General features: G+C 62.4%; 51 protein-coding genes (1 of these 51 running past the window's edge). 27 read left to right on the top strand and 24 right to left on the bottom strand.

The window, feature by feature from the left end; translation table 11 throughout:
• On the bottom strand, positions 1–4 hold the start of the coding sequence (locus AC2FLX_RS11945) for a hypothetical protein (protein WP_496809793.1). It extends 434 nt beyond the left edge of the window; only the first 4 of its 438 coding nucleotides appear in the window; it begins with the start codon at positions 2–4; its stop codon lies beyond the left edge, outside the window.
• A gap of 83 nt (positions 5–87) precedes the next feature.
• On the opposite strand from AC2FLX_RS11945, the gene AC2FLX_RS11940 reads away from it, so the two are divergent.
• Entirely contained in the window at positions 88–510 is a 423-nt protein-coding gene (locus tag AC2FLX_RS11940) for a winged helix-turn-helix transcriptional regulator (protein WP_496809792.1), read from the top strand.
• A 153-nt stretch (positions 511–663) separates the two neighbouring features.
• Here AC2FLX_RS11940 and AC2FLX_RS11935 read toward each other — a convergent pair whose 3' ends face one another.
• On the bottom strand, positions 664–1,440 hold the full coding sequence (locus tag AC2FLX_RS11935; RefSeq protein WP_496809791.1) for an SDR family NAD(P)-dependent oxidoreductase: 777 nt from the start codon (positions 1,438–1,440) through the stop codon (positions 664–666).
• 224 nt (positions 1,441–1,664) lie between these two features.
• On the opposite strand from AC2FLX_RS11935, the gene AC2FLX_RS11930 reads away from it, so the two are divergent.
• From AC2FLX_RS11930 to AC2FLX_RS11905, 6 genes are all read left to right on the top strand, one after another.
• Positions 1,665–2,024 (top strand): winged helix-turn-helix transcriptional regulator, encoded by a 360-nt coding sequence (locus AC2FLX_RS11930; protein ID WP_496809790.1) that lies wholly within the window; start codon positions 1,665–1,667, stop codon positions 2,022–2,024.
• Between the two features lie 345 nt (positions 2,025–2,369).
• Positions 2,370–3,134 (top strand): SDR family NAD(P)-dependent oxidoreductase, encoded by a 765-nt coding sequence (locus AC2FLX_RS11925; protein WP_496809789.1) that lies wholly within the window; start codon positions 2,370–2,372, stop codon positions 3,132–3,134.
• A gap of 99 nt (positions 3,135–3,233) precedes the next feature.
• Positions 3,234–3,602 (top strand): MerR family transcriptional regulator, encoded by a 369-nt coding sequence (locus tag AC2FLX_RS11920; RefSeq protein ID WP_480748836.1) that lies wholly within the window; start codon positions 3,234–3,236, stop codon positions 3,600–3,602.
• A 415-nt stretch (positions 3,603–4,017) separates the two neighbouring features.
• Complete coding sequence (locus tag AC2FLX_RS11915) at positions 4,018–5,409, top strand: MATE family efflux transporter (protein WP_496809788.1); 1,392 nt, start codon at positions 4,018–4,020, stop codon at positions 5,407–5,409.
• On the top strand, positions 5,406–5,834 hold the full coding sequence (locus AC2FLX_RS11910) for a glyoxalase superfamily protein (protein WP_496746116.1): 429 nt from the start codon (positions 5,406–5,408) through the stop codon (positions 5,832–5,834). Before AC2FLX_RS11915 ends, AC2FLX_RS11910 begins: the two co-directional genes overlap by 4 nt.
• A 116-nt stretch (positions 5,835–5,950) precedes the next feature.
• The gene (locus tag AC2FLX_RS11905; RefSeq protein WP_496746114.1) at positions 5,951–6,121 is read left to right on the top strand and encodes a hypothetical protein; all 171 of its coding nucleotides are present in this window, start codon (positions 5,951–5,953) and stop codon (positions 6,119–6,121) included.
• Between the two features lie 170 nt (positions 6,122–6,291).
• Here AC2FLX_RS11905 and AC2FLX_RS11900 read toward each other — a convergent pair whose 3' ends face one another.
• From AC2FLX_RS11900 to AC2FLX_RS11855, 10 genes are all read right to left on the bottom strand, one after another.
• Positions 6,292–7,539, bottom strand: a complete 1,248-nt coding sequence (locus AC2FLX_RS11900; RefSeq protein WP_496746112.1) for a flavin-dependent oxidoreductase — start codon at positions 7,537–7,539, stop codon at positions 6,292–6,294.
• 57 nt (positions 7,540–7,596) lie between these two features.
• Positions 7,597–8,139 (bottom strand): isopentenyl-diphosphate Delta-isomerase, encoded by a 543-nt coding sequence (gene idi / locus AC2FLX_RS11895; protein ID WP_496809787.1) that lies wholly within the window; start codon positions 8,137–8,139, stop codon positions 7,597–7,599.
• Positions 8,140–8,350: 211 nt separating this feature from the next.
• Positions 8,351–8,764, bottom strand: a complete 414-nt coding sequence (locus AC2FLX_RS11890; protein WP_480748830.1) for a c-type cytochrome — start codon at positions 8,762–8,764, stop codon at positions 8,351–8,353.
• Positions 8,765–8,878: 114 nt separating this feature from the next.
• Positions 8,879–9,886, bottom strand: coding sequence for a P1 family peptidase (locus AC2FLX_RS11885; RefSeq protein ID WP_496809786.1), 1,008 nt, complete (start codon positions 9,884–9,886; stop codon positions 8,879–8,881).
• A gap of 36 nt (positions 9,887–9,922) precedes the next feature.
• Complete coding sequence (locus tag AC2FLX_RS11880; protein ID WP_480748828.1) at positions 9,923–10,669, bottom strand: SDR family oxidoreductase; 747 nt, start codon at positions 10,667–10,669, stop codon at positions 9,923–9,925.
• 63 nt (positions 10,670–10,732) lie between these two features.
• Complete coding sequence (arfB, locus tag AC2FLX_RS11875; protein ID WP_496809785.1) at positions 10,733–11,152, bottom strand: alternative ribosome rescue aminoacyl-tRNA hydrolase ArfB; 420 nt, start codon at positions 11,150–11,152, stop codon at positions 10,733–10,735.
• 263 nt (positions 11,153–11,415) lie between these two features.
• Positions 11,416–12,060 (bottom strand): queuosine precursor transporter, encoded by a 645-nt coding sequence (locus AC2FLX_RS11870; protein WP_496809784.1) that lies wholly within the window; start codon positions 12,058–12,060, stop codon positions 11,416–11,418.
• Positions 12,061–12,153: 93 nt separating this feature from the next.
• Positions 12,154–13,038: an esterase-like activity of phytase family protein gene (locus tag AC2FLX_RS11865; RefSeq protein WP_496809783.1), complete on the bottom strand. Its 885-nt coding sequence runs from the start codon at positions 13,036–13,038 to the stop codon at positions 12,154–12,156.
• Positions 13,011–13,874 carry a penicillin-insensitive murein endopeptidase gene (mepA, locus tag AC2FLX_RS11860; RefSeq protein ID WP_496746103.1) on the bottom strand — a complete coding sequence of 288 codons (864 nt, stop codon included), beginning with the start codon at positions 13,872–13,874 and terminating at the stop codon, positions 13,011–13,013. The genes AC2FLX_RS11865 and mepA overlap by 28 nt, the downstream gene beginning before the upstream one ends.
• Positions 13,871–15,238, bottom strand: coding sequence for an MFS transporter (locus AC2FLX_RS11855; RefSeq protein WP_496746101.1), 1,368 nt, complete (start codon positions 15,236–15,238; stop codon positions 13,871–13,873). The genes mepA and AC2FLX_RS11855 overlap by 4 nt, the downstream gene beginning before the upstream one ends.
• Positions 15,239–15,603: 365 nt before the next feature.
• Between AC2FLX_RS11855 and AC2FLX_RS11850 the strand changes: the two genes are divergently transcribed.
• From AC2FLX_RS11850 to yaaA, 4 genes are all read left to right on the top strand, one after another.
• Positions 15,604–17,124, top strand: a complete 1,521-nt coding sequence (locus tag AC2FLX_RS11850) for a pilus assembly protein TadG-related protein (protein ID WP_480748822.1) — start codon at positions 15,604–15,606, stop codon at positions 17,122–17,124.
• A 70-nt stretch (positions 17,125–17,194) separates the two neighbouring features.
• Complete coding sequence (locus AC2FLX_RS11845) at positions 17,195–17,482, top strand: YggT family protein (RefSeq protein ID WP_480748821.1); 288 nt, start codon at positions 17,195–17,197, stop codon at positions 17,480–17,482.
• Between the two features lie 90 nt (positions 17,483–17,572).
• Entirely contained in the window at positions 17,573–19,612 is a 2,040-nt protein-coding gene (gene recQ, locus AC2FLX_RS11840) for a DNA helicase RecQ (RefSeq protein WP_496746099.1), read from the top strand.
• A gap of 35 nt (positions 19,613–19,647) precedes the next feature.
• Positions 19,648–20,418: a peroxide stress protein YaaA gene (gene yaaA, locus AC2FLX_RS11835; RefSeq protein ID WP_480748819.1), complete on the top strand. Its 771-nt coding sequence runs from the start codon at positions 19,648–19,650 to the stop codon at positions 20,416–20,418.
• Here yaaA and AC2FLX_RS11830 read toward each other — a convergent pair.
• The gene (locus tag AC2FLX_RS11830) at positions 20,409–20,861 is read right to left on the bottom strand and encodes a VOC family protein (RefSeq protein WP_496746095.1); all 453 of its coding nucleotides are present in this window, start codon (positions 20,859–20,861) and stop codon (positions 20,409–20,411) included. The two genes, yaaA and AC2FLX_RS11830, sit on opposite strands and share 10 nt — an antisense overlap.
• A gap of 19 nt (positions 20,862–20,880) precedes the next feature.
• Positions 20,881–23,115 carry a response regulator gene (locus AC2FLX_RS11825; RefSeq protein ID WP_496809782.1) on the bottom strand — a complete coding sequence of 745 codons (2,235 nt, stop codon included), beginning with the start codon at positions 23,113–23,115 and terminating at the stop codon, positions 20,881–20,883.
• Between the two features lie 136 nt (positions 23,116–23,251).
• Between AC2FLX_RS11825 and AC2FLX_RS11820 the strand changes: the two genes are divergently transcribed.
• Genes AC2FLX_RS11820 through AC2FLX_RS11805 form a run of 4 tightly spaced genes read left to right on the top strand, consistent with a single transcriptional unit; the run spans position 23,252 to position 32,120 of the window.
• Positions 23,252–28,675: an alpha-2-macroglobulin family protein gene (locus tag AC2FLX_RS11820; RefSeq protein WP_496809781.1), complete on the top strand. Its 5,424-nt coding sequence runs from the start codon at positions 23,252–23,254 to the stop codon at positions 28,673–28,675.
• Complete coding sequence (locus AC2FLX_RS11815) at positions 28,672–29,235, top strand: putative glycolipid-binding domain-containing protein (protein WP_480748814.1); 564 nt, start codon at positions 28,672–28,674, stop codon at positions 29,233–29,235. Before AC2FLX_RS11820 ends, AC2FLX_RS11815 begins: the two co-directional genes overlap by 4 nt.
• Positions 29,228–31,264 carry a penicillin-binding protein 1C gene (pbpC, locus tag AC2FLX_RS11810; RefSeq protein ID WP_496809780.1) on the top strand — a complete coding sequence of 679 codons (2,037 nt, stop codon included), beginning with the start codon at positions 29,228–29,230 and terminating at the stop codon, positions 31,262–31,264. The genes AC2FLX_RS11815 and pbpC overlap by 8 nt, the downstream gene beginning before the upstream one ends.
• A gap of 13 nt (positions 31,265–31,277) precedes the next feature.
• A complete protein-coding gene (locus AC2FLX_RS11805; RefSeq protein ID WP_496809779.1) occupies positions 31,278–32,120 on the top strand; it encodes a 2-keto-4-pentenoate hydratase in 843 nt (280 codons plus the stop codon).
• Between the two features lie 6 nt (positions 32,121–32,126).
• Here AC2FLX_RS11805 and AC2FLX_RS11800 read toward each other — a convergent pair whose 3' ends face one another.
• The 4 genes from AC2FLX_RS11800 to AC2FLX_RS11785 are packed head-to-tail and all read right to left on the bottom strand — an operon-like array spanning position 32,127 to position 38,804.
• On the bottom strand, positions 32,127–34,169 hold the full coding sequence (locus tag AC2FLX_RS11800) for a hypothetical protein (protein ID WP_480748811.1): 2,043 nt from the start codon (positions 34,167–34,169) through the stop codon (positions 32,127–32,129).
• A complete protein-coding gene (locus tag AC2FLX_RS11795) occupies positions 34,166–36,928 on the bottom strand; it encodes a DUF4159 domain-containing protein (protein ID WP_496809778.1) in 2,763 nt (920 codons plus the stop codon). The genes AC2FLX_RS11800 and AC2FLX_RS11795 overlap by 4 nt, the downstream gene beginning before the upstream one ends.
• Positions 36,925–37,800, bottom strand: coding sequence for a DUF58 domain-containing protein (locus AC2FLX_RS11790; protein WP_480748809.1), 876 nt, complete (start codon positions 37,798–37,800; stop codon positions 36,925–36,927). Before AC2FLX_RS11790 ends, AC2FLX_RS11795 begins: the two co-directional genes overlap by 4 nt.
• Complete coding sequence (locus tag AC2FLX_RS11785; protein ID WP_480748808.1) at positions 37,797–38,804, bottom strand: AAA family ATPase; 1,008 nt, start codon at positions 38,802–38,804, stop codon at positions 37,797–37,799. Before AC2FLX_RS11785 ends, AC2FLX_RS11790 begins: the two co-directional genes overlap by 4 nt.
• A 64-nt stretch (positions 38,805–38,868) precedes the next feature.
• Here AC2FLX_RS11785 and AC2FLX_RS11780 point away from each other — a divergent pair, with 64 nt between their 5' ends.
• Positions 38,869–39,450, top strand: coding sequence for a DUF1285 domain-containing protein (locus AC2FLX_RS11780; RefSeq protein ID WP_480748807.1), 582 nt, complete (start codon positions 38,869–38,871; stop codon positions 39,448–39,450).
• Between the two features lie 80 nt (positions 39,451–39,530).
• Here the strand turns inward: AC2FLX_RS11780 and AC2FLX_RS11775 are convergent, their stop codons facing one another.
• The gene (locus AC2FLX_RS11775) at positions 39,531–40,469 is read right to left on the bottom strand and encodes a DMT family transporter (protein ID WP_480748806.1); all 939 of its coding nucleotides are present in this window, start codon (positions 40,467–40,469) and stop codon (positions 39,531–39,533) included.
• A 167-nt stretch (positions 40,470–40,636) separates the two neighbouring features.
• On the opposite strand from AC2FLX_RS11775, the gene AC2FLX_RS11770 reads away from it, so the two are divergent.
• On the top strand, positions 40,637–41,392 hold the full coding sequence (locus AC2FLX_RS11770) for a hydroxypyruvate isomerase family protein (protein WP_496747960.1): 756 nt from the start codon (positions 40,637–40,639) through the stop codon (positions 41,390–41,392).
• A 69-nt stretch (positions 41,393–41,461) separates the two neighbouring features.
• On the top strand, positions 41,462–41,692 hold the full coding sequence (locus AC2FLX_RS11765) for a DUF2798 domain-containing protein (RefSeq protein WP_496747962.1): 231 nt from the start codon (positions 41,462–41,464) through the stop codon (positions 41,690–41,692).
• A gap of 49 nt (positions 41,693–41,741) precedes the next feature.
• Here AC2FLX_RS11765 and polA read toward each other — a convergent pair whose 3' ends face one another.
• Together polA and AC2FLX_RS11755 are read right to left on the bottom strand one after the other, a co-directional pair.
• Positions 41,742–44,549 (bottom strand): DNA polymerase I, encoded by a 2,808-nt coding sequence (polA, locus tag AC2FLX_RS11760; RefSeq protein ID WP_496809777.1) that lies wholly within the window; start codon positions 44,547–44,549, stop codon positions 41,742–41,744.
• 126 nt (positions 44,550–44,675) lie between these two features.
• A complete protein-coding gene (locus AC2FLX_RS11755; RefSeq protein WP_480748802.1) occupies positions 44,676–44,855 on the bottom strand; it encodes a zinc-finger domain-containing protein in 180 nt (59 codons plus the stop codon).
• Between the two features lie 89 nt (positions 44,856–44,944).
• Between AC2FLX_RS11755 and AC2FLX_RS11750 the strand changes: the two genes are divergently transcribed.
• Entirely contained in the window at positions 44,945–45,937 is a 993-nt protein-coding gene (locus tag AC2FLX_RS11750) for an ABC transporter ATP-binding protein (protein ID WP_480748801.1), read from the top strand.
• Between the two features lie 3 nt (positions 45,938–45,940).
• On the opposite strand, the gene AC2FLX_RS11745 is transcribed toward AC2FLX_RS11750, so the two are convergent.
• Positions 45,941–46,408 carry a DUF1203 domain-containing protein gene (locus AC2FLX_RS11745; RefSeq protein WP_496747968.1) on the bottom strand — a complete coding sequence of 156 codons (468 nt, stop codon included), beginning with the start codon at positions 46,406–46,408 and terminating at the stop codon, positions 45,941–45,943.
• A gap of 124 nt (positions 46,409–46,532) precedes the next feature.
• Between AC2FLX_RS11745 and AC2FLX_RS11740 the strand changes: the two genes are divergently transcribed.
• The 4 genes from AC2FLX_RS11740 (at position 46,533) to AC2FLX_RS11725 (ending at position 51,668) form a co-directional block, all read left to right on the top strand.
• Positions 46,533–49,427 carry an error-prone DNA polymerase gene (locus AC2FLX_RS11740; RefSeq protein ID WP_480748799.1) on the top strand — a complete coding sequence of 965 codons (2,895 nt, stop codon included), beginning with the start codon at positions 46,533–46,535 and terminating at the stop codon, positions 49,425–49,427.
• Between the two features lie 197 nt (positions 49,428–49,624).
• A complete protein-coding gene (locus AC2FLX_RS11735) occupies positions 49,625–50,242 on the top strand; it encodes a cysteine hydrolase family protein (protein ID WP_480748798.1) in 618 nt (205 codons plus the stop codon).
• Between the two features lie 122 nt (positions 50,243–50,364).
• Complete coding sequence (locus AC2FLX_RS11730) at positions 50,365–50,802, top strand: hypothetical protein (protein WP_496809776.1); 438 nt, start codon at positions 50,365–50,367, stop codon at positions 50,800–50,802.
• The gene (locus AC2FLX_RS11725) at positions 50,799–51,668 is read left to right on the top strand and encodes a formyltransferase family protein (protein WP_496809775.1); all 870 of its coding nucleotides are present in this window, start codon (positions 50,799–50,801) and stop codon (positions 51,666–51,668) included. Before AC2FLX_RS11730 ends, AC2FLX_RS11725 begins: the two co-directional genes overlap by 4 nt.
• A 130-nt stretch (positions 51,669–51,798) precedes the next feature.
• Here AC2FLX_RS11725 and AC2FLX_RS11720 read toward each other — a convergent pair whose 3' ends face one another.
• On the bottom strand, positions 51,799–52,806 hold the full coding sequence (locus AC2FLX_RS11720; protein ID WP_496875434.1) for a DUF1214 domain-containing protein: 1,008 nt from the start codon (positions 52,804–52,806) through the stop codon (positions 51,799–51,801).
• Positions 52,807–52,989: 183 nt separating this feature from the next.
• On the opposite strand from AC2FLX_RS11720, the gene AC2FLX_RS11715 reads away from it, so the two are divergent.
• Entirely contained in the window at positions 52,990–53,397 is a 408-nt protein-coding gene (locus AC2FLX_RS11715) for a nuclear transport factor 2 family protein (protein ID WP_496875433.1), read from the top strand.
• A 94-nt stretch (positions 53,398–53,491) separates the two neighbouring features.
• Here AC2FLX_RS11715 and AC2FLX_RS11710 read toward each other — a convergent pair whose 3' ends face one another.
• Positions 53,492–53,938, bottom strand: coding sequence for a DUF302 domain-containing protein (locus AC2FLX_RS11710; RefSeq protein WP_480748793.1), 447 nt, complete (start codon positions 53,936–53,938; stop codon positions 53,492–53,494).
• A gap of 106 nt (positions 53,939–54,044) precedes the next feature.
• On the opposite strand from AC2FLX_RS11710, the gene AC2FLX_RS11705 reads away from it, so the two are divergent.
• From AC2FLX_RS11705 to msrQ, 3 genes are all read left to right on the top strand, one after another.
• Positions 54,045–55,532, top strand: a complete 1,488-nt coding sequence (locus AC2FLX_RS11705) for an FMN-binding glutamate synthase family protein (protein WP_496807494.1) — start codon at positions 54,045–54,047, stop codon at positions 55,530–55,532.
• A 75-nt stretch (positions 55,533–55,607) separates the two neighbouring features.
• Positions 55,608–56,510, top strand: a complete 903-nt coding sequence (gene msrP / locus AC2FLX_RS11700; RefSeq protein WP_480748791.1) for a protein-methionine-sulfoxide reductase catalytic subunit MsrP — start codon at positions 55,608–55,610, stop codon at positions 56,508–56,510.
• Positions 56,511–56,514: 4 nt separating this feature from the next.
• Positions 56,515–57,111 carry a protein-methionine-sulfoxide reductase heme-binding subunit MsrQ gene (msrQ, locus tag AC2FLX_RS11695; protein ID WP_496811503.1) on the top strand — a complete coding sequence of 199 codons (597 nt, stop codon included), beginning with the start codon at positions 56,515–56,517 and terminating at the stop codon, positions 57,109–57,111.
• The last annotated feature ends 173 nt before the right edge of the window (positions 57,112–57,284 follow it).

The raw sequence follows: 57,284 nt of genomic DNA, 5'->3' as shown, positions 1-57,284 counted from the left end.
CCATTGCGGGTTCTCCAAAATAGGTTGCATTATGCAAGTGGTATTTCGATTACTTGCGTAATGCAAGTGATAATTTTGGGGATTCACATGGTCAGACCGTCCCGTGAGTTACGTTCACATTGTCCGATCAACTTCGGGCTTGAGATCTTCGGTGACCGTTGGACGCTACTTATTCTGCGGGACCTGTTGTTTCAGGGAAAACACGGATTCAGAGAGTTCCAGGCATCTGAGGAAAAAATATCGACCAATATTCTGGCCGACCGGCTCGACAAGTTGACCCAGGCAGGGCTGATTACGTCACAGCGTGTCGAAGGCGACAGCCGACAGATCCGTTACGAGCCGACGGCGGCCGGGCTGGCGCTTGTGCCGGTGTTGGTCGAGATGGCCTACTGGGGGGCCAAGCACGACCCAGACACCACGGCACCGGCTTCATTTGCCCAAGCCTACGAGGCGGACCGCCCGAGGCTTCTTCAGGCTATCGCTTCCGGCTCAGACCCGTCAAAAATCTGAAAACCCTTCTGTCGCTTCGATCGTGGGCTCTTTTGAACCGGCCTGAAGACTACCCGTTCGAGGCAAAGGAACCGGTTTGCCTTCTGGATACCCGGCACTTCGGATCAGCGGTAATCCCTGATCTCTGATTGCCGTGAGTTCCGCCAGTCGCCGTCATTCCAGGATATGCCCCGCCGATTGGTTGAGCATGGTGCCTGCCATGCAGGCAGCAAGGTCGGACGCGGCAAAGGCGAAGATCCCGGCAGTGTCTTCGGCAGATGGCAGGCGTTTGAGCGCGGTCTTGTTCTGCTCGACAAAATCCTTCATGCCCGCGTAGTCGAGGCCGATCTGCCCGCCCATCGTCTTGAATGTGTAGTCAATGGTCGGCGATTCCGGCATCGCCTCGGACCGTACGCCGAGAACCCGAATACCGGTCGGGCCCCATTCATGCGCCAGCACGCGCATCAACCCTTCGGTCGCGGCATGTGAGGCCGAAGCCGCCGCTGACCAGGGTGCTCCGACCTTGGCCAGGGTCGAGGTGTTGAAGATCACCGTACCAAATCCCTGCCGGGCCATGTGAGGATAGGCCGCTTTGGCCGAGTTGAATTGAGCGCAGGTGTCGATGGACAGTGGCAGAAGGAACTGCTCAGAGGATACCTCGACGCTCGGTTTGCCGTGATGATAGTCCGTGGGTCGTGCGCCTGCGAGGTTCACCACAACGTCGATGCGGCCTTGCCTGTCCCAGACCGCGTCCACAAAGTCGGACACCGCCGAAGTGTCGGTGGCGTCAATATCTCGGTAATCGGCAAGCTTTTCAGCGATAGGTGCATTGGCACCGTTCCGACCGGCACCGAACACGATCGCTCCTTCCCGCAAAAATCGCTCCGCTACATGACGTCCGATATGCCCGTTCACACCGAGAACGAATGCGGTTTTCCCTTCCAAAAGCATGGTTTGTTCTTCCCTGTTTCTGTTTGCGTGCCAGCAATATGGGGTATTACAACCGATTGAAAAGACGTCAGTTTTTTCATACTTAGTCAGATAATTGCTACTATTGGTGGCAATTTCTCGGCCGCGCGATGGGGCAACCCGGTAAAATTCCATACAAAAGGTTTGATTTGTGAGGATACTCATAAAATGGTAGTTGGTAGCAAATCAGTACTGTGGAGGCCGCCATGAATGACACCATAAGCAACAGGGACGAACCACGGCCGTCGGGCGATGCCTTTGCCGAGCGTTGCCCCATGCCCGAAATCGCTCGCCTGATCGGTGGCAAATGGAAACTGATCATACTTCAGGTGCTGATCTTCCAGGGCACGAAGCGCTTCGGCGAGCTCAGGCGGGACGTGGACGGGATAACGCAGACCATGCTGACCGGGCAACTTCGGGCGCTGGAGGACGATGGGCTGGTCACCCGAAAGGTGTTTCCGGAAGTGCCACCGCGGGTCGAGTATACGGCCACCGAAAAGGCGATGGCTCTGACCAAGATGTTTCACGCCATGCACGATTGGTGGCTTCTGGAATGCAAGACTTGAGGACAGCCAAAAGGTGCAGCTCCGCGATGGCCTGCCACCGACTTGACGGATCGACAATGCCTCGTCCCGAACCGGTTGAGCGCATCCCCAAGCGGTCAGTGTCGGAGTTGGCCGAACCCCTCAGCCGAAAGCTCCCAACGGGCCTGTAGGGGCATTTTGACCCGAATTTGCCCGATAACCGAGTTTTTCAACAGAGTCCGGCCGGGACCCGAAATGCACATATGCCCGAACCTCCATAGGCTCCCAACCAACGCTATGAAAAGCGCTTGACCTTGACGCTAGTGTCAAGGCGCTAGGCACATCTCCGATCGACACGAATTGATCCAAGGATGGAGATGAAGAGAAGTGACACAGAATGGTGCATGGCAGGGTAAGGTGGCAATTGTTACCGGAGGCAGCTCTGGTATTGGCAAGGCGGCAGCGACCGAGCTTGCAAAGCAGGGTGCGAATGTACTGATCACCGGCCGAAACGCGGACAAGTTGGCGGCAATGGCGGCTGCGAGCGATAACAACGAAGTGCTGCAAATAGATAGCTCCGACCGGACTAGCGGGGCACGGATCGTTGAAGCCGCACTATCTCGTTGGGGGCGTATCGATCTGATTGTCAACAATTCCGGTGCAGGGCAACCTCTTCCCATCGATGCCTATGACGTGGATATTATCGCAAAAATGTCAGCTATAAACATCGGCGCACCTTCGCAATTGGTAAAGGCGGGCAAGGCAGCGCTGAAAGAGAGTAAGGGCGCAATCGTGAATATCGGAACAGCGGTTTCACGGAACGCAGCACCGATGCTGGCGCATTACGGCGCGACAAAGTCAGCCCTGGAGTATTTGACCAAATCCTGGGCTATTGAGCTTGCTGGTGACGGAATTCGTGTGAACGCGATAGCGCCGGGGCCGGTCAAAAGTGGGGCATTGACTGGCTTCATGGGTCTGCCTGAAGAGATGGTGCAGCAGGTTGAGGAACGGGAAGCCGCCCAAATCCCGCTGGGACGTCGCGGCGTGACGGCTGACATCGTACCCTGGATTTTACACCTCGGGAGCGCCGAAAATGAATGGCTGACAGGACAAGTTCTGACCGTCGATGGCGGTTGGTCGCTGCGAAGCTGATCTCTTGGGGTCCGGATGATTGCAACGAACCATCCGGTTCACCCTTGACTGTCACGTATGTGACTTACATCTCTGTCGGGTCTAGCGGAGGGTTCCCACATGCACGCAAAGGAAGCTGCAGAGCGGCTTGGGATCACGCAGCGCATGTTGCGCCACTACGAGAAAAAAGGCTTGCTGCAAGTTGGACGAGCGCCGAACGGGTATCGTTGCTACGGCGAAGCCGATCTTCGAAGGGCTGGCCGGATCCGCGATTTCATTGCGACGGGCTTTTCTACGCGCGAAATACGGGCCATGAGCGCCTGCCTTTCCGACGAGGGCTCTGGTCCATGCGACGGCGGCATAGATAAATTGACAGAGAAGCTGCAACACATTGACCGGCTCAGAGCAGAGCTTGATGAGAAGCACAGCGCTGTTCTGGAACGACTGGCGGCACTGCGAAAAGGCCTTTCTACCATAGTTAGCCATTGAACGACGGCTTCGAGACACCCAATTCTTCGCGGACCAGGTCGATGCAGGCTTTTGTCGTTTATTGGCCATTCTGATCCTTCGTTTCCCTAAACATAACGGCGGGCCAATTCAGTGGGGGAGGTTCAGATGGCCCTGACCAGGATGTTTCACGCCATGCACGATTGGTAGCATTCTGGAATGCAAGACTTGAGGGCGACCAATAGGTGTAGCTCCTCGATGGCGTGCCACCGGCTTGACGGATCGACAATGCGCAGATAGCTAGGTAGCAGGCCGCAGACGCCCGCCACCCGCTGACAATTCTGTCTTGGTGAAGTGCTGCATAGAACTGTCTTTCTGATCCTCCGAGCAGTTCGCGCGGATGGCAATGCGGGTTCCCATCTTGATAAGCGCGATCTTGTCAGAGGAATCCAGAGCCGTGTCAGCCTCCCTCCCGAACACGTTCCTGAGTGCATCGATTGGTGGTCTTTATGCGAGAACCGCCCTTCCGATCATTTTCGTCATGAGCCTGAACGGCTTGATTGCCATCGTCGATGCCCTGTTTCTGGGATATTTCGTCGGTGCTGCGGCGCTCGCGGCAATCACGGCGGTTTTCCCCGCGTATATTTTGATCGGCGCAATTGCGACCCTGGTTTCCAGCGGCATGTCGAGCGTGCTGGCCCGCCACCTCGGGGCAGGCCATATCGAAGCCGCACGCTCCATATTCGCGGGGGCGCACGGACTTGCCCTGCTTGCAAGCGGCGGGTTGATCCTCCTGTTTCTCATTTTCGGTCCGTGGTTTACGACGACCGTAACCGGCGGGTCAGAAGAGCTGGCCGGAATGGCGCTGACCTATCTGCGTATCACGGTGCTTTTCTCGCCTGTCCTCTATATCCTGTCGGTAAATTCCGACGCGCTGAGAAACGAGGGCCGGATTGGGCTCATGACCGTCGTCAGCCTTCTGACTTCGATTGCAAACATAGGCTTCAATTACCTGTTCATCGCACAGATGGGGTTGGGTGTTTCTGGATCGGCCTATGGCACGGTTGCGGCCCAGTCGCTTGCCTTTGTCGTCCTCCTGACGTTCCGTTTTCGAAGCGACACTCAGATCGCACCGACGGCGCTCGCCCAGGGCAGGCTGACATACGGGTGGCGCCGAATACTCGTTCTGGGCGCACCTCAAAGCCTGAACTTCGTTGGGCTGGCACTCGGATCGGCCGCGATCATCGCCGCACTGCAACTGAGCGGCACTCCTCACTTTGTGGACACGATGTCGGCCTATGGTATCATCACGCGGGTGCTGACCTTCTCTTTCTTCCCGCTTCTGGGGCTTTCGCACGCAATGCAGACCATCATCGGCAACAACTTTGGCGCACGGAACTGGCACCGGTCGGACAGCAGCTTGAAGTTCGCGATTATCGCGGCGCTTGTCTACTGCGTGGCGGCGCAAGCCGCCATGTCGATTTTCGCCGGGCAAATAGGATCTGCTTTCGTGTCGGATGCCGGTGTTGTCGCCGAGGTCGGGCGGATCTTGCCGACCCTCACCGCCATGTTCTTTCTGACAGGCCCTCTGATGATGATCGCGTCCTATTTTCAGGCCATCGGAGATGCGACGCGCGCAGCTGTGTTGAGCCTGTCAAAGCCCTACTTCTTCACAATACCACTGACGTTTGCCTTGGTGATGGCATTTGGAGAGCAGGGCATCTGGTTCGCGGCACCTGCTGCCGAAGGGCTGCTGCTGGGTCTGACGGGCTTCGTACTAGCTCAGAGCATGCGCACCCGAAAACTTCGCTGGGGCCTGCTGCACGACAGGGTGGGGACGCAGCCATGACCGATCTCGAATTGACGGCGGTGCAGGCAAAGCTGTTCGCCCGGGAACTGCGTAAGCGACTTGCGGCGGAGGGAGTGATCGTCAGCCACTCCGCAGCACTGGAACAAGTGGCGAAACAGCACGGTTTTCGAGACTGGAATACCCTGGTCGCCGCAATAGGAGACCGGTCGCCTTATGGCTGGCATCCCGGAGGGCGTGTCGCCGGTCAGTATCTGTCACAGCCCTTTCGTGCGACAATTAAGTCCGCCCAGCGGGTGCGGCCGGGCTGGTACCGCTTGGATCTGGAACTGGACGAAGCGATCGACGTCGTGAAGTTCGACGGCTTTTCCGGCCTGCGTAAGCGCATCAAGGCTGTTGTTGGCCCGGTTGGCGCATCCCGTGAAAAAACGTCTGACGGTGTACCACACATGAAGTTGCACCAATAGTCATCACCGCATTCAGAAAGAAAGATCACGCCACCTGCAGTGCAGTACCAAAAACGGCCGAGGTTGTGTGAAACCTCCGTTGTGAAATTTGCTTTGTCGAAACGGCAGGAGCAGGCATGTCGGGATTTATCGAGGGTATCGAGCGCAGTCAGTCGTCGCTGCTTCCTGATCGGCTTGAGGACTGGGTGGTGCCCGTTGTGAAGTTCCGGTTCCGGCTTTTCATTGCCTTGAACTTGCTTCCATCGATGGCGACGCAGTCGTCAGTATCTGAATGGTCGCTCCCGTAATCGCTCTAGGGTGAGTCTGCGTCTGCGGCGAAAGCCCGGAATCCGCCCGAGGTGATATGCGATGCGATTGCAAAGCTCCTAAACCGGCCATTGGTGCAGGAGAGGCGAATTGGTGCTTCGTCCGCAAAGCAGATCATACTTCGTACAATGGAGTACGACAGAGGCAGAACCTATTCTCCAACCCAGGCCCCCTCGGGAACCGTTCTTGGTCGCGCGTTCAGTTCGGCAATCGAGAACCCGGCGATGGATTTGTACTTCTCCGCATGGGCCGCAAGGTCCGCCTTTGGGATCACCTGATCGATATCCTCGAAATTGCCGCCGGACAGATCCTCGACCCGTTGCAGCACAGCGTCCGGGCCTCCGCCCGCCCGGTTGGCCTGCCCTACGGCGGTGGTGACAGGGCGCAGTTCGGCTTCATAGGCGCTTAACGCCAACGGGTTCACACCATGGCTCAGCATCTTGGCCCCGATCACCCGCGCGTCGATGATGCCTTGACTGGCGCCGTTCGAGCCCACCGGATAGGTCGGGTGCGCTGCATCCCCGATCAATGTGACCGGGCCGTGCGTCCATTGCGGCAGCGGGTCGCGGTCGACCATCGGGTATTCGAAAACTACATCCGCCCCCCGGATCAGCGCCGGAACGTCGATCCAGTCGAAAATCCAATTTTCGAACTCCGGCAGAAAATCGTTGATTTCGGCGGCGCGGTTCCAGTCCTCTTTCTTCCACGACGCATCCAGCGGAAATCGCTTTTCCGCGATCCAGTTGATCTCCGCCAGACCGTTGGCATCCGGATCGGATATCGGATACGCCACCAGCCGCAAATCGTCATGGCCGATCATCACCATCGCGCCGCCTCCGAACCAGACCGGCGCGCGCGTGGTTGCCCGCCACAACACCCGCCCGTTCCAGATCGGCGTGCCCTCGTCCGGATACATCTGCGCCCGGATGGCCGAATGAATGCCGTCCGCCGCGATCAGCAGCGACCCTTCAATGCGCCGCCCGTCCTCCAGCAGTAGAGCGGCCCCGTCAAACCCAACCGCCCGCGCGCCGGTTTCGATACAGCCGGTTCCCGCGCGTGCCTCCAGCGCGTGGTAAAGCATCATTTGCAGCCGCCCGCGATGCACCGAGTATTGCGGCCAGGCATAGCCCGCCCAGGTGCCGCGCGGCTCTTCCCAGATGGTTTTGCCAAGCTTGGAATAGAACCCGTATTGCCGGGTTCGGACGCCGATTGCATCCAGCTCATTGCTCAGGCCGAGGTCAAAAAACTCCCGCACTGCATTGGGTTGCAGGTTGATGCCCACGCCCAAAGGCCGGATTTCGCGGGTTGATTCATAAATGCGAAAGGGTACGCCGATCTGGTGCAGCGTCAGCCCCAGGCTCAATCCCGCGATACCTGCACCGGCGATCAGAACCGTCATCTCGTCTCTCCCATTGCCTGCGCTCAAAAAAGCAGGCGCAAAGGCGGCGCGCAAGCCTCAGGACTTGGCCGAGATGATCAGGTCAGGCCCAAAGATCGTGTCGGCGTGGTTGTGCAGATAAATCTTCAGCCACGGGGTAAAACGGTCGGGGTGGCGGTGCACCTCGGCCAGCAGATCGTGATAGTCGACCCAGCGAGTGTCCATAACCTCATCCGGGTTCGGCTTGACATCCAGCGGGCCTCGGGAATGGGCCAGAAACACGTCCACGACTTCGTTCTCGACCATGCCATTGCCGACGTCGGCGTGATATTCCAGCCGGTGCCGGTATTCGGGATACAGCCCGGTGATCCCCAGCTCTTCGTTCATCCGGCGCACGGCGCAGGCGGACGAGGTCTCGTCCCAGTCGGGATGGGTGCAGCAGGTATTGGCCCAAAGGCCCGGTGTGTGATACTTGCCCAGCGCCCGGCGCTGCATCAGGATCTCGGTCCCGCGCACGACAAAGACCGACACCGCCTTGTGCTTGAGGCCCTTCTCGTGGGCTTCCAGCTTGTCGACCGGTGACAGTTCACCGTCGATCCACGCCGGAATCATGAGTCCCATGTCAAACTCTCCTGTTGCCGTTCTCTGCGCGTATGACGCTGACGGACTTGGGGCGGCCGGTCTGGCTCTGTTCTTGTGTCGGTTTTCTCGTCAAGGTTCGGCATGACCGTACAGATCACCCGCCTTGTCAAAGTGACGCTGATTTGCGCGTCGTTCAATCGCACGAAAGGCCGCAGGGGCGTGCGGCCTTTCGGATGGACGGGATGCCGTCTTATTCGGTTGCGACACTCTGCAGATAGGCAAAAACGTCCTCATTGCCCTTCTTCAGCTTGAAGGTCATCTTAGACTTGGCCGAGGTGTCGTCCAGGTAAGTCTGCAGGAACCCTTTGGGGTCCATGCTGAACTCGCTGAACGTGGCTTCGTCCCAGACCAGGCCTTTTTCGCCCGCGGCGACCATGCTGTCGCTGTACTTGAAGCCCTCAACGCTACCTGCGGGGCGTCCGGCAACACCATAGAGGTTCGGGCCGGTCTTGCCACCCTTCACGATCGCTTCGCCCGAGGGGCTTTCGATCATGTGGCAGGATTTGCACTTCTTGAATTCTTTTTCACCAGCAGCGGCATCACCTTCGGCAAAGGCAGGCGCGGCCAGAAGGCCAACAAGGGCGGTGGCAAGAATACGGTTCATGGCGGAATCTCCAGATTTGGTTCGGCTGTCCCAAAAGGAACGCTGTCAGACGGCATAGTCAACCTGCGAGGGGATTTGTACCGGCACTGTGTCGCACCCTTCAGGCAATTGTGATCAGTTTCTGCCTGTAGGGGATGACCAGCACGGCAAAAGGTCGCCGTCCGCGGGTGTCGCATGATATACCGCCCGCGCGATTGCCCGCGAGATGCAAAGCGCGGCGGCATGGCCGATCTGAAGGATATCGCGTTCGGGCATGTCGATCTGACGCTCATTGGTCGAAACCGCAAAGATCAGGTCACCATCGTTCGGCAAGTGGGATGGCACAATGGCCCGGGCGATGCCGTCATGCGCGGCGGTTGCGATGCGCTTGGCCTGCGCCTTGGTCAGGGCGGCATCGGTTGCGACGATGCCGATCGTGGTGTTGGCCAGGTCCTCGAACGCGGCGGTCTTCAGGCTGGTGAACTGGCGCCCAAGCCCCGAACGCGGATCGGGGCCAAGGCCGCCGAACTCTTCCCCGACCTCGAACGGCGCGGCCCAGAAATGCCTGCCGCCGGGTGTGGTTACAGCACCGATCGGGTTGACCGCGACCAAGGCGCCGACAGTCATGCCCGAAGCCAGAACAAGCGAGGCGGATCCCAGCCCGCCCTTGTGGGTTCCGGTCAAGGCACCCGTCCCGGCCCCGACGCTGCCGATTTCGAAATCAGCGCGCGCATCATCCAAAGCCTGCCGTCCCAGCGCCGGATAAGGATTGTCGCGCCAGTCCTTTTCTCCGCCGTTAAGCAGATCGAATATGATCGCGGCGGGCACCAGCGGTATACGCAGGTTCAGCAGCGGAAAACCGCGCCCCTGTTCGCGCAGCCCCGCAACCACCCCGGATGCAGCATCCAGCCCATAGGTCGAACCGCCCGACAGAACGAGCGCATCGACCTGCGCCACCGTTTTGTCGGCTTCCAACAGATCGGTTTCTCGCGTGCCGGGTGCTCCTCCCATGACGCAGTAAGACCCGGTCAGGGCGCGTTCTCCCACCAGTACGGTTGAACCGGATTTCAGAACATGATCCTGCGCGTTTCCGACCCTGAGGCCGGGAACATCGGTGATGAGGTTGCGGGGGCCGGGTGTCATAACGGGCTCTGGTCTGCCGGGTTCGGAGACAGGCATTCAGATACACCGCCCGCCATCAACCTCCATCGCGACGCCGGTGACCATGCCAGCCTCGTCCGAACATAGAAAACAGGCCGCATTGCCCATATCCTCGGGGGTGGAAAACCGGCCCAGCGGAATGGTCGCCAGGAACTTTGCGCGCATTTCGGGCGTGTCTTCGCCCAGAAAGGATTTCAGCAAAGGCGTTTCCCCGGCCACCGGGCAGATCGCGTTGACCCGCACGCCTGACGGGGCCAGTTCCACCGCCATGGTCTTGGTCGCGGTGATCATCCAGCCCTTGGAAGCATTGTACCAGTTCAGCTTCGGCCGCGGCGACAGCCCTGCGGTCGATGCCACGTTGAGGATGGCGCCCGAGCCCTGGGTTTTCATATGAGGCACCAGCGCACGGGCAGTCAGATAGACCGACTTCATGTTCACGTTGAACACGCGGTCGAAATCCTGCTCGCTGACGTCCTCCAGCAAGGCGGGCAGATGGGTAACCCCGGCGTTGTTGACCAGGATATCCAGATGCCCGAACCAGCGCAGCGCCGCATCGGCCATATCCTGCACCGACGCACCATCGGCCACATCGACATGCACAGCGGTTGCGTTGGGGCCAAGGTTCTCGGCCATGGTTCGGGCCGCTTCATGATGAATATCGGCCACCATGACCCGTGCGCCTTCGGCGATGAATTTGGCGGCGATTCCCGCTCCGAACCCCGATGCACCGCCGGTGACGATTGCGGTTTTTCCCTCCAGCCTCATGACCCTGTGCCTCCCTTCCTGTCGTTTGAGGAAAGAGTACCAACACGCCCGAAAGATGCCAGATTATTCGTCGGGCACCTTGCCGCGCAGCGCCTTGACCTCGCCGCGTGCCTTCTTGGCGGTCAGGCGGCGTTTCACCGATCCATAGGTCGGTTTGGTTGCGACGCGCCGCTTGGGCGTAACCAGCGCCCGCCCGATCAGTTCGACCAGGCGCTCGCGGGCAATCTCGCGATTTCGCGCCTGCGACCGGGTCTCGTCGCACTGGATCACGATTGCCCCGTCCTTGGTCCAGCGCCGCCCGGCCAGCCGTTTCAGGCGGGCCTTGACCGGCCCCGGCAGGGATGGCGAACGCTCGGCCTCGAATCGCAGCTCGACCGCCGTCGCAACCTTGTTCACATTCTGCCCGCCGGGACCCGAGGCGCGCATAAAGCTCTCGGTCAGTTCCCAGTCCTGCAAGGCGATATCGTCAGCGACGCGTAACATGGGCCGGACCTTACAGGCCGCATGCAGAAACAGAAAGGGCCGCCCCGGCGGGACGGCCCTTCGAAAGTTCAGGAGGTCGGGTCGGTTAGATCATTCGACCAGCCGGAGCGAGCGCTCCGCCAAGGGCTGCCTTAACAGGCGATCCCCCCGGTTGTTCCGACACCTCTCTCCAATCTCTTTCTCGACACTGGATCACCTCCTTTTCTATCTGTTGCGGTTGAAAAGAAGCGTGCCACAAGTTGTGCCAATCTCAAAGCGTTTTTTTACACAGGCCGTGCGGTCAGTCGCGCCACGATCACCCTGAACGGAACCAGCGCGATCAACGCCAGCGCCAGCTTGACCAGCCAGTCGGCAAAAGCCAGCGTTACCCACAGCGGTGCTTCGGGGCCGTTCAGCATGAAAGGAACCGGCTCCCATGCCCAATTGATGGCTGCATCCGCGTTGGCGCCAAAGACCGTGATCGAGGCGGAAAAGGCGATGGTAAAAAACAGCACCGTATCCAGCGCCGAGCCGATCAGCGTCGACACCAACGGCGCGCGCCACCAATACCCGCCGCGAAATCGGTTGAACACCACAACATCCGTCAGCTGCGCGATCAGAAACGCGGTGCCCGAGGCGACGGCGATCCGCAATGGCACGGCAGCATAGGTGAATCCGTCGCCCTGCAGCATGATCTGGCTACCGATCAGCGAACAGACGATTCCGGTCAGAAAGCCCGCAAAGACCACCCGCCGCGCCGCCGCCGCGCCATAGACGCGATTCATCACGTCGGTGACCAGAAATGCGACCGGATAGGTGAACGCGCCCCAGGTCAGAAGCCCGTCGAGGATCAGGAACTGGACCAGAACGTTCGACGCCACCACAATGGTGGCCATGGCAAAAATGCCGGGAAGATGTGCGCGTTTCATGATACGGGACCCGTTTTGGCAAGGTAGCGGCAACTTGGCCCGCTGCTTCGCGGGCAAGGCGGTCGTCTATTGGAAAACGGTCGCGAAGGCAAGTCAGTCGGGCAGAATGTACTCCACCAACTCCGTACGTTGCAGGCCAAGGAAATTGTCGTCCGACACCATTGTGGCGCGCAGACGGCCCAGTCGGTCACGCCATACGGACAAGCCTTCCAGATTGTCGTGGGTGCCGACACCGGTTTTCAACAGGATTTCTTCTCCACTCACGCCGGTGTCGTCAATGCTCCAGCGGCGTATCTGCGAACGGAAACCAATCAGCGATGCATCCCGTTCAAGCACGTACAGCTTTCCGTCCGGTCCGAAATCCGCGCCGACCGGAAGAAACCCCCCGATCTGGCTCAGCGTGAACGGTGTCGACCACCGTTTACCATCCCACCTGTAAACCGGGATTGACCCGTCGGTGGTGCGGCTGCTTTCCGGCATCGTGTAAACCCGTCCCTGCGCGTCGATTGCGAGCGCTTCGAACGAACCGTTCCCCGCCAGCTTGGTAAAGGCTTCGGGACGCGGCAGAACGTTCGAACGTCCGTCCAGCGTTTCGTAACGCGCGACGCGATGCACACCCTCGAAGGAGATATAGATCGTCCCATCGCGGTCGATGGCCAGCCCTTCGGAATCCCCGACCCACCCGGGCAGAACCCGGTTCTGGCTGGAGCGCACCTGAAAGCGCGGCCCGATGTCCACTCCTGTTATCGCATCGCCGTCGCGAAGAATCCGGGCGGTCAAAATGGATGTACGGTCGCTCAGAACCGTCATGTCGGATCCGTTGTCGGACAATTCCAGGGCAGAGAACCCTCCAAACCAGATCGCCTTGTGCCGCCAGGTAAAACTGCTCAGATACGTGGCCTGCTTGATGTCCGCGGCCGGAACCGAACCCGCGACGCACAGGGCGGATATCAATCCGATTGCAAGACAGCGGCGCATTGGTTCGGCAGATCAGCCAGCACGTATTCACGGCGTTTCTTTGGGGGCGGCGCGTTCGGATCGGGTGGTGGCGGGTTCAGGATATTGTTGACCCATTGTTGCGCTTCTGCACAGCCGTCCCCTTTGGGCGGCGGGTTTTGATTGGCGCATCCCTTTGCCCCGCGCGGACAGTTCAGCCTGACGTGAAAATGGTAATGATGCCCCCACCATGGGCGGATCTTGCGCAAATAGGCGCGATTACCCTTTTCGTCATTGCACATCTGAACCTTGGCGCCAGGAAAGACGAAAATTCGCGCCACTCGCTTGTCCTTGGCCGCCTCGCGAATGATCGCGTGATGGTTGGCTGTCCAGTTGCTGTTGACATAAGCCCCGTTCGCCCGGCGCAGCGAGATGGACGAGATCTTCTCGCGCGCCTGCCGGGTCAGGCGCAGATTGTTGGCCGGCAGCATCCAGATATCAATGTCCAGCCCGATCTGGTGACTGCGATGGCCCGACAGCATCGGCCCGCCGCGCGGCTGACTGATATCGCCGATATATAGCCCGCCCCAGCCGCGCTGCCTGGCGGCAAACTGGCTGAGGTCCTGAACAAAGTCGATGGTTTCCGGGTGTCCCCAGTTGCGATTGCGCGACAACCGCATTGCCTGCCATGTCGGGCCGGTTTCAGGCAGTTGTACCGAACCCGCCGCGCATCCTTTGGCATAGCTGCCATAGGCGGCAGGTTTCTGCCGGGAGGCCTGCTGTTTTGCCCCGAACAATTCCTTGGCTAACGGTGCGGCATTGGCCGAACAGGCCAGAATCGAAATTCCGATAACTGTCAAAAGACGTAAAAAAATCATTGTTTCTGGTCCCCTTCCGGTCTGACCCAACGCATCAGGAACAGCCCCAGAATAAACAACGCCACGATCGGGGAAACCCCCAAACGCGCGCTGCCCGTGCCGATTGTTGCTAGGTCGATCAAAAGCGGCGCGGCAAAGGCGGTGGCGCGGCCCGACAGGCCGTAAAGGCCAAAGCTTTCGACAGGTGCCTTCGGGTCGGTGTGGCGCACCATCATCGACCGGCTGGCAGATTGCAGGATGCCCCCCATGCCCCCGATCAGGATACCGCAGCCGAAAAACACCATGTCCGGCAAGCCCGATCCCTCGGGCAGGGCGATGCCATAGATCTGAGTTCTGTCCATCGACACGATGGTGACGCACACGAGGATCAGAACCCATATTGTCACCAGAATAACCGGTTTGGGGCCGAACCTGCGGTCCAGCTTGCCGCCGATCCAGGCAAAGACCGCCGAGGCGAGCACGCTGACGATGCCGAAAACACCGATCCTGATCAGGTCCCATTCCAGAACCAGTCGCGCATAGACGCCGCCGAAACTGTATAGCCCGTTCAGAGCATCACGATAGAACATCGACGATCCCAGATAAGCCGACAGGCTGCCGCGATGGCGCAGGTTCGACACCGATTTCCCCAGCAGACGCAGCGCCTCACCCACGCTGCCCTTGCGGTCGCCACGGTCCTCATCCCGGACCCACAGGAAATACGGCACCATGAACAGAATGAACCACCCGGCGGTGAATGGGCCGACAAAGCGCGTTCCCTCGCGCTGACCCGCATCCAGCCCGAACATTGGGTCCATTCCGATCAGCGTCTTGCCGTTTGGCTGCTCGACAAACAGGGCCAGCATGATCGCCAGCGACAACAACCCTCCGAAATAACCGAACGCGAACCCCGATCCCGAGATTTCGCCCACCTCGTGTTCGTTTCCCAGATCGGGAAGTTGGGAGTTGATGAAGATCAGCGCATATTCCGCGCCCACAAAGCCCAGTCCAAAGGCCGATAGGATCAACCACATGTTCGACCCGTCGGGCATCGTGTACCACAGCGCCGCCGATCCCGCCGCATACATCACCGAAAAGGCAAAGATATACGGAATGCGCCGCCCGGACACGTCGGCAAGTGCCCCCAGCAGTGGTGCGCCAAATGCGATGATCAGGCCGGTTATGGTCAGGCACCTTGCCCAGACGCTTTGCGCCTGCGCCGCCGCGCTTTGCGCGTCCAGCCCGGTGCTCGCGAAATACTCGGCGGCCACGCCCGCGAAATAAGGGCCGAACACAAACGTGACCAGCAACGTGTGATAGGGCTGGCTGGCCCAATCGAAAAACCACCACCCCCAAATGCGCCTGCGCCTGGATACCGCTGCCATTCCTGCCCCTCCTGCCTTTTGTTCTCCTTATGCGGGCAGTACACAGGATGAGGCAAGCCTTTCCGGGCGTTCCGCATCTTCGCGAATCGTTGATCCTAATTTGGAAACTGTTTCCATTAGTTTTTCACATTGTTCCGAAATTACCCTGCGTTACGAAAAAAGTGATGGGATTTACGACAGTTCCGCCAAATTACCGCCACAGTCGGGTACTAGGTCCGACACACACTTTAAGCCCCAACCCTTATCCGCCCAGTGAGGATTGCCTCATGACGTTGTTCCCAAATAAGTTGCGCGACTGCTGCGGCAGATCACCAAAAACAATTGCCCTTGCGGCTTGGCAATTCTGCAAGAACGAACGCGGGTCCATGACGATCCTTGGTTTGTTTTTGTTTCTGATCATCCTGATCACCGTCGGGCTTGGGGTTGACCTGATGCGGTACGAACGGGAACGGGTCCTGCTGCAATCCACTCTCGACCGCGCGACATTGGGTGCCGCGGACCTCGACCAGACACTCGATCCCGAAGCTGTTGTCAGGGACTACCTGAAGAAGGCGGGGCTGGAAGATCGGCTTAAGGCGGTCAAGGTGGACGAGGGCCTTGGCTTCCGCAAGATCACGGCCACCGCGGAAACCGTCGTGCCCACGCATTTCATGCATATGTCCGGCGTGGACAGCCTGAGTGCGGTTGCGGGCAGCATCGCCGAAGAATCGATCGGCGCTGTCGAGATTTCGCTGGTGCTGGATATTTCGGGGTCGATGGGGGAAGCCAGCCGGGATGGCAGCACCAAGATCGCGCTGTTGCAGGGCGCGGCAAAAGAGTTTGTCGAACTTTTGCTGGAAAAATCCGAAAGTGATGAAACCTCGATCTCGATCGTGCCCTACGCTACACAGGTCAATGCGGGCGAGACGTTGCTGGACAAGTTCACCAATGTTACGCAGGAACACGACTATTCCCATTGTGTGAATTTTATTCCGGAACAGTTCAGCGACACCGACCTGCACCGCAACGATCGGCTTGAAAGAACCGCGCATTTCGATCCGTTTACCGATAGCGAAGATCCGATAACGAGCCCGGTTTGTCCTATCCGTGACGGGAGCGAGATTACGGCATTTTCCAATAGCGCGACTAAACTGAAAGAGCAGATCGACAAGTTGACCGCCAAGGGCAACACGTCCATCGAAATCGGCATGAAATGGGGGGTCGCACTTTTGGACCCCAGCATGCGCGATATCGTGGGCGACCTCAGCGCCGATGGCGTCGTCCCGGCAGAGTTTGCCAGCCGGCCAATTGATTACGACAAGGACGTGATCAAGATCGTAATCGTCATGACCGATGGTAAAAACACCGACCAGCCGCTTCTCAATCCATCGCTAAGGTCGGGTTTGTCTGATGTTTGGTACAACGCCGAGGAAGATCAGTATTCGGTGTTTTTCTCACAAGGAAACAATCACCAGTATTACTGGCCGGACAAAAACAATTTTCGAACCACGCCCGACACGTCTGACCATCCTTACGGTGACAACGAGCCGGGTGATGCCGTCCGGCTGACCTATCAGGAATTGTTCAATCGTGCGTCCATTTATTGGAACGCATTGTACAACTACTATCCGATAAACAACGGTTACGCCGGCAGGTGGTTTGAAGCCGCTTTTTCCAGGATTAACGCGACCGCCAAGGATCAGCGCACCAAGAACATCTGCCGGATCGCGAAACGAGAGGGCATCATCGTCTACGGCATCGCATTCGAAGCGCCAACCGAGGGTCTTAGAGTTATCGAAAACTGCGCCAGCTCCGACAGTCACGTCTATGATGTGAGTGGACTGGACATCGAAAAGGCATTTGTGTCCATCGCTTCCTCGATCCAGAAACTGCGCCTGACGCAATGACGATCACGTGCAGGGTTGCTCTTTTGGTCGAGCCTGCTTAGGTCTCGGCTAGTCTGAAAACGGAGTGCCCATGCTGTCGCTGATCCAAATCCTGCTGCTGATCCTGGACGTTGTCTGGTTCTTCATCCTGGCGCATGTGATCATGAGCTGGCTGATCAATTTCCAGGTTCTGAACCTGCATCAGCAATTCGTGGCGCAGATCTGGTATGGGCTGAACCGCATTCTCGAACCGATCTATGGCCCCGTCCGCCGCATCCTGCCACCGATGGGCGGCATCGACCTTGCGCCGCTGGTGGTGCTGATCGGCGTTTATGCGTTGCGGATCGTTCTGGTGAACAACGCAGTCTATTTCTACTGACCTCTTTTGCGCACTTGTTCACCGAATCTTAGTGTGTGAAACTGCCCATCAAGAGCAGACACCAAAAGTTGTGAACAGGGCCACCCGAACATGCTGGACGCCGCGCCATTGCTGCGAGATGTCTTCGGATTCGACGACTTCCGCACCGGACAGGCAGAGATCGTCGATGCTGTGACGGCGGGCGAAAACGTGTTGGCCATCATGCCGACCGGCGGTGGCAAGTCGCTCTGTTTCCAGCTTCCGGCGCTGTTGCGCGACGGGGTGACGGTTGTCATCTCGCCGCTAATCGCGCTCATGCGCGACCAGGTCCGTGCCTTGCAGGAGGCCGGGGTCGAAGCCGGTGCGCTCACCTCGGGCAACACGGTCGAGGAAACCGATGCTGTTTGGGAGGCACTTCAGGCCGGGCGCCTGAAACTCCTCTACATGGCGCCCGAACGCCTCGCTGCCGGGTCCGCGTTGGGCATGCTGCGTCGGATCAACGTCACCCTGATCGCCGTGGACGAGGCCCATTGTGTCAGCCAATGGGGACACGATTTCCGCCCCGACTACCTGCGGATCGGAGAGCTCAGGCGCGCGTTGAACGTCCCGCTCGCGGCCTTCACCGCCACGGCAGACGCCGAAACCCGTGACGAGATCGTCGAAAAGCTGTTCGACGGTCAGGTCCCGCGCACGTTTCTTCGCGGTTTCGACCGGCCCAACATCCACCTGGCCTTTGCCGCCAAGGACGGCCCGCGCAAGCAGGTTCTCGACTTTGCCGATGCCCGCAAGGGTCAGTCCGGCATCGTCTATTGCGGCACCCGCAACAAGACCGAAGTGCTGGCCCAGGCCCTGCGCGAAGACGGGCATAACGCCTGTCACTATCACGGCGGCATGGAGGCCGAGGATCGCCGCATTGTCGAAACCCGCTTCGCGCGCGAGGACGGGCTGATCGTCGTCGCCACCGTCGCCTTTGGAATGGGCATCGACAAGCCCGACATCCGTTGGGTTGCCCATGCCGATCTGCCGAAGTCCATTGAGGCCTACTATCAGGAAATCGGGCGCGCCGGTCGCGACGGAGCGCCCGCCGAGACCCTGACCCTGTTCGGCCCCGACGACATTCGCCTGCGTCGGTCCCAGATCGACGAGGGGCTGGCCCCACCCGAACGTCGCGCCGCTGACCACGCGCGGCTCAACGCGCTTTTGGGGCTGGCCGAAGCGCTGGATTGCCGTCGCCAGACCCTGTTGGGATATTTCGGGGAACAGGCCGAGCCCTGCGGCAAATGCGACCTCTGCGACAGCCCGGCAGATGTGTTCGACGGCACCACTCCTGTGCGCATGGCCCTGTCGGCCATTCTGCGCACCGAAGAATGGTTTGGCGCGGGCCACCTGATCGACATCCTGACCGGCAACGACACCGACAAGGTGCGCGCCCGCCGCCATGACGACCTGCCCACCTTTGGTGTCGGCAAGGCATGGTCACGGCCCCAGTGGCAGGCGATTTTCCGGCAGATGATGGGGCACGACCTGATCCGCCCCGATCCCGAACGCCACGGCGCGTTGCGCATGACCGAGGCTGCCAAACCGATCCTCAAGGCCGAGGCGACGATCCGCCTGCGCAAGGATACGATCAACAAGGCCGTCCGCCGACCCGCCGTCAAGACCATGGTGAGCGAAGAGGACGCGCCGCTTCTGTCGGCGCTCAAGGCCAAACGCCGTGCACTGGCCGAGGCTGCGCGCGTGCCTGCCTACGTCATTTTCCCCGACCGGACCCTGATCGAAATGGCCGAAAAACGGCCCAGGTCGCTCGATGACATGGCCCGTGTCGGCGGTGTCGGCGCGAAAAAACTGGAGCGCTATGGCGCGACCTTCCTCCAAGTGATCTCGGGCGAGGCGGCGGCGCTGCATCCGGCGCGGCGCAAACTGGCCGGTCGCGAGACCGCGGGCGTCTATGACCGCCTGCTCGAAGTGCAATCGGAACTGGCGCGTGGTCCCGACGGGATCGACAAGCCGCTGACCTGTTCGGCCTCACAGCTGGCCAAGGTGGCGCAACTGCGCCCCGGCGATGTGCGCGGTCTGGAACAGGTGCTGGGCGAACGCCGCGCGGAACGTTTCGGCCCGGCCTTTCTGGACGTCCTGGGGGCGGCGGGCTAGATACGGCGGAACGGCAAGGGATTTTGGGGGCGGATATGCTGGTAGTGATCTCTCCGGCCAAGCGGCTGGACTGGGCGGAGCGGGATGTCGAGGCGACCGAACCCGCCTTTCAGGAGGATGCGATCAGGCTGGCGAAAAGTGCCCGTAACCTGACGCTGGGTGACCTGAAGAAACTGATGAGTCTCAGCGACGATCTGGCCCGTCTGAACCGCGACCGCTTTCAGGTCTTCTCCGATACGCCGGATCGTAACGCGACCCGCCCCGCAGCCCTTGCATTTGCTGGCGATACCTATCAGGGGCTCGAGGCCACCTCGCTGGACGCCGACGAAATGGCATGGGCGCAGGATCACCTGCGCATCCTGTCGGGGCTTTATGGCGTGCTGCGTCCGCTCGACGCGATGCAGGCCTATCGGCTCGAGATGGGCAGCAAGCTGAAAACCCGGCGCGGCAAAAACCTCTATGAGTATTGGCGCGATCAGCTCAGCAAGGCGCTCAACCATCAGGCTGAACAGATCGGTTCCGAAATTCTGGTCAACTGCGCCAGTCAGGAATATTTCGGCGCAGTCGACCAAAAGGCGCTGAAACTACGCGTCGTGACGCCCGTCTTCATGGAGGACAAGGGCGGTGCGCCAAAGATCGTCAGTTTCTTCGCCAAGAAGGCGCGTGGCGCGATGGCGCGATACGTGATCCAGCACCGGTTGACCGATCCGGCCTCGCTGACCGATTTCGACAGCGGCGGATATGCCCATCGCCCCGATCTGTCCGAACCTGACAAGCCGGTCTTTGTCCGCCCCTATCAGGCCTGACCGTCCAGCATCGACGGATCAAAGGCCACCAGCTCCACCGTATTGCCTTCGGGGTCTGCGGTGAAAATGCCGCGCCAGCCGATCCAGCCGAACTGTTCCACCCGATAGGACTGGCCGATCCGGTCATACCAGCGCATCACGGCCTCCTGCTCGTCAAACGGCAGCGACAGGGCGATGTGATGCAGCGCCGAGTTGCCGCCCGTCACCGGCCCGCCCGCATCGCCGGGGCGAGGCGCGGTGTCGTGATGGAACAGGGCCAGCACGCTGGTATGCCCGCCGAACCCTTCGGCGATCTTGAAAAAAACGATGGGGCTGTCGCGATCCCCCCGCACCCGTTCCAGCCCGATGACGGTCTCATAGAATGCAATCATCGCCGCCATATCGGCGCAGCGGATGGCAATTTCGCCCAAGGCTCGGGGCCGGAATCCACGGTCTTCGATCATGGCTCAAAGCTATGTCGGGTCAGATGGGCGCACAAGGCAATTCAGGCCTGGACGGGACCACCGGGCGCGCGTCCGACGGTTGATGCTCGATGATCATTTCATGGATCAGGGCCTTTTGCAGCGGCTTGGTCAGATAATGATCCAGACCTGCCGCCAATATCCCCTCGGCATCCCCGGCCATGGCATGCGCGGTCAGGGCGACGATGGGCACGCGCCGCCCGCTGTCTGCCTCGATACGGCGGATTTCGCCGGCGGCCTGTTTACCGTCCATCTTGGGCATCGAGATATCCATGAAGATCAGGTCGGGCGCAAACGCCGAAAATGCTTCCACCGCCTCGATACCATTGCCTGCGAACCGCAGTTCGATATCCAGATCCTTGACCATCTTGCTCAGGACCAGCTGGTTGGTCCGGTTGTCCTCGGCCGCCAGAACCCGCATCGTCCGGAGCTGCCCCGAGGGAATGGCCGGCTCATGTGTATCGGCCGTTTCCTCCCGGTCGTCCAGCGCGGGAATCCGATCAAAGACCACTGCTCCCAACGCTTCGAGACGCGAGAACAGTTCCGCCCGCGGCACCGGTTTCTGCATGACGCCCTGAACCAGATGCCGGTTTGCATCGCCGTGGATCGCACCGGGATTCGCGGTCACGATGACGATCGGCACGTCATCCCATCCCCGCTCGCGCATCAGGCGCGCCATCTCCAGCCCTTCCAGATCAGGCATGTGATGATCGCTGAGGATCAAATCGACGCTCTCATCCAGTCGTTGTAACGCCTCGGCCCCCGACCGGCACGACGTCACCCTTGCCCCCAGGCGGCCAAGCTGTTTTTCCAGAATCGCCCGGTTGACGGCCAGGTCATCCACCACCATGACATGATGCAGACGTTCCGTCAGGCTGGGGGGAACGGGCTGTGGCCCTTCGGCTGTCGGCAGAGTGATCCGGAATCCGAAACAGGTGCCTTGCCCCTCTTCGCTTTCCACCCAGATCCTGCCGCCCATGATCTCGACCAGCCGTTGCGAAATGGCCAGGCCCAACCCGGTGCCCTCAAAGGCGCGGTTCCGCTCATCCTCGACCTGATTGAACTCGCCGAAGATGTGGTCGATTTTCGATCTGGCGATACCGATGCCGGTATCCTCGATCGCCATATGAATGCTGCATGTCCCATTTTCGGCATCCGGAACGCCGGTTACCCGGATCAGCACATGCCCCTTGGCGGTGAATTTCACCGCGTTCCCCAACAGATTTGTCAATACCTGCCGCACCCGGCCCGGATCGCCGACAAACAGCGTCGGCAGGAACAGGTCGTAATCCACCAGCAGCGACAATCCCTTTTCCCTAACCGTCGGTTGCATCAGCATGGCAATCTCGTGGATGCACCGTTCCAGATCAAAGCTTTCGGGGTAAAGCACCAGCTTGTCAGCCTCGATCTTGGAATAATCCAGCACGTCATTGATGATGACCAGCAATGCCTCGCCCGAACTGCGGATGGTGTCGACATAAGTTTGCTGTTCTTCGTCCAGCACGGTATCGGTCAGCAGTTCCGACATGCCGACGATGCCGTTCATCGGCGTTCGGATTTCGTGACTCATATTGGCCAAAAAGGCCGATTTCGCCCGGTTCGCCGCTTCGGCTTTTTCGCGGGCGGCGCGCAACTCGGCCTCGTAACGGACAGTCGCGGTGATGTTGAGCGCCAGGCTGACCATATCGCCGCCATGGCCTCGTTGGTCGATGAGCTTGACATATTGCCGGTTCCAGAGCTGGATCACGATCGGTTCGGGAATGTCCGACAGCCAGCGGTTGCGCATCATGTCGCGCCACTCGGATGCGGACTGTTCGCCAAGATCGATCAGGCCCTCATCTGTCAGGATCTCAAGCAAGCGCATATAGGATATGCCGGGTGCAACCTCGTCCAGACCATCGAAAACACTCAGATAGGCGGTGTTCGCACCGATCATCCTGTGATCGGCGTCATAATAGGCGAACCCGTCCTGAATGGTCTGGATCGAATGCCATAACCGGCGTTCGGCCACTTCGATCTTGGCATTTGCTACCGTGAGATCTGATTTCACCTTTTCATTTTCATCCCGCACGGTGGCGACTTCGGCGCGGGTCTCGCCAATCTCTTTCGTCAAGGCCATCGCATGCTGGCCAAGCTTGCGGTTTGCAGCAGACAGTTCCGCCTTTTTGAGGTCCAGCCGCCGCTCGGCCGCCAGTCGCGCGCGCCGTTCCCCGGCCAGTTTGTCGGCAAGGCTCATTCTTCGGTTTCCCTGACAGTCTCGGCGCAGCATCGGGTGATTAGGTGAAAAACTGTTTAAACCTGTCTTGGCCGCGTCTCTGGCGTTGCAAAGGCACGGCCGCCCGTGTCACCTTGAGACCAAACAGGAGGTCGCCATGCGCCGCTTTGCATTTTTCTCAATTTCCTTGATTTTGCTGATCTTTTCCGGAGCGAACGACCTGCATGCCCAATCCGGCACCGCTGATTTCCGCTTTGTCGTCACCCGTGACGCCGATTTTTATGGCTCGGATCTGGACCCCCTGTTCGACACCGACCTGCAATCCTGTGTGCGGGCCTGTTCCGCCAACAGCCGATGTGCCGCCTTCACCTACAACACCCGTTCAAACGCGTGTTTCCCGAAATCCGGCGTATCGCGGCAGGACATCTACGAGGGCGCGCTATCGGCGCAAAAGATTGCGACAGGCGACGAGGCGCTCGCACTGTCCCGCGTTCGCTCCGCGGAACTGCCGTTCCTGAGTGATGACGAACTGGCGCGCGCGCGCAACCAGGCCCGCGATCTTGGCCTGCGCCATCCCGGCGGCGGGTTCGATCCGGCATCGGTTCTGGCGGCGGCCCACGCCGCCGACACGCCGCAACTGGCGATGCGCTGGACCGGTATCGCGGTATCGCTCACTGACCGGGGCGATCTGTGGGCCGACTACGCGCGCCTGTTGCTGGATATCCCGGGCGACGACCGGCAACGCCAGCGCGATTACTCCATGCGGGCACTGAACGCAGCGGTAAATGCCTATCTGCGCGCGGACGCCCCCGCTGCACAGGCGACCGCCCTGTCGGTGATGGGCGACGCGCTGGAACGCAGCGATCGGGGCCGCGACATGGTCTCGGCGCTGCGGCTGGCCTCGGACCTGCAGCCGCGCGCTGACATTCTGGCTGCCCTCGAAGCGGCGGTGGCGAAATACGGCTTTCGCATCACGGATACCACTGTTGAAAGCGATGCTGCCCAGCCACGCATCTGCGCAGAGTTTTCCGAACCGCTGGTGCAGGCCGGCGTCGACTACGAACCATTCGTGCAATTGCCCGAACCTCAGCTCGTGGTACAGGCCGATGACCGCCAGCTTTGCGTGGATGGGGTCGAGCATGGCAAGCGTTACCGCCTCGTCATCCGGCAGGGTCTGCCTGCCGCCTCGGGCGAGGCGCTGATCAAGGATGTCGAACTGACACACTATGTCCGCGACCGCGCGCCATCGGTCCGCTTTCCCGGCCGCAGCTACGTTCTGCCCAAAGCGGCCGATGCGGCGCTGCCGGTCGAGACCGTCAACCTGACCCGGCTTGATCTGAAACTTCGCCGGATCAGCGACCGAAATTTGCTGCGCGCGGTACAGGACGGCTTCTTTGGCCGCCCGCTCAGTCACTGGCAGGATCAGCAGTTTACGTCAGAGATTGCTCAGGAAGTCTGGACCGGCACCGCCGAGGTGCAATCCGAGCTCAACCGCGACATGACCTCCCGTCTGCCGATGGGGGCCGCAATCGCGCAGCAACCGGCGGGCATCTATGCGCTGACTGCGCGGGTACCGGGTGCCGATCCCTATGACGACCCCGGCGCGACCCAGTGGTTCGTTCTGTCCGATCTGGGCCTCGGCTCGATGTCGGGCACCGACGGGTTGCATGTAGCTGTCCGGAGCCTCGGTGACGCCACTTCGCGCGCGGGCGTCGAAGTCTCGCTGATCTCTCAGGCGAATGCCGTGATTGCAAAAGCCACAACCGACGCCGACGGCTATGCCCGGTTCGATCCCGGTCTCACACGCGGGCGCGGGGCGGCAGCCCCGGCGTTGATCCTCGCAGAAAGTGGCAGCGATTTCTCCTTCCTGCCGCTCACCGATCCCGCCTTCGACCTGTCCGATCGCGGGGTCGAGGGGCGCCCGCCCGCCGGGCCGGTCGACGTGTTCCTGACAACCGATCGCGGCGTATATCGCGCGGGCGAGACCATTCATCTGACCGCCCTGACCCGCGATGATCGGGCGCAGGCGGTCGAAGGACTGCCGCTGACCGCCATCCTCAGCCGACCCGACGGTGTCGAATACCGCCGCGCGGTCTCGGACGGCGGCAAGGCAGGCGGCCACGTCTTTGTCATGCCCGTGGCGGGCGACGCCCCGCGCGGCACCTGGCGGATCGAACTCAGGACCGATCCGCAAGGCCCCGCACTGGCCAGCCAGACCGTGCTGGTCGAGGATTTCCTGCCCGAGCGCATCGACTTCGACTTGGCCCTGCCCAACACGCCCCTGCGCCCCGGTGACAGCCCGCCGCTGCAAATCGAGGCACGATATCTTTTTGGCGCGCCGGGTTCCGACCTGACCATCGACGGGCAGGTGGTTCTGCGCGCTGCCGAAACCGTGGCTGGGTACGAAGGCTATCGTTTTGGCCGCTATGACGCTCCGAATCCTTCCCCATCCAGCCATTTCGGCGGTGCGCGAACCGATGCTCAGGGTCAGGCGACCGTGGCGGTCGAAATTCCCTCGGTCGATTTGCCGGGCAAGCCGCTAGAGGCGACGGTGATCGCCCGTCTGGCCGACGGCTCGGGCCGACCGGTCGAACGCCGCCTGACTGCGCCCGTTCTGCCGCAAACCCCGGTGATCGGCATCAAGCCGATGTTCGACGACGTGGTGGCCGAAGGGGCCGAGGCCGCGTTTCAGATTGTCGCCCTGTCGCCCGATCTGACGCCTGCCAACATGCGCGTGCGCTGGACACTGAACCGCGTCGAGACGCGTTATCAATGGTATCAGCTCTACGGCAACTGGAACTGGGAACCCACCACGCGCCGCACCCGCATCGCCACGGGCGAGGCCGACCTGGGCACCGATCCCCTGCCGCTCAGCCAGCCGGTCGATTGGGGTCGGTATGAGCTGGTGATCGAACGGCTGGACGGCGACTATGCCGCCGCTGCCGTGGATTTCCACGCAGGCTGGTATCAAGCCGCTGATGCCACCGCCACGCCCGACCGGCTGGAAATGTCGCTCGACCGTGACAGCTATCGCCCCGGCGACACCGCGCAACTGCGGATTGTGCCGCGCGCAGCGGGTATCGCGCAGATCGCCGTCCTGTCGAACCGGGTGATCTTGCGTCAGTCCATCGACGTACCCCAGGGCGCAAGCGTCATTCCCCTGCCGGTGACCGAGGCTTGGGGCGCGGGCGCTTATGTAACCGCGACCGTGATCCGCCCGATGGATGTCACTTCCGGTCAGAACCCGGCCCGTGCGCTGGGCGTGGCCCATGCTGCCGTCGCGGCGCCGGGGCGCGAACTTGCGGTGTCGATCGAGGCTCCTCCGGTGGCCGAACCGCGCCAGACCCAACAGGCCCGCATCAAGGTTGACGGCGTTGCCGAAGGAGAACAGGCCTGGCTGACGCTGGCGGCTGTGGATGTGGGCATCCTGAACCTCACGGGCTTCGACAGCCCCGATCCAACGGGATACTATTTCGGCCAGCGCCGTCTTGGGGTCGAACTGCGCGACGTCTATGGCCGTCTGATCGATGGCATGAACGGCGCGATGGGCACCGTGCGTTCTGGAGGTGACAGCGATGCGGGCCTGCGCATGCAATCACCGCCACCGACGCAGGATCTGATGGCGGTGTTCTCCGGCCCGGTGAAAGTGGACACCAACGGCGAGGCCGTGATTGACCTGCCTCTGCCCGCCTTCAACGGCACGGTACGGCTGATGGCGGTCGCTTGGTCTGCCCGCGCGGTGGGACAGGCCGAGGCCGAGATGACCGTGCGCGACCCCGTGGTCGTGACCGCCAGCCTGCCGCGATACCTGGCTCCCGGTGACACCAGCCGACTGCTGTTGGAGATTGTCCATGCCGATGGTCCCGCCGGGGATATGGGCCTGACCCTTGCCGCCTCAGCGGCGCTGGATCTGGGAGACACGCCCGCCGGTTTCACGTTGGAGGAAGGGGCCAAGGCGGTGTTCGAGATCCCCGTGCGCGCTACCGCGCTGGGCGATCCGGCGATCGACGTGACCGTCACAACACCCGATGGCCGCGCTCTGACCCAATCGCTGACCCTGCCAGTACGCGCCAACGATCCGGTCGTGGCCCAGACGCGCCGCTTCGCGCTGGGCGCGGGTGACAGCTTCCTGTTCTCGGCCGATGTCTTTGCCGGGCTGCACCCCGGCTCCGGCAAGGCTGTCCTGTCTGCCGGGCCACTGGCGCGGTTCGACGCGCCGGGCCTTTTGGACACGCTCGACCGCTATCCCTATGGCTGCACCGAACAGGTGACCAGCCAGGCCCTGCCGCTGCTCTACCTGTCTTCGGTGGCGCAGGCCACGGGGCTGGGAAACCGAACCGCGGTATCCGACAGGATCAACGCCGCGATCCGCAGCGTCCTGACCCGGCAGGCCGGAAACGGCTCCTTTGGCCTTTGGCGCGCCGAAAGCGGCGATTTCTGGCTTGATGCCTATGTGGGTGACTTCCTGTCCCGCGCCCGCGCGCAGGGCCATGCTGTTCCCGACCGCGCCTTTGCTCAGGCGATGGACAACCTGCGCAACCGCATCAGCTATGCCCCCGATTTCGATCAGGGGGGCGAGGATATCGCCTATGCCCTGATGGTGCTGGCGCGCGAAGGTGCGGCGGCAATGGGGGATCTGCGCTATTATGCCGACGTCAAGGGCCAGGCGTTTTCGACCCCGCTGGCGGCGGCACAACTTGGTGCGGCGCTGGCGGCCTATGGCGACCAGACCCGCGCCGACACCATGTTTGCCCGCGCCGCGCGCATGGTGGCGAACCGCCCTGCGCAGGACGAAACGCTCTGGCGCGCCGATTATGGCACACCGCTGCGTGATGCCGCCGGGCTGCTTGCGCTGGCGACCGAGGCAGGCAGCGCCGCCATCGACCGCGACGCACTGGTAACCCGGATCAGTTCCGACACCGGCGCACTGTCGACGCAAGAGGCCGCCTGGTCCCTGCTGGCCGCCCATGCGCTGGTGCAGACGCCCGAACGATCCGGCCTGCAGGTCAATGGCGAGCCCGTCGATGGCCCCTTCGTGCAGGTGCTGGCGGACGCGGCGGACGAGGTGCTCAACATCACCGCCGCCGACGGGCACAGCACCGACATAACCCTCACCGTCTCTGGCGTGCCCGAGGTCGCGCCACAGGCGGGCGGCACGGGGTATTCCCTCACCCGCCAGTATTTCTCGATGGATGGCGCGCCGCTTGACCGCAGCAACTTTGCCGTGGGCGAACGTTTCGTGTCGGTCCTGATCGTGACCCCGTTCGAGGATGGCGGCGCCCGGCTGATGATCAACGATCCGCTCCCGGCGGGGATCGAGATCGACAACCCCAACCTCTTGCGATCGGGTGATGTGCGTGCGCTCGACTGGCTCAGCCTTTCCGAGGCCACCCATGCCGAATTCCGATCTGACCGGTTCCTTGCGGCGGTGGATCAGTTCGGCCCCGTCACCATAACGCTGGCCTATGTCGCCCGCGCGGTCACGCCGGGCAGCTTTCACCACCCGGCGGCTTCGGTCGAGGATATGTACCGCCCCCGCAACCGCGCCTGGACCGGCACCGGGCGGGTCGCGGTGCAATGACCGGGCGCACGGCCGTCGCCTCGGCCCATTGGCGTCGGCTCGACATCCAGGGCACCGACCGTTGCACCCTGTCGCAACTGGATCAGGGCTGGATGCTGGTCGGCCAGGCGCTCTGGCATGACGATGGCGTTGATGCCAGTCTCAGTTATGACGTGCGCTGCGATCCCGACTGGTACAGCCTGTCGGCGGATGTGGCGGGCCACATCGGCGGGCGCGCCATTGCGCTGCGCCTGCATCGCGGGCCGCAGGGGTGGGTTCTGAATGACGAGATGCAGGACAACACCGCCAACTGCCATGATCTCGACCTCAGCTTTACCCCGGCCACCAACCTGCTTCCCCTGCGCCGCCTGTCGCTGGCCCGGGGCCAGAGCGCCCACGTCAGCGCCGCCTGGCTGAAACCCGGTCTGGGCATGCTGGAACGGCTGAACCAGATCTATACCCGCATCGACGCAACCGGCATCCGTTACAGCTCGCCAAACTTCGAGGCCGAGCTTGAGGTCCACGGATCGGGCTTCGTTACCGCATATCCCGGCTTGTGGGAAGGCTGGGTCGATGGCTAGTCCGGCGCGCATCTTGCTGGGTCTTGCCGCGGGACTGTTCCTTTCCGCACTTGCGCGCGACGCGGCAGACGGGTGGATTGCCCGCACCGTTCTGCCGTCGACACTGGCGCAGACATCGACCGAGGTACGGGACCGCAACGGCGCGTTGCTGCGGGCCTATCCGGTCGAGGACGGCCTCTGGCGATTGCAGCCGGGGCCGGTCGATCCGGATTTTGTCGCAATGCTGATCCGGTATGAGGACAAACGCTTCTGGACCCATTCGGGCGTTGACCTGCTGGCGATGATCCGCGCCTCCGCACAGGCGCTGTGGAACGGGCAGGTGGTGTCGGGTGGTTCCACCCTGACGATGCAGGTCGCGCGCCTGCTGGAAAATGGCCCGACTGGCCGCTGGCGCGGCAAGCTGCGTCAGATCCGGGTGGCGCTGGCACTGGAACGGCAGCTGGGCAAACAGGATATCCTCGACCTCTACCTGACCCACGCGCCCTATGGCGGCAATCTCGAAGGCGTGCGCGCCGCGACACTGGCCTGGTTCGGGAAAGAGCCGCGCCGCCTGACCCCGGCGCAATCCGCGCTGCTCGTGGCCCTGCCGCAATCGCCTGAAACCCGCAGGCCCGACCGGCACCCCGTTGCGGCCGCTCAGGCGCGCGACAGGGTTTTGCGCCGGATGGCCGACCAGAACGCCCTGCCACTATCCGAGGTTCGGGCGGCCTTGACCGAGCCGACGCCCGTGATGCTGCGCCCCTTTCCGCAACTGGCCGCGCATCCGGCGGATCGCGCGATCGCTGACGCGCCCGAGGCCCAGACCCATGATCTGACCATCGACGCACGGCTGCAGTCACAACTCGAACCGCTGGTCGCCCGCGCCGCCGCCCGCGCCGGGGCGCGGGTCTCTGGCGCGATGATGGTTGCCGATTATACGACCGGCGACATCCTCGCCTCGGTCGGCTCTGCCGGGTATGACGACACGCGGCAGGGCTTCGTGGATATGACCACCGCCCTGCGCTCGCCCGGCTCGACCCTGAAACCGCTGGTCTATGGGCTGGCGTTCGATCAGGGCATGGCCCATCCCGAAACCCTGATCCATGACGGCCCTGTCATGTTCGGCCGCTATGCGCCGCGCAATTTCGACGGGATGTTCCGCGGCGATGTACGGGTGCGCGAGGCGTTGCAGATGTCGCTCAACATTCCCGTCGTCCGCCTGACGCACGAGCTTGGGCCAAGCCGCATCATGGCCGCGCTGAACCGGGCGGGCGCGCGCCCGCGCCTCACCGGCGGCGCGCCGGGTCTTGCGGTGTCGCTGGGCGGGGTGGGGATCACCCTGAACGATCTGGTGCAGCTTTACGCCACGCTGGCGGCTGGCGGTCAGGGACCGTTGCTGCGCGACCGCCTGACCGATCCGGCGGGCAACACAGCACGGGTGATTTCCGACGTGGCCGCATGGCAGGTCGGCGATATTCTGGCGGGTCTCGCGCCGCCGCCCGGTGCCCCCGCAAATGTGCTCGCCTACAAGACCGGCACGTCCTACGGCCACCGCGACGCATGGGCCATCGGCTATGACGGGCGGCATGTGATCGGCGTCTGGCTGGGCCGGGCCGACGGCACTCCTGTACCGGGCGCCTTTGGCGGCGATCTGGCCGCACCCGTGCTGTTCGAGGCGTTCGGACGACTGAAACCCGCCTTCGACCCGCTGCCGCCGCCGCCACCCGCGACCCTGATCGTCGGCGTTGCGGACCTGCCCGCGCCGCTGCAGCGATTCCGGCCCCGCTCTGCCGCGTTCCAGCCCGCAACCGGTGCGCCGCAACTGCTGTTTCCTCCGGATGGCGCGCGACTGGCGACTGATGGTACGCCGCTGACCGTCAAGCTGCGTGGCGGACAAGGCCCTTATTCTCTGCTGGCCGATGGCCGCCCCGTCGCCACCGGCATCCGGCAGACCGAGTTCGAAATTCCAAACCCCGGCCGGGGCTATGCCTCGTTTGTCCTCGTGGATGCAAAAGGCCGGTCAGACCGGATCTCCATCGCGATCGATTGAAAGGGATGACATCATGAAACGCCTGATTGTGACGCTTGCCGCCACCCTCGCCGCCACATCCGCCACAGCCGATTGCGCCTCCGACGCGCAGATCGACGCCTTTGTCGCGGATTACCTGTCGAACACGGCAACCTCCGCACTTGTGCCCGACGGCAGCATGGATGACGCGCTGTGTGCTCAGGCGAAACTGGCCGCTGCGCTGACACCGCATCTCGGGCCACTCATCGGCTACAAGGCGGGCCTGACCAGCAAACCCGCGCAGGACCGGTTCGGTGTCAGCGAGCCCGTGCAGGGCGTTCTCTATCGCGACATGATGCTGCCTGACGGTTCCGAAATTCCCGCCAACTGGGGTGCGCGCCCGGTTTTCGAGGCCGATCTGATCCTTGTCGTCGGGGACGAAGGCATCAATCAGGCCACCACACCAGACGAAGTGATGGCCCATATCTCTGCAGTTCGCCCGTTCATCGAACTGCCTGATCTCACTCTGGCCGAAGGTGAACCGCTCACCGCCGTCACCCTGACCGCCGCCGGTGTCGGGTCAAGGCTTGGCGTCATGGGCGCAGATATCCCGGTCGACGACCCCGCCGCCATGTCGCAGGCGCTGGCCGCGATGCAGGTGACGCTGCGCGCGGCAGATGGCGAGGTTCTGGCAACCGCCCCCGGAACGGCGGTTCTGGGCCATCCGGCGAACTCGGCCCTCTGGTTGAGGTCCAGGGGGATCACGTTCAAACCCGGCGACCTGATTTCCGTCGGTTCTTTCGGGCCGCTGATACCGCCCGCAAAAGGCAAGGGCGGTGCCTCGGTCAGCTATATCGGCCTGCCCGGTGATCCAAGGGTCAGCGTAGCATTCAAATAACGGGATTCAGTGCCGCCCCTCGCGCAGCCATCCGGCCAGCAGAAAGCCCGAGGCCAGCAACAGCACCAGCCACGGCGGCAACAACCCGGCCTGGGTAACATCGCGCGTCTCGTAAGCTCCGCGCGGCGTCAGCCCGATCCAGCCACGCCCCGAGGCGGGCCGCCCCTCACGCACCGACCGGATCGCGGGCAGCCCGGCCTCCAGCCGCATGACGCCACCCTTGAGCCCGGCCAACAGCGGCTCGAAGATCTCGCCGCTGGCAATCGTGCGCTCGAATTCCTTGGGTGCGGCAGGCCCCAGACCGATCACCGCCTCGCGCTCGCCTTCGCGCAGGCGATACAACCCGATCTCCGGCCCGAAATACTGTGCCTCGAACCGCCCCGGAGAGACCTCTTCCAGCGTCAGCTCCTCGCTGTCGCCATTGGGCCGGGTCACCGTCAGCGGCCCGACCTCCTCTTCCAGCGTGCGGCGGATGATGCGCATGCTCTGGCCATTGGCCTCGGCCCACAGGGCTTCTTCTTCAAGCTCGGGTTCCTTCATCATCCAGTGCGCCAACCGCCGCAGCAGTTCCAGCTGCGGCCCGCCGCCCTCGTATCCCCGGCTCCACAGCCAGGCGTGATCCGAAGCCAAAAGCGCCACCCGCCCCTCTCCGACACGGTCCAGAACCAGCAGCGGGCGGTCCTCGATTCCCGTCATCAGCACATCGCCCGAACGATCCCGCACATCGATCTGGCGTAGCCACGCGCCCCAGTCGCCGGGATTGCCAAGTTCGGTGGTCACCGGGTGACGCTGGCCCAGATCGGACACTTCCGGAACATATCGCTCCTCGAATACCCGCGCCGTGGGCTGGGCAGGCAGGATCGGCGCCAGCGGAGAGCGAAAGATCGAATCGGCGGTGGCGAAATCCGGCCCCGCCGCCACCAGAACCGCGCCGCCCTTGTTCACATAGTCGGTGACATTGTCCAGATAGATGGCGGGCAGGATGCCGCGCCGCTTGTAGCGATCAAAGATGATCAGATCGAAATCGTCGATCTTTTCCAGAAACAGTTCGCGTGTCGGAAACGCGATCAGGCTCAGCTCGTCCACCGGCACGCCGTCCTGTTTTTCCGGCGGGCGCAGGATGGTGAAATGCACCAGATCGACCGAACTGTCCGATTTCAGCAGGTTGCGCCACGTCCGCCCGCCCGGATGCGGCTCGCCCGAGACCAGCAGCACCCGCAGCCGGTCGCGCACGCCGTTCATCTGGATAAGCGCGGTGTTGTTGCGGTCGGTCAGCTCGCCCTCGGCCGCCGGGACCGTGAACTGGATCACGTTGCGCCCGCCATGCGGCAGGGTGATCGGCACCTCTATGTCCTGCCCGATCGGCAGGTCGAACCGTTCGGGCTCGCCCCCGTCGACCGACAGTTCCAGCGGTGCGACGGCGCGGCCCGCAGGCGCGTCGCCGCTGTCTTCGATCCGCAGGATCAGGGTCATCGGCTCGCCGATGATGGCAAAGGCCGGGGCGTTCCGGACGATCAGCCGCCGGTCCCAGTCTCCGGATCTGCCGGTCAGCAGCAGATGCATCGGCGCGGGCAGGTCGGGGGTCTGATCGGCGTCATGGATCAGCCCGTCCGACAGCGCGATGATCCCGGCAATACGGGCACGCGGCTCTTCGGCCAGCGCCTCGGTCAAGGCCCGCATCACCTGCGTGCCCTCGTCGCCTTGTCCGTCGCCCACGCGAATGCGGCGCAGCTCGGTGTTGTCACGGGACTCGATGATCCCGGCCAGCCGCTCGGCGGCCTCGCTCGTCTGCTGCTCGCGGTCCGACAGTTTCTGGCTGGCGCTTTCATCCTCGATCATCAGCACGATGTCGGTCAGCGGCGCGCGGTCCTCGATCTGATAGACCGGCCCGGACAGCGCCGCGATCAGGATCAGCGCCGCCAGCCCGCGCAAGGCCCATCCCGACAATCCCCGCCACAGGGCCAGAACGATTCCGGCCACGGCCAGTGCCGCAACCGATGCCAGGACCGGCCAGGGGATCAGCGGATCGAATATGACGGTTCCGGTCATTGTCCCAACCTGTCCAGCAAGGCAGGCACGTGCACCTGGTCCGATTTGTAGTTCCCGGTCAGCACGTGCATCACCAGATTGACGCCAAAGCGGTGCGCCAGTTCACGCTGACGCTCTCCGGCATATCCGCGTCCGACCGGCAGCAGGGATTGGCCGTTGCGGTCCACCGCCCAGGCTCCGGCCCAGTCATTGCCGCCGATCACCACCGGCGTCACCCCGTCATTGAGGTTGCGGAACGGCATACCCTCGATCTGTTCGGCGTCGGGGGGCGCGGATTCGACCCAAACCTCGGTTCCGGCATGACGCCCCGGAAAATCCTGCAACAGGTAAAAGGCGCGCGTCAGTACGTGATCGTGCGGCACCGGCTCAAGCGGCGGAATGTCCAGCGGCTCCGCCAGCGCCTGCAACTTGCGGCCATTCGGGCTGGCCACGCCGAACCGGGCGATATCCGCATCGCGCGTGTCGAACAGGATCATCCCGCCCGAGCGCAGATAGGTGTTCAGCCGGGCATAGGCTTCGGCCGACGGCTCCGGCTGATCGGGCGTGATCGGCCAGTAGAGCAGGGGAAAGAACGCCAGCTCGTCACGCTCCAGGTCGACCCCCACCGGTTCCGCAGGCTCGACCGAGGTGCGATAGAACAGCGTGTCCGACAGTCCGCGCAGCCCCGCCTGCGCGACATCGTCAACCTGACTGTCCCCTGTCAGCACATGCGCCAGCACAAGTTCCTTGGTCGAGGACAGCGCAAAGTCGATATCGTCACCGGCCTGTGCCTGCACTTGCGGTGCCCCCAGCACGATCCCCAGTACCAGCACCGCTGCGCGCGCCTGCCAAAGCCGCCCCGACAGCGCCAGTGACGCCACCACATCCACCACCAGCAGGATCAGCGCCAGGCTCAGCAGGATGCCGCCCAGCGGCATGTCCCGCTCGACCTCCACGCCCTTGACAGGCACATCCACCGGCCAGGCTGCCGGTTCCAGCACCTCCCCCTCTGGCAGAACGTTCAGCGCCAGCCTTTGCGTGTCGTTCACATAAATGCCCGGGCGCAGATCAGGCCCGGCGCGCCCCTCGATCAGATCCGCGCCATCGACGCCGGGCAGGTTGCCCGCATCCGACAAGTCGCCAAACCCGTCCAGTACCTGATCCGGCGCCCAGACCGTGCCTTGCAACAGCTCCACCTGTTGCGACTTGGCGGCAGAGGTCACCGCCAGCCGGTCCAGCATCTCGACGAACAGGCCCGACAGGGGCAGGGTGGACCATTCCGCATCCGCCGAGATGTGGAACAGCACCACTTGCCCCAATCCCAGCGGTTTGCGCGTGACCAGCGGTGTACCATCGGTCAGCGAGGCAATGGCTTTTCCGGCAAGATCCGGTCCGGGCTGCGCCATTACCTGCGTGGTTACCGTCACCTCTTCGGGGATGGTCAACCCGTGAAACGGCGAAAACTCGGGGAAGGGCGCAAGCCCTTTGGCTTCGCCCCAGCTCATCGCGCCCCCCACCGTGCGGCCGCCGCTGCGCAGGCGCACGGGCAACAGCGCGTTGTCCGTATCCCGGCCCAGATCACTTGCCGCCATGCGCGTGCCCGCGAAGCGCAGCAACAGACCACCCTTTTCGATCCATTCGATCAGCGCGGTTTCCTCGCGCGCCGACAAAGTGGCGATATCGGCAAGCACGATGACATCCGGATTGGCGGGCAGCACCTCCAGCAGGTCGCCATCCACGAAATCGGCGGTCGGGGTCAGAACCTGGGTCAGATAATGCGGAGGCGACAACAGCTCCAGCCCCTCGCGGTTGCTGCTGTTGGTGATCAGCGCGACCTCGCGCCGCCGAAGACTGTCATCCGTCAGGCTGGCCGCTGCGGCCGACCGCTGGCCTGCGATGTCGAACCGGGTGATCCGCGCCCGCAACTCGGACGGCAGCGCCAGCGCGACCCCGGCCTGCGTCTCCCCATCGGCAAACTCCGCCGTTGCGGTTTCCAAAACCCGCATGGTGCCTGCCGGGTCACGCCCCTCGGCTTGAATCGTCACCGATTGCGCCGGTGCCGGGTGGGATCGCACCGCAGTCAGCTGCACTGCGCCATCCTCGAACCGGGCGGGCAACAGGCCGATCACCTGTGCGCCGGTCTGATAGACCGTCACGCCGCCCCGATCCTGCAACGCCGCCAGCACGTCGTCGCGCCCCGCATAATCCAGCGCGTCGCTGAACCACAGCGTGTCATACCCGCCTTCAATCGTATCAAGCGCCGCCAATGAGGCGTCGATCTGAACTTCTCCCGGCTGCCAAGGCAGCGGCACCAATCCGGGCAACCGGCTGCGCCATGCCTCAGCCGCCAGGAAAACCGGCGGCTCGGGGTCGGTGAGGCGCAGAATCGCCACGGGCCGTCCGGCACGCCCCGCCTCGGTCAGCTGCGCATCGATCTGGTTCAGCGTTGCAGGCCAGCGCGCCGCCCCGGCCCAGCTTGCATCCAGCACCATCAGCACCGGCCCGCTGCCCGCCCCGTCGCGTGACGGGTTCAGCACCGGTCCGGCCAGCCCGATGATGATCGCCGCCGCCGCCAGAATCCGCAGCAGCAGCAGCCACCAGGGCGTGCGGTCCGACACGCTTTCATCGTCCTTCAACCCCAAAAGCAGCGTGACGGCGGGGAACAACCGCCGGATCGGCGCCGGCGGCACCGCCCGCAGGATCAGCCACAGTACCGGCAACGCCAAAAGCCCCAGCAACAGCCAGGGCGCGGTAAAACCGATGCCAGCCAGCACGGTCATCGGGTGCCTCCATCCAGGGCGCGATACAGCCACAACAAGGCGGCCTGGGCGCTTTCGCCGGTGTGATGCTGCCCAAACTGCCAGCCCGTCGCACGGCACAACTGATATAAGGCGTCCTTGCGCTCGGCCAACCGGTCCAGATAGCGCTGGCGCAAATCACCCGCTTTCAGGGTTTCGTGCCGCAGGCTTCCGCCGACGCTCTCGAAGATCGTGCGCCCCCGATAGGGAAAACTCTCTTCACCCGGATCGAGCACTTGCAGCAGGAGGCCCCGCACGCCCCGGTCCGCAGCCTTGGTCAACGCCAGTTCCACCTCGCCCAGATCACCCAGGAAATCCGAGATGAACAGCGCCCGCGAATGCGGGATCATCGCGCGGTGTTCAGGCGGGGCATAGTCGGCCTCGGCGTCCTTGGCCCAGGCCTGCGCCAGCCGCACCACCTGCGCGTTGCCGCGCCGGGGCGGCAAGGACGTTCCGCTCAACCCGACCCTCTCGCCGCCCCGCACCAGCAGGATCGCGGTTGCCAGCCCCAGCAGGCGCGCCCGGTCGATCTTGGTTGGCAGCGCCTTGTCCGAGGTAAACCGCATCGATGCGCCCTGATCCACCCACAACATCACCGATTGCGCGATCTGCCACTCGCGTTCTCGCACATATTGCTGATCCCCCCGTGCCGAACGCCGGTGATCGATCATCCGCTTGCTGTCACCCACCTGTGCAGGCCGGTATTGCCAGAAATCGTCACCCAGACCGGCGCGGCGACGGCCATGATCCCCCAGCAGCACTGTTCCTGCCAGATGCTCGGCCCGTGCCAAAAGCGGTGGCAGCCGTGACGCCTCGGCCTCGGATCTTTCGCGAAGGGTCAGCGCCGCATTCACGCCGCCGCCTCGCTGCGGGTCAGCCCCGCGGCGGTGGCTTCAATAAGGTCGGCCAGGCTGTCGCCCCGCGCCCGCGCGGCAAAGTTCAGCGCCATCCGGTGGCTCAGCACCGGTCGCGCCATGTCGATCACGTCTTCCGCATTGGGTGCCAGCCGCCCCTGCAGCATCGCCCGCGCCCGCACCGTCATCATCAGCGCCTGCGCCGCGCGCGGCCCCGGCCCCCAGGCCACGGTCTCGCGCACCCGCTCCGACGCGCCCGTCTCCTCGGGCCGGAAGGCGCGCACCAGATCAAGGATCAACTCGACAACCGACTCGCCGACCGGCATCCGGCGCAGCAACACCTGCGCGGCCAGCAGCTCTTCCTTGGTGAAGATCTGCGATGATTGCTCCTCGTCGACCCCGGTCGTGGCGATCAGGATATCGCGCTCGGTCTTGCGGTCGGGATAGTCGACATCGACCTGCACCAGAAACCGGTCCAGCTGCGCCTCGGGCAACGGATAGGTGCCTTCCTGTTCGATCGGGTTCTGCGTGGCCAGAACGTGAAACGGCACGCCCAGCGCCCGGTCCTCGCCCGCCACCGTCACCGTCCGCTCCTGCATCGCCTGCAACAGCGCCGACTGGGTGCGCGGGCTGGCCCGGTTGATCTCGTCCGCCATCAAAAGCTGACAGAAAATCGGCCCCTGAATGAACCGGAAATGGCGCGATCCATCCTCGGCGGTGTCCAGCACCTCCGAGCCAAGGATATCGGCGGGCATCAGGTCGGGCGTGAACTGGATGCGGTTGCCATGCAGCCCCATCACGGTGCTCAGCGTCTCGACCAACCGCGTCTTGCCCAGCCCCGGCAGCCCGATCAGCAACGCATGCCCGCCGCACAACAGCGCGGTCAGCGTCAGGTCGACAACCCGCTCCTGCCCGATGAACCTGCGGGTGATCGAGGATTTGGCCTGTTGCAGCTTTTCTTCAAGCGCTTCGATCTCGGCGACGAGCTCGGCAGGTTCGGACATGGCTTTCCCTTCCGTGGAGTTATATGATTGAAGTGTATCGCGCCGGGAGGAAATGGCAAAAACAATGAGCGGACAAAATACCGTGACCCCCTCCGCCGATGCCCTGGCCGCATCGGTCAAGGCGTCCAAACCAAAGGGCCTGCCACCGATCCACCTGTGGAATCCCCCTTTTTGCGGCGATCTCGACATGCGTATTGCGCGCGATGGCACGTGGTTCTATCAGGGCACGCCGATCACCCGGTTCCCGCTCGTGCGCCTGTTTTCCTCCATTCTCAAGAAGGAAGACGGCAAGTATTTCCTCGTCACCCCCGTCGAAAAGGTGGGAATCACTGTCGATGACGCGCCGTTTGTCGCCGTCGATGTGGACGCCACGGGTGACGGCGCGGCGCAGCACCTGACCTTCACGACCCATGTCGGCGACACCGCCATTGCCGGTCCCGGCCATCCCATCCGCGTCGTTCACGATCCGGAAACGGATGAACCCTCGCCCTATGTATTGATCCGCGCCGACCTCGAAGCCCGGATCGACCGCAAAAGCTTCTACCGGCTGATCGAGCTCGGAACTCATCACGACGGCTGGTTCGGCATCTGGTCCTCGGGCCGGTTCTTCCCGATCCTCCCGTCGCAGGATCTCGAAGACAGCTGAACAAACCCGCGCTTCTTTCTTGTCCCAAATACCCCGGGGTGAATTGCCCGCAGGGCAAGAGGGGCAGCGCCCCTTCCGCCCTATCGCCGCGCGCGACCGGGCCGGATCTGCGACAAAACCACGCCCAGCCCCACGATCGCCGCGCCAAGGGCCTGCGTCCAGTTCCACCCGGCCCCCAGCGTCAGCATGATGATCATCACATAGAACGGCGCGACGTTGATGTGGAACGAGGCCACCGCAATGCCCAGCCGCCCGACCGAGGCGACAAACAGAACCTGGCTCAGCGCCATCGAGATCAGGGCATAGATCACCAGCATCCCGGCCTGTTCCGTGTCAAAGCGCAGGGCCGGTATCACATCCAGCCCGGCCTGCCACGAAAACAACAAAAGACCGCTCGCCGCCAACAGACCACCGACAAAGGTGATCGCCGCGCGTCCGGTCTGGCCAAGTTCGGGAAAATCGCGCGCCGTGGCCATGCTGGCCCAGCAGTAAAGCCCGGTAGACAGTACCGCGCAGGCTGCACCCAGCCCCAGTTGCGCCGGGGCCAGCGCACTTGTGGCGATCAGCCCGCCGATGACCGAGGCCCCCATGCCCAGACCAAAGGTCCACCGCAGCCGCCGGGTTCCGGCGGCCATTTCCAGCATCGTGCTGAACAGCGGCGCGCAGGACACGATCAGCGCCACCGTGACCGGATCGGTCATCTTCTGCGCGATCAGCAACAGATAGGTCCCCACGCCAAACCCGATGCCGCCGACCCACAGGGCGCGGCCCCACCGCGCCCGCAACACGCGGGCAGGGCCATCCAGCATCAGCCAGACCGGAACCAGCACGCTCACGGTCAGCGCCAGACGGGCAACGATCAGCGTCAGCGGCGGCCAGCTTTGCAGCAGGATCTCCGCCGCCGGAAACCCGGCGGCCCAGGTCAGCATCGACGCAACCGCCAGCGCGTTTCCCGAAAACACGTCCCGGCCCGGCGCGGCGGGTGCAAATCCTCGGACGGGGTCCGGACTAAGCGACATGGCGGCTCTTTCGGTCGGTCAGGGTGGAAAACCCGAATCGGGTTCTGCCCGACGCAACGCGAATTGCCCCCGCAGGTCTGAACTGTTTTCGACAAACTGTCGTTTCCTGACCCTTTCACCGGAAATTTTACCCGTCTATGACTTGGCCACACCACGCGAGAGCCGCCATGCCCAGATTTGCCGCCAACCTGTCCCTGCTGTTCAACGAATTGCCGTTCTTCGACCGGTTTCAGGCAGCTGCGGATGCGGGGTTCGAGGCCGTCGAGATCCTGTTTCCCTATGATGCCCCGGCACAACAGACCAAACATGCGTTGCTCGCCTCGGGTCTGGACCTGGTCCTGATCAATGCACCGCCGCCGAATTATGCCGGCGGCGACCCCGGCTATGCCGCCATACCGCACGGAGAGGCCCGGTTTCGCTCCGACATCCGCCGCGTTTTGCGTTATGTTCAGGTCCTTCGCCCCGGTCTGGTCCATCTGATGTCCGGTTATGCAACCGGGGCCGAAGCGGCGGACACCTTGGTGCGCAACCTGCAATGGGCCGCCGATCACGCCCCGGATCAACGCTTCACCATCGAACCGCTGAACCCGGTCTCGCAACCGGGCTATTTCCTGAATGATTACGATCTCGCCGCCGAGATCCTAGACCGCGTGAACCGTCCCAATGTCGGCCTGCAATTCGACAGCTTTCACGCCCAGATGATCCACGGCGACGCGCTGGCGGTCTGGCACAGGGTCCGCGCGCGGGTGGCCCATATCCAGATCGGCGCAGCCCCCGACCGCTCCGAACCCGCGCCCGGCGCAATCGACTTTCCGGCGCTGTTCCACGCCTTCGATACCAGCGGCTATGACGGCTGGGTCAGCGCCGAGTATACCCCGTCGACCCCGCGCACAGTGGACACACTGCACTGGATGCGGCAATGATGCGCGCTGACGGCCAGATGCCATATCTCATATACCGAATGTGAAGAACCAACAAACCGAGATGTCCAGATGATCCCCGCCCGCTTTTCGCACATCGTTTTCGCCCTCCTCATATCGGGGCTGATGTCCTGCATCGTGACCTGCGTGGCCACCCTGCGTACGCTGGGCTTTGCGCCGGGTGTGACTTCGAACTGGATGGCGGCATGGGTTACCAGCTGGCCGATCGCCTTTGCGGTCATCCTGATCGCCGGCCCCTTTGTCCGCAAACTGGTGGCCCGCATGGTCAGGCCCGAGGCCTGACCCGGCGCGAAGACGGCCCGCCGGGCCTGATGAGCGGCGCGTTCAGTGCCTAATGCGCCTCGGCCCAGTTGGCGCCCCGCCCGGCATCCACGGTCAGCCTGACATCCAGTTTCACCGCCGGGTCGGCCGCGCCTTCCATGACATCCCGCGCGGCGGCAATGGTGGCGTCCACCGCATCCTCGGTCACCTCGAACAGCAATTCGTCATGTACCTGCAACAGCATTCTGGCGGGCAGGTCCCTGATGGCGGCGGGCATCCGCACCATCGCGCGCCGGATCACATCCGCTGCCGTCCCCTGGATCGGGGCGTTGATCGCCGCGCGCTTGGCAAACCCCGCATGCGGCCCCTTGGCGTTGATCTCGGGCGTGTGGATCTTGCGCCCGAACAACGTCTGGACATAGCCATGTTCCTTGGCGAAGCCGATGGTGTCGTCCATATAGCGCCGGATGCCGGGGAAACGTTCGAAATAGCGATCAATGAAGCCCTGCGCCTCGGCCCGTGGAATGCGCAGGTTCCGGGCCAGACCAAAGCCCGAAATGCCATAGATCACCCCGAAATTGATCGCCTTGGCCTGCCGCCGGATCTCGGGCGTCATCTCCTCCAGCGGCACGTCGAACATCTCGGACGCGGTCATCGCGTGAATGTCCAGCCCGTCGGCAAAAGCCTGCTTCAGCGCGTCGATCTCCGCGATATGCGCCAGAATCCGCAACTCGATCTGGCTATAGTCAAGGCTGACCAGAACATTGCCCGGCTCAGCGATAAAGGCCTCACGAATACGACGGCCTTCCTCTGTGCGCACCGGGATGTTCTGCAGGTTCGGATCGGTCGAGGCCAGCCGCCCGGTATTGGCCCCGGTGATTGAATAGGACGTATGCACTCGGCCCGTGTCGGGGTTGATATGGGTCTGCAGCGCGTCGGTATAGGTCGATTTCAGCTTGCTCAGCTGCCGCCAGTCCAGCACCCGGCGCGGCAGTTCATGCTCGGTGGCGAGGTCTTCCAGGATATCGGCCCCGGTCGAGTATTTTCCGGTCTTGCCCTTCTTGCCGCCTTCCAGCCCCATCTTGTCGAACAGGATCTCGCCCAACTGCGCGGGCGAGCCGACGTTGAACGTTTCGCCCGCCAGCTCGTGAATCTCGGCCTCCAGCCCCGCCATCTTCTGGGCAAAGGCGTTCGACATGCGACTCAGAACCTCGCGGTCGATCTTGATGCCATGCATCTCCATCTCGGCCAGCACCGGCACCAGCGGGCGCTCCAGCGTTTCATAGACGGTGGTCACCCGCGCCCGGTGCAGCTGCGGCTTGAACAGCTGCCACAGGCGCAGCGTGATATCCGCATCCTCCGCGGCATAGGCGGTGGCCTCGTCGATCGGCACCTTGTCAAAGGTGATCGCCGATTTGCCCGACCCCAGCAGCGGCTTGATGGGGATCGGCGTGTGGCTCAGATAGCGCTCGGCCAGCGTGTCCATTCCGTGCCCGTGCTCGCCGCCATGCATCGCATAGGACATCAGCATGGTGTCATCGATCGGCGCGACCCTCACGTCATAGCGGGCAAAGATCTTGGCATCGTATTTCATGTTCTGCCCGATCTTCAGAACCGCCGGGTCCTCCAGCACCGGCTTCAACAGGGCCAGCGCCTCCTCCAACGGCATCTGCCCCTCGGCCAAGGCGTCCGAGCCGAACAGATCGTCACTCGCTCCCTCGCGATGGGTCAGCGGAATGTAGCAGGCCTCGCCCGGCTCGATGCACAGCGATATCCCCACCAGATCGGCGATCATCTCGTTAAGGCCGGTGGTCTCGGTGTCCACCGCGACCCATCCCCGTTCGTTCGCCTGATCGATCCACTTCTGCAATGCGGCGGCATCACGCACGCATTCGTATTTCGCCGCATCGAACGGCGGCTGTTCGGGGGCGGGTGCTTCTTCACCGGCCGCAGGCGCCGCAACTTCGGCGATCACCGGCGCCTCGACCCCCAGCTTGTCGGCAATCCGCTTGGTCAGGGTGCGGAACTCCATCTCGGACAGAAACGCCAACAGCCTGTCGGGGTCCGGGTCGCGCAGCTCCAGGTCGTCCAGCGTGAAATTCAGCGGCGTCTCCGCGTCCAGCTGCACCAGCCGTTTCGACAACTCGATCTGATCACGCTTTTCGATCAGAGTCTCGCGGCGCTTGGGCTGCTTGATCTCTTCCGCGCGGTCCAGCAGGGTTTCCAGATCGCCGAACTCGTTGATCAACAGCGCCGCGGTCTTGATCCCGATCCCCGGCGCGCCCGGCACGTTGTCGACGCTGTCACCGGCCAGCGCCTGCACATCGACCACGCGCTCGGGGAACACGCCGAACTTTTCGAACACCCCGTCGCGGTCGATGCGCTTGTTCTTCATCGCGTCCAGCATCTCGACCCCGTCGCCGACCAGCTGCATCAGGTCCTTGTCCGAACTGACGATGGTCACCCGCCCGCCCGCATCGCGCGCCTGATGCGCCAGCGTGGCGATGATGTCGTCGGCCTCATACCCTTCCAGCTCCTCGCAGGCGATGTTGAACGCCTCGGTCGCCTGGCGGGTCAGCGGAATCTGCGGCCGCAGATCCTCGGGCATCGCCTCGCGATTGGCCTTGTACTGGTCGTACATCTCGTTGCGGAACGTGTGGCTGCCCTTGTCAAAGATCACCGCGATATGGGTCGGCGCATCGGCCCCGTGATCACCATCCACATAGCGCTGCAGCATGTTGCAGAACCCCGACACCGCCCCGATCGGCAACCCGTCCGACTTGCGCGTCAGCGGCGGCAGCGCGTGATAGGCGCGAAAGATGAAAGCCGAGCCGTCGATCAGATGCAGATGGCAGCCTTTTCCGAACGTCGTGGTCATTTCGCGCCCTTTCCCTGTTCAATCCAAGCACACTAATGACACGGGCGCGGCGACAGAACCACCCGTCACCACGCCCGGTCACTTCATCTTTTCATAAATACTCAATCCCGCGCGTCAGGCCTGCGCTCAGGCGTCCGCTTCGCGCCCGTCCAGCACGTATTTGCAGTCGCAATAGGGGCATTCGACCCAGCCCTGATCCTCGGGGATCTGCAGCCACACCCGGGGATGCCCCAGCGCGCCTTCGCCACCGTCACAGGCAACGCGGGCGGTTTCGACGATCTTGGTTTCCGGCGCATCTAGAGTCACAGCTGGCGATCCTTCTTCGGTTGTCGGCCTTGCGGGCATGTATTAGGTGCGTTTATGAGCGATGAGCCAAGCGGGGGCAAGAGCGACAAATGACCCAGGATGCAATCCGGATCGAAGGGCTGCGCAAAACCTATCGCGGCGGGCGCGGACAGCCGGAAAAACAGGCGCTCAAGGGCATCGACCTGACGGTGCCGCGCGGCTCGGTCTTTGGCCTGCTGGGTCCCAACGGCGCGGGCAAATCGACGCTGATCAACATTCTTGCCGGGCTGGTGGTCAAGACCTCGGGCCAGGTCGAGATCTGGGGCCACGATCAGGACCGGTTCCCGCGCCAGTCCCGCGCCGCCATCGGCGTGATGCCGCAGGAGTTGAACCTCGATCCCTTCTTCACCCCGCGCGGCGCCCTGGACGTTCAGGCCGGGCTTTACGGCGTGCCCAAATCACAACGCCGCAGCGACGAGATCCTCGAACTCGTCGGTCTGTCCGACAAGGCGGGGGCCTATGCCCGGACGCTTTCGGGCGGCATGCGGCGGCGTCTGCTGCTGGCCAAGGCGCTGGTGCATCACCCCAGGGTTCTGGTGCTGGATGAACCGACGGCGGGCGTCGACATCGAACTGCGCCAGATGCTCTGGGCCAATGTGCGCAAGCTGAACCAACAGGGCATGACCATCATCCTGACCACCCACTATCTGGAAGAAGCACAGGAGATGTGCGACGAGATCGCCATCATCAACCAGGGCGAAAAGGTCGCCCAGGACAGCACCGCCAACCTTCTGGGCCGCCTCGACAGCCGGACCATGGTCATCGTGCCCGATACCGCCATCTCCACCCTGCCGCAGGCCCAGGGCGTTCAGGCCGAGCTGCGCCCGGACGGCACGCTCGAATTGCAGTACCACAACCACGACACCAGCGCCGAACAGGTGCTCGAAGCGGTGCGCAGCGCCGGTATCCGCATCCGCGACGTGCGCACCGAAGAGGCCGATCTCGAGGACGTGTTCCTTGCCCTCACCTCCAGCCGCGCCGACGATCCGCCCGCCGACGACACCGCCACCCCTCCGGGCGGAATGCACCGGGTCAGGCTCTGAGCGTCAGCTCCGCTCGATCCGTGCCTGGTAACAATTGTTGCGGGCCGAGCGCACATGGATATAGGCCACGTCGGGCCGTTCGAATATCCGCGCCACTGCCGCGCCGATCTGGTCGGTCGGCGTCACCGCACCGGTGCCATAGACGATCCGTTCGCCCGCGCTGTACCCCTTGATCAGGTAATCGGGCGATCCCGCCAGAACCTCGGGCATACCGCCCCCGTCCTCGTGCCGGTCGCAGGGCTTGGCGCACAGGAAAATCGGCCCGGTCTCGGCATATGGCTGCGCCTGGGCAAAGGGCCGGTGTGCCAGTATCAGCATCTCTTCGCCTTCAGGGATATAGCGCAGGCAATGACGGCACGGATTGCCGCCGCCCTCTGACACCGCGCGTTCCGGCGGGTTGCCATAGGCATCCGGCGCGCCCGCCTGATAGGCGCGAACGTCTTCCGTGGTCATCGCAACGATCCTGAACATCTTTCGTCTCCTTCTTTCGTTGCTCCCAAGATGCACGCGCCGCATCGCCGGAACGACCCGTTTCCTGCGTAATGGCAGGAAGGACTCGAAAAAGAACAAAACGTGAATATAATGGTGAATCGCCATGTATGCCGAACTGTCGATCACTTCGAATTTCACCTTTCTCACCGGGGCCTCCCACCCCGAGGAATACATGGAGCGCGCGGTGGCGCTGGGCCTGCCCGCCATCGCCATCGCCGACGACAATTCCGTGGCCGGGATCGTGCGCGCCCATACCCGCGCGCGCGAGATTGCCCGCAAGGTGCGCGAACGCCTGACGTGGGAGGGGCAGAATACCCCCATCGGCCCGCCGCGCCCGGATCATATCCCGAAACCGCCCTCGTTTCCGGTACATGCCGTGCCGCGTCTGATCCCGGCGGCGCGGCTGATCTTCACCGACGCCCCGCCCGTCACCGCCCTGCCGCTGAACCGGCAGGGCTGGGCCAGCCTGTGCCGGCTGCTCTCCACCGGGCGGCTGCGCGCGGAAAAGGGCGACTGTCTCCTGCAGCTGTCCGACCTGATGGAGTTTTCCGAGGGTCTTCACCTGCTGCTCTGGCCACAGGCGCAGCGGGGGCAGGGCGGTGCGGTCGGATGGGGACCACAGGCAGAGCGGCTGTCGCGCCACTTTGCCGGTCGGATGCACCTGCTGCTCCACCCCCGCTACGACGGGGCCGATGCCGCCCGGTTTGCCGCGCTGGATGCCGGGGCGCGCGGGCTCGGCATCCCGACCCTCGCCAGCGCCGCGCCGCTGATGCATCACGGGCGCCGCCGCAAACTGGCCGACGTGCTGGCCGCCATCCGCCTGCGCTGCCGGGTCGACCAGCTGGGCCGCCGGGCGCTGGCCAATGGCGAACAGCGCCTGCGCTCGGGGTCCGAGATGCGGCGCATCTTCAAGGGCCACGAAGGGGCGGTGGCCCGCGCTCATGACCTCGGCCAGCAGCTTACCTTTTCCCTTGACGAACTGCGCTATGAATATCCCAGCGAGGGCAGCGACACCGAAACCCCGACCGAACGTTTGCGCCGGCTGGCCCATCAGGGGCTGGCTTGGCGCTATCCGGCGGGGGCGCCCGACCGGGTGCAGGACATGCTGGCGCATGAGCTGGCCCTCATCGCCAAGCTGAAATACGAACCCTATTTCCTGACCGTCCGCGACATCGTGCATTTCGCCCGTTCCCGCCACATCCTCTGCCAGGGGCGCGGCTCGGCAGCCAATTCGGTGGTCTGCTACTGTCTCGGCATCACCTCGGTCAGCCCCGAGATGGGCACCATGGTGTTCGAACGCTTCGTGTCCGAGGCGCGCGACGAACCGCCCGATATCGACGTCGATTTCGAACACGAACGGCGCGAGGAGGTGATCCAGCACATCTATGAACGCTATGGCCGCCACCGCGCGGGTCTTTGCGCCACCGTCATCCACTATCGCGGCAAGCGCGCCATCCGCGAGGTCGGCCGCGCCATGGGCCTGACCGAAGATACCATCTCCGGCCTCGCCTCCCAGCTCTGGGGCTTCTTTTCGACCGACGGGCTCGAAGCGCAGCGGATGCGCGAGATCGGATTGGACCCCGAAGACCGCCGCCTGAAACAGACCATGGCGCTGGTTTACGAGATCGTGGGCTTCCCCCGCCATCTGTCTCAGCACGTGGGCGGCTTCATCATCACCGAGGGGCGGCTTGACGAACTGGTGCCGATCGAAAACGCCACGATGGAGGATCGCACCGTCATCTGCTGGGACAAGGACGATATCGACAGCCTTGGCATTCTCAAGGTCGACGTCCTCAGCCTTGGCATGCTCACCTGTATCCGCAAGGCCTTCGACCTGATCGCCCAGCACCACCAGACCGACTATACGCTGGCCACCCTGCCGCCCGAGGACCCAAAGGTCTATGACATGCTCTGCCGCGCGGATTCGGTGGGCGTGTTCCAGGTCGAATCCCGCGCCCAGATGAACTTTCTGCCCCGGATGCGCCCGCGCAACTTCTACGATCTGGTGATCGAGGTCGCCATCATCCGCCCCGGACCCATCCAGGGTGACATGGTGCATCCCTATATCCGCCGCCGGAACGGCGAGGAGAAGGTCGAGTTTCCCTCGGACGCGCTGGGTGAGGTGCTGGGCAAGACGCTGGGCGTGCCGCTGTTTCAGGAACAGGCGATGCAGATCGCCATCGTCGGCGCGGGCTTCACCCCGGAACAGGCCGACCGGCTGCGCCGCTCGCTGGCGACGTTCAAGAAACACGGCAATGTCAGCGAATTCCGCGCCCTGTTTTTGCGCGGAATGGAACGCAACGGCTATGACCGCGACTTTTCCGAACGCTGCTTTTCCCAGATCGAGGGCTTCGGCAGCTACGGCTTTCCCGAAAGCCACGCCGCCTCTTTCGCGCTGCTGGTCTATGCCAGCGCCTGGATCAAATGCCACCACCCCGGCATCTTCGCCTGCGCGCTCCTGAATTCGCAGCCGATGGGGTTCTATGCCCCCGCCCAGATCGTGCGCGACGCCCGTGAACACGGGGTGCCGGTCCGCCCCGTCTGCATCAACGCCAGCTATTGGGACAACGTGATGGAACCCGACGGGCGCGGCGGGCTGGCCCTGCGGCTGGGCTTCCGCCAGATCAAGGGCCTGGCCGAGGAGGACGCAAGCTGGCTCACCGCCGCGCGCGGCAACGGATACCACGAGGTTCAGGACGTCTGGCGCCGTGCGGGCCTGTCCCCCGCGGTCATCGAACGGCTGGCCGAGGCCGACGCCTTTGCCGCCTGTGGCCTCAACCGGCGCGAGGCGCTCTGGGCCGCCAAGGCCATCGCCCCCGCGCGCCCCCTGCCGCTCTTTGCGCAGGATATCGAAGGCGAGGCCCTCTCCGAACCCGCCGCCCACCTGCCGCAGATGTCGCTGGGCGAGGAGGTGGTCGAGGATTACGTCGCCCTGCGCCTCAGCCTCAAGGCCCACCCCGTCGCCCTCCTCCGCCACCTGCTGACACCGGGGGCGTGAGGGTGTGGGACGGAGGCTAACCCGACTGCACAGTCCCCTGCAGCCCATCTTTCAACCGCAGGCAAAGCCTCACAGATTTGCGGTTTTGCCCGTTGGTCGGTACCACCCGAAGTCAGTTTTTCTCAATAAAACTTGACCGAATCGGTTCTTTCGGCGAGCATAAAAATCGTTAGTGTACAAACAACAGGGAGAAGGCCATGATTGACCCCAGAAGGAGTGCCGTAATTCTCGTAGACATGGCTCATGAGTTTATTGAGCCGGGATACTTTATCGCTGACGCAGGAGGACCGGACTATCAGGCCCGCGCAAAGGCTATCATTCCGCCCATGCAAAAACTCCTGGAAGGTGCCCGAAAGGCAGGCGCGTTGGTTTTGTACTCAACGGACGAGCATACCCCGGATGACCTCGAAATGAGAAAGTGGCCGCCACACTCGATGAAGGGAACCAAATCGGCCGAGATCGTGCCGGAGCTGGCAATGAAACCCGGCGACCTTAGCGTCCCAAAAACCACATACAGCGGATTCCAATGTTCCGATATGGAAAGCCTTCTTCGGTCCAAAGGCATTGATACATTATACATCACCGGCCTCCACACGGACTGTTGTTGCAGGCACACGTCGGGCGACGCTTTCCAAAAGGGTTTCAACCTCGTCTGGGTCACTGACTGTTTGCAGGCCTTCACCCAAGAGGGCCATGACAGTGGTCTCGAGTATTTTGAAACTTGGTATGCGACGGACCCGGAAAACCAGTTCCTGACCGCAGATGAAGTGGTCGCGCAGTGGGAAGAAGCAACCACCTCTGCCACAGCGGCATAGCTTGCAGCCCACCAAACGCCAGCCGACCGTCGCCCGCGAAGGGGTCCGCCTCAAGACTGATACTTGAACGGACACCGTGATCCTCTTGTGCTAGGATGGGGCCGAGCGGCAGGAGGCGAAACATGCGACGTTTTGCGATCATATTCCTGAGTCTGGGCGTTTTGCCGGGGCTGGCGTTTGCCGAAATACGGTGGCCTGATCCGGACATCCCGGTACCGCCCCGGGTGCGGGATTTCATTGCGACAGAATGCAACCGCGCAAGCGGCGCGTCCGAGGAATCCGTCACCGCGTGCGTTCGGGCCGAGCGTTACGGCTACCGGGCCGTGGTCACCATGCTGATGCAGGACGACATCGGCGAAAGGGCCGCCGAACGGTATCGCGCCTGCACCGGCGGGCTTGGCGCGCTGGGCGGAAAGTTCTACCGCCGCAAAGCCTATTGCATCGGCAAACCGCTGCAGATCGTCTGGCGGTTCGAATTCCTGCAAAAGGCGGCGCTCGGGAACAATACAAGGGTCGCCGAAGCCGGGCAGGGTTCCAGGCAGGGGCCTGACCTCAGATGACGACGGCCTTCGATCAACAGCGGCTGAACCGAAAGCTGCGTCACGATTTGCCGGGGCCGGTGTTTCAGGACATTCCCGGATCTCGATGGGGTGAATTGATACTGCCCGCCGCGGCAGAGGCCAGAGCACGCGATGAAGCCAGACTTTCTGTTCTGGCCGTCGCCGCGTATCAGTTCGGGGCACGGATGCTTGAGTCTTTGATTGCGTTCGAACGGGCGCGGCCCAAAGACCTGCGGCTTGTCGCGGTCTGTACCGACGACGCGGTCGAAGAGTCCGCCAAGCTGAGCATGCACAAACGCCTCTGGCGATTCTTCGACGCACATGAGCGGTTCGAGATGACGGCCGAGGTCATTGAAACCGGGCTTCAGGCCGGTCTGTCCGTCTATACCGGCGAACTCAAGATCGACTGGTTCCGCCAGCAACTCAAGTCCTGGGCGCCTGACCTCATCCTCGTCTGCGGCTGCGGTCAGCTTTTTGACGATGGTCTTTTGTCGGTGCCGAAATACGGCGTCATCAATTTCCACCCCGCCGACCTGCCAGGCGGGCACGGCGCGGGGGCGCAACCCTTTCGCGACCTGCAGGACCGTGACGATCCCTGGACCCGCATGACCATCCACAAAATGACGACCGAACTCGATGCAGGTCCCGCAATCGGTGTGTCCTGCCCGGTCAACATCGGCAACGCGCAGGGTCACGTCACGGCAACCGGCAAGCAATTTGTGGATCGGATGTCAGCCTGCGTTCCGGAACTGACCAGTGTCCTGGTTGACACTGTGTTGCGAAAGAACGGTCCGGTCGATGCCGTGGATTTCGAAGCCAGACTGTCGGACGATCTGATCCGACAGATGGCGGAACCGACAACCTGACAGGTAGACACAAAGGGAACGGGTTCACCGACACCGTATTTGAGCCGTTGATCGGGACTCCGCCAGGCACTGAACCTGTTGCTCGACGAATTCAACGATCTGCCTGTCACACCATGCCGAATGCGGATGATCACCCAACGGGTTCGATCTCGGGGAAGGTCCAGCTTCCGTCAAGGATTTCCTGCCGTGGCTGATACAGGCGCACCGTATAGTTCCAGCCGGGCGTTATCGGGATGCAGTTCACCCGCCCGTCGTCACAACCGCCAAAGTGCAGGGTGTAAGACCCGTCATCGTTCGGCATTGCCGAGGTGTTGTTGAAGCTGTTGCGCCCAAGTGCATTTGGTTCCAGATAACCGTCCGCGTTATAGACCGTGACAGACCAGAACGCGTCGACCGGCACATCCCTGACCGTGACCGCGTGCGGAATGGTGCCGTCATTCGCCTCAACGCTGCCGATGACGGCAGAGGCCGTCGTGGCCGGTTGCCCGGCCCAACCGGCAATCGCGCCGACCATGTGGTCGATGGGGTCGACCTCGTTCCTGCGGCCAAAGGCGCGGCTGACGTCAAATCCGACCGCGCTGGCCAGATCGTTCACCGCTTTCCGCGCCTGGGCCAGACTTTCAAGATCCCAGTCAGGTGCATCGAACGGGCCGTCGCCTCCGCCGCTCAACGCGATGGCATCCTGCATGTCGTGCGCCACAGACAGATCACCAGGATTGGCCGCGTCGACAAAGGTCCGGAACAGAACAAAGGCAAAGCGCGTGCCCACCTTGTCTTCGGTTAGTTCATAGGCCCCGGGCGTTGCCTCGACGTAACTATAGTGATCCTGGTTGATCACCAGCATGGACTGAAAGCGGCCATCGGCGTTGGGCAGCGTGATTGTCACCGGTTTTGAAAGATCCAGCACGACGGCCGAATAAAGCGTGTCCTGATTGGCGCGGATGATCGGTTGCGGGTTTTCCGCCGATACGGGATTGCGCTCGTGAAGAATCTCTCCAATGCCTACGCCGTTGCTCGCCAAGTTGGCGCGGATCATGGTATCGGATTCGGCCCGAACAAGGTTTCCGATCGTAACGTTCTCGGCAAAGCCGAGGGCAGGGGCACAAATCGCAAGCGCGATCAGGGGCAGTCTCATCATCGTGAATCCTTTCTGAAATACAGGCCATGGTTTCGGAAAATCACCCGGACATTAACGCAAGGCCCCGCAATTTGCCTTGATCTCAATCATCGCCGCGCTGGCGGGCTTGGCGTCGCAGGTATCGCGCCGGCACTGAACGCGACATGCGTGGCATTCGCGCCGTGTTTGGCCTAAACTCTCTCCATGTCGAAAACCGAAGCCAACAAGCGCCGCCTGCGCGAGGCGTTCCGGCCATGGGAAAGCGGCGACAGCCGCCCGTTCTTTGACATGATCGCCGACGACGTGACCTGGACCGTGATCGGCACCACCTCTGTCTCTGGCACCTACCACTCCAAACAGGCGCTCATCGACAACGCGTTTGGCCCGTTGCTCTCCACTCTCGACGGGCCGCTGAAGACGACATTTGTCGATCTTGCGGGCGAGGGCGACAAGCTGTTCCTGCGCTTCACCAGCCGCGGCGTGACAACGACCGGCATCTGCTATGACCAAACCTATTGTTGGGCGATGGTCATGCCCGGTGACCGGATCACCGAAATCACCGCCTATCTCGACACCGACCTGCTGCGCCGGGTCTTCGAGCCGCCGGATTGAGGTTGCGGCATCGGGCTTACGCTCGGATTCTCTTGTACATTTCGCACAAGAGGGGTCCCGAAGCCGGTACAATTCGTACAGATCGCGGGTACATCTAGTCGCCGACGGCATCCCGCACGATTCCGTCCAAAAACGCCTGAACCTCTTGCATCGGGCCTTCCGGGAAACTCCGGTAGCCGACAATCACCTCTCCTGGCTTGTCCGCCAACTCGGCGACAAAGATGTCATAGGGGCAAAAGGCGATGTTCATCGGGTCGGCCTCCATCACCTTGCGGGACAGGGAGGCAGAGCAAAACGAATAAACATTTGCCTTTGTAAACAGAACCTTGTCCGATCCCACATCTTCGCGCGTGCGCTCCAGCATGTCACCGACATAACTGATATGGTCGACCACCAGCCCTTGACCCACGATGGCGCTTTCCACCGCGAAAGACACATCGTCAAAGCTATCCGGGGTCGCGTAACTCACCATATCCTGTGCCTGAGCTGTCTGAGTCATCAAAATAAGGCTTGTTGTCAGGAAAAACTGTTTCAAAGTCATTCTCCTTTTGTGATCAGTCGTGGCTTGCCACCTGGCATTCCAATGATCAGTTTGAGCTGAAATTTCGGGCCGTCCTTGCCCCACATCAACATATCGGAGTTTTCGCATGGGTTTTGCGATGAATGCAATCGAAGTAATGGCCTTTGCCTTTGCAGCAACAGTAGGTCTCTTCGTGCTTGCCGCCTTTGTCCTGTTCTGTATCGACCGGTTCCAGACCACGGATGCGATCCGCAGGAATTATCCGATTATCGGAAGATTTCGTAATATTTTCACAGAATTAGGAGAATTCTTTCGGCAATACTTCTTTGCCATGGATCGCGAAGAACTTCCGTTCAACAGGGCACAAAGGGATTGGGTCGGTCGCGCCTCGGGCGGCAAGGACAACACCGTTGCCTTTGGCTCAACCCGCAATCTCAGCATTCCGGGCACGCCGATTTTCGTCAACGCGCCCTTTCCCACGCTGGACGACGACGCCGCAAAAACCGCGCCGCTCCTGATCGGCCCGACCGCGCGCGTCCCCTATCTCGCGCCGTCATTCTTCAACATCTCCGGCATGAGCTATGGAGCCTTGTCGAAACCCGCCGTGCAGGCGCTGAGCTATGGCGCAAAGAAAGCCGGGATCTGGCTCAACACCGGCGAAGGCGGCCTCAGCCCCTATCACCTGCAAGGCGGTTGCGACATCGTTTTCCAGATCGGAACCGCAAAATATGGTGTGCGCGACGAACACGGGTTGCTCAGCGACAACAAGCTGCGTGAAGTGGCCGCGAATGACACTGTGCGGATGTTCGAGATCAAGATGGCCCAGGGGGCCAAACCCGGCAAGGGCGGTATCCTGCCTGCTGCTAAGATTACCGAAGAAATCGCCTCCATTCGCGGAATACCCATTGGGCAGGACAGCCTGTCGCCGAACCGGCACCCCGACGTTTCCAATATCGAAGATCTGTTGAACCTGATCGTACGGGTCCGAGAAGTCACCGGCAAGCCGGTGGGAATCAAGACCGTGGTCGGAACCGAGGACGTGTTCCGGGAATTCTTTGCGGCAATCAATGCGCGCGGTACCGACTGCGCCCCTGACTTCATAACCATCGACGGCGGTGAGGGCGGCACCGGTGCGGCGCCGATGCCGCTGATCGACCTCGTCGGTATGTCCGTGCGCGAGGCTTTGCCCCTGATCACCAATCTGCGCGACGAACACGGTCTCAAGGACCGTATCCGGATCATTGCCAGCGGCAAGCTGATCAACCCATCGGACGTCGCCTGGGCTCTGGCGGCCGGGGCTGATTTTGTCACCTCAGCGCGCGGATTCATGTTTTCTCTGGGATGCATCCAGGCCCTCAAATGCAATCGCAATACCTGTCCCACGGGAATAACCACCCATGATCCACGGTTTCAGAAAGGGCTTGTCCCGCAGAAGAAAAGCAAACGCGTTGCGTCTTATGCCAAAGAGATCACTCACGAAGTGGAAATCATTGCGCATTCAGTTGGTGTAAGTGAACCGCGCCAGATGCGCCGCCGCCATGTCCGGATCATGCAGGACAACGGGCGCTCGATTCCCATGAACGAGATTCTCCCAAGTTACAATTCCATGCCGTGAATGTGAGTGGAGTTGCTTTGCGCACTTGATTGATCACGCCTAAATCGAAAACATGTGAATTGACCGGAGACTGAAATGGCCCATCGCTGGCAAAATGACCTGAGCCTCACTGATGTGACCCCCGAGGCTGCGTTCCTGAACCGAAGACGGTTTATCGCGGGCGCCGCGGGGCTTGGTATCGCGGCCACACTGGGCCGTCCTGCGGCAGCGGACGCGCTAGAGCCGAACAGCTGGGAAGAGATCACCGGTTATAACAACTATTATGAATTCGGCACCGGCAAGGGTGACCCGGCAGCTTATGCAAGCGTTCTGACCACCGATCCCTGGACGATCAAGATTGACGGTTTGGTGGACCGACCCGGAGATTACTCGTTCAAGGATGTGATGTCCGAAATGACGATCGAAGAACGTATCTATCGGTTTCGCTGTGTAGAGGCGTGGTCCATGGTGGTGCCCTGGAACGGATTCGAACTGGCCGATCTGCTGAACTTGGCAGGCGTGCAGGAAGGTGCGAAATACGTGGCCTTCGAAACCCTCTATCGTCCCGAAGAGATGCCTGGCACGCGCTACCCGGTGCTCGACTGGCCTTATCGCGAAGGATTGCGGCTGGACGAGGCGATGCACCCGCTGACGTTGATGGCCACCGGAATTTATGGCAAACCGCTGCCCAATCAGAATGGCGCGCCTTTGCGGCTGGTTGTTCCATGGAAATATGGCTTCAAGTCGATCAAGTCGATCGTGCGGATTACCCTGACCGACGTCGAGCCACCTACCAGCTGGAACATGTCCATTCCGAACGAGTATGGCTTTTACAGCAATGTGAATCCAAATGTGAATCACCCGCGCTGGAGTCAGGCGACCGAACGTAAGATTGGCGGTGGACTGTTTGCCAAACGAGTGCCTACGCTTATGTTCAACGGCTACGAACAAGAGGTCGCGGGACTTTACGATGGTATGGATCTGGCGAAATACTTCTGACGCCATGGATGTTCTGAACACATATCTCCGCCGCGTTCCGGTGTGGCTGATCTATCTGGTCGGTGTGTTGCCCGCGCCTTGGCTCCTGTATCTGGGTGCCACCGGCGGGCTTGGGGTCGAGCCAATCAAGGAGTTGGAGCACAAACTGGGCGAATTGGCGCTGCAATTGCTGATCGCCGGTCTGGCTGTGACGCCTCTACGCCGTTGGCTGGGGCTGAACCTGATGAAGTTTCGGCGCGCCATAGGGGTGCTCGCCTTTTACTACGTGTGCTGCCATCTGCTGGTCTGGCTGGTTCTGGACGTGCAGATCCTGACCCAGATCTGGGCGGACATCCTCAAGCGACCCTACATCACGGTCGGCATGGCGGGCTTTGTCCTGCTGCTGCCCTTGGCGGTGACATCCAACAACTGGTCGGTGCGTAGGTTGGGCCACAAATGGCGCGGCTTGCACCGACTGGTTTACCCCGCAGTGTTGCTTGGAGTTGTGCATTACGTGATGCTGGTGAAGGGTTTCCAGATCGAACCTCTGATTTATCTGGGTCTCGTGACCGGCCTGTTACTGTTGCGCTTGCCGTCGGGTCGAAAGAGGGCTGTTGCCTGACCGGTGAATCAAGCCCTTGAACTGGCGCCCCCCCCCGCGAGTCTGTGGATAACCTTGGGCGAGTCCGATTGTTTGGGGTTTTGTTTTGTTATTTTTTGGGCTGTGAGTTTTTGGTGTTTGTTTTTTTGGTTTGATTTGGGCGGGTGTATTTCTTGTAAGGTGTTGAAAACAGG

The sequence above is a fragment of the Ruegeria sp. YKSF57 genome (genome assembly GCF_059612585.1).
The sequence above is the reverse complement of the archived record's forward strand: the minus strand, read 5'-3'. Positions and strand labels throughout refer to the sequence as shown.

Coding starts and splice junctions, on each gene's coding strand:
- AC2FLX_RS11710 (WP_480748793.1), bottom strand. CDS start 53,938: ATGACTTTGAAACAGTTTTTCCTGACAACAAGCCTTATTTTGATGACT.
- AC2FLX_RS11830 (WP_496746095.1), bottom strand. CDS start 20,861: ATGATCGAAGACCGTGGATTCCGGCCCCGAGCCTTGGGCGAAATTGCC.
- AC2FLX_RS11930 (WP_496809790.1), top strand. CDS start 1,665: ATGAATGACACCATAAGCAACAGGGACGAACCACGGCCGTCGGGCGAT.
- AC2FLX_RS11900 (WP_496746112.1), bottom strand. CDS start 7,539: ATGACGGTTCTGATCGCCGGTGCAGGTATCGCGGGATTGAGCCTGGGG.
- AC2FLX_RS11865 (WP_496809783.1), bottom strand. CDS start 13,038: ATGCGCCGCTGTCTTGCAATCGGATTGATATCCGCCCTGTGCGTCGCG.
- AC2FLX_RS11735 (WP_480748798.1), top strand. CDS start 49,625: ATGATTGACCCCAGAAGGAGTGCCGTAATTCTCGTAGACATGGCTCAT.
- AC2FLX_RS11850 (WP_480748822.1), top strand. CDS start 15,604: ATGACGATCCTTGGTTTGTTTTTGTTTCTGATCATCCTGATCACCGTC.
- AC2FLX_RS11890 (WP_480748830.1), bottom strand. CDS start 8,764: ATGAACCGTATTCTTGCCACCGCCCTTGTTGGCCTTCTGGCCGCGCCT.
- AC2FLX_RS11885 (WP_496809786.1), bottom strand. CDS start 9,886: ATGACACCCGGCCCCCGCAACCTCATCACCGATGTTCCCGGCCTCAGG.
- AC2FLX_RS11940 (WP_496809792.1), top strand. CDS start 88: ATGGTCAGACCGTCCCGTGAGTTACGTTCACATTGTCCGATCAACTTC.
- AC2FLX_RS11800 (WP_480748811.1), bottom strand. CDS start 34,169: ATGACCGGAACCGTCATATTCGATCCGCTGATCCCCTGGCCGGTCCTG.
- AC2FLX_RS11905 (WP_496746114.1), top strand. CDS start 5,951: ATGTCGGGATTTATCGAGGGTATCGAGCGCAGTCAGTCGTCGCTGCTT.
- AC2FLX_RS11880 (WP_480748828.1), bottom strand. CDS start 10,669: ATGAGGCTGGAGGGAAAAACCGCAATCGTCACCGGCGGTGCATCGGGG.
- AC2FLX_RS11785 (WP_480748808.1), bottom strand. CDS start 38,804: ATGTCCGAACCTGCCGAGCTCGTCGCCGAGATCGAAGCGCTTGAAGAA.
- AC2FLX_RS11715 (WP_496875433.1), top strand. CDS start 52,990: ATGTCGAAAACCGAAGCCAACAAGCGCCGCCTGCGCGAGGCGTTCCGG.
- mepA (WP_496746103.1), bottom strand. CDS start 13,874: ATGATTTTTTTACGTCTTTTGACAGTTATCGGAATTTCGATTCTGGCC.
- AC2FLX_RS11770 (WP_496747960.1), top strand. CDS start 40,637: ATGCCCAGATTTGCCGCCAACCTGTCCCTGCTGTTCAACGAATTGCCG.
- AC2FLX_RS11920 (WP_480748836.1), top strand. CDS start 3,234: ATGCACGCAAAGGAAGCTGCAGAGCGGCTTGGGATCACGCAGCGCATG.
- AC2FLX_RS11730 (WP_496809776.1), top strand. CDS start 50,365: ATGCGACGTTTTGCGATCATATTCCTGAGTCTGGGCGTTTTGCCGGGG.
- AC2FLX_RS11870 (WP_496809784.1), bottom strand. CDS start 12,060: ATGAAACGCGCACATCTTCCCGGCATTTTTGCCATGGCCACCATTGTG.
- AC2FLX_RS11720 (WP_496875434.1), bottom strand. CDS start 52,806: ATGATGAGACTGCCCCTGATCGCGCTTGCGATTTGTGCCCCTGCCCTC.
- AC2FLX_RS11910 (WP_496746116.1), top strand. CDS start 5,406: ATGACCGATCTCGAATTGACGGCGGTGCAGGCAAAGCTGTTCGCCCGG.
- AC2FLX_RS11805 (WP_496809779.1), top strand. CDS start 31,278: ATGAAACGCCTGATTGTGACGCTTGCCGCCACCCTCGCCGCCACATCC.
- AC2FLX_RS11765 (WP_496747962.1), top strand. CDS start 41,462: ATGATCCCCGCCCGCTTTTCGCACATCGTTTTCGCCCTCCTCATATCG.
- AC2FLX_RS11795 (WP_496809778.1), bottom strand. CDS start 36,928: ATGACCGTGCTGGCTGGCATCGGTTTTACCGCGCCCTGGCTGTTGCTG.
- AC2FLX_RS11745 (WP_496747968.1), bottom strand. CDS start 46,408: ATGTTCAGGATCGTTGCGATGACCACGGAAGACGTTCGCGCCTATCAG.
- pbpC (WP_496809780.1), top strand. CDS start 29,228: ATGGCTAGTCCGGCGCGCATCTTGCTGGGTCTTGCCGCGGGACTGTTC.
- AC2FLX_RS11845 (WP_480748821.1), top strand. CDS start 17,195: ATGCTGTCGCTGATCCAAATCCTGCTGCTGATCCTGGACGTTGTCTGG.
- AC2FLX_RS11935 (WP_496809791.1), bottom strand. CDS start 1,440: ATGCTTTTGGAAGGGAAAACCGCATTCGTTCTCGGTGTGAACGGGCAT.
- AC2FLX_RS11820 (WP_496809781.1), top strand. CDS start 23,252: ATGCGCCGCTTTGCATTTTTCTCAATTTCCTTGATTTTGCTGATCTTT.
- msrQ (WP_496811503.1), top strand. CDS start 56,515: ATGGATGTTCTGAACACATATCTCCGCCGCGTTCCGGTGTGGCTGATC.
- AC2FLX_RS11815 (WP_480748814.1), top strand. CDS start 28,672: ATGACCGGGCGCACGGCCGTCGCCTCGGCCCATTGGCGTCGGCTCGAC.
- AC2FLX_RS11825 (WP_496809782.1), bottom strand. CDS start 23,115: ATGAGCCTTGCCGACAAACTGGCCGGGGAACGGCGCGCGCGACTGGCG.
- AC2FLX_RS11740 (WP_480748799.1), top strand. CDS start 46,533: ATGTATGCCGAACTGTCGATCACTTCGAATTTCACCTTTCTCACCGGG.
- AC2FLX_RS11725 (WP_496809775.1), top strand. CDS start 50,799: ATGACGACGGCCTTCGATCAACAGCGGCTGAACCGAAAGCTGCGTCAC.
- arfB (WP_496809785.1), bottom strand. CDS start 11,152: ATGTTACGCGTCGCTGACGATATCGCCTTGCAGGACTGGGAACTGACC.
- AC2FLX_RS11750 (WP_480748801.1), top strand. CDS start 44,945: ATGACCCAGGATGCAATCCGGATCGAAGGGCTGCGCAAAACCTATCGC.
- idi (WP_496809787.1), bottom strand. CDS start 8,139: ATGGGACTCATGATTCCGGCGTGGATCGACGGTGAACTGTCACCGGTC.
- AC2FLX_RS11780 (WP_480748807.1), top strand. CDS start 38,869: ATGAGCGGACAAAATACCGTGACCCCCTCCGCCGATGCCCTGGCCGCA.
- AC2FLX_RS11705 (WP_496807494.1), top strand. CDS start 54,045: ATGGGTTTTGCGATGAATGCAATCGAAGTAATGGCCTTTGCCTTTGCA.
- msrP (WP_480748791.1), top strand. CDS start 55,608: ATGGCCCATCGCTGGCAAAATGACCTGAGCCTCACTGATGTGACCCCC.
- AC2FLX_RS11775 (WP_480748806.1), bottom strand. CDS start 40,469: ATGTCGCTTAGTCCGGACCCCGTCCGAGGATTTGCACCCGCCGCGCCG.
- polA (WP_496809777.1), bottom strand. CDS start 44,549: ATGACCACGACGTTCGGAAAAGGCTGCCATCTGCATCTGATCGACGGC.
- recQ (WP_496746099.1), top strand. CDS start 17,573: ATGCTGGACGCCGCGCCATTGCTGCGAGATGTCTTCGGATTCGACGAC.
- yaaA (WP_480748819.1), top strand. CDS start 19,648: ATGCTGGTAGTGATCTCTCCGGCCAAGCGGCTGGACTGGGCGGAGCGG.
- AC2FLX_RS11855 (WP_496746101.1), bottom strand. CDS start 15,238: ATGGCAGCGGTATCCAGGCGCAGGCGCATTTGGGGGTGGTGGTTTTTC.